Below are 57,671 nucleotides of genomic sequence, written 5' to 3'. Positions count from 1 at the left end.
CCGCGGAAGAGGCGGCCTGGTTCAAGGTTCCAGCGACCCTGCCTGACACGGGGAGGCAGACCATTCCAGGCGTCGTCGCCACGGCCATTCAACTGGCGATGGACGACTTCCTCCCGCGAGACCTGGGTACGCCGAAGGATGCCGGTCCACAGGCCCTCTGCCTTGCCCAGCGCCAGTCCTATGACGTGGAGGCAGCACCCGGCCCGGAAGGAGTCGTCTGGGTCAGCATCCATCCAAGTCCAGGAGCCTGCCGACAGAGTGGCCCTCTTCTGGACACGGGAAGCGCCACCTATGCCGTGGACGTCCAGCAGTGGCGAATCCTCGCCGTCCAGCATCCTTGAGAGAGGGAAAACCATGTGGCGCATCGTGCTCTGCTCTCTCTCGCTCAGCCTGATCCCGGGCTGCATGGCGGTGTGGCGTCCCGTACCTCATGCCTCCGCCGAGGAGGCCTCCCGAGTACAGTTTCCCGTGGCTCTTCCCACGGAGGGGCTGCTGCGCCTCGAGGGAAACACCGCCGCTGCCGTCCTGCTGGCGATGGACGATTTCCTTCCCTGGGATACCCAGCCTCCACCAGGAACAGCGCCTGAGGCCATCTGTCGCTATCGTCGCGAGTCCTATGACGTGAGCACGGCCCCAGGGCCCATGGAGACCATTCTGGTCCGCTTCGCCATCAACGACGCGGCGTGCCCGCCTGCGCCCTCGTCCACGGTGGACCCCGCCACGGGGCTCCCACCGTTGGAAGTCACGACGTACGCCATCGATATTCGTACGATGCGCATCCTCACCTTCGCGCTCGATATCGAGCGCCGCGCTCCCACCGAGTCTCGCCCAGAAACAAAGGGATGATCCGCCCCATGCTTCCCCCGCTGAGAGCAGCAAGTGTCGCCTGGTACGTGACGGGCCGCTTCTACACCACGGCCGACAAGGCGACGCAGGACCTGGGCTACTTCCTCCACCTCCAGGGCATCACGGGCGACCTCTTCGACGGCGCTCCCGGCGAGCAGACGGCCCACTTCACCTTCCGGTCCGCCCCGTTCAAGGCCCGCCCCGTCACCAACGGCGATCTCTCCCTGGGGCTCGACGCCACGGGCGACTTCACGCTCTACCTCAAGCGCAAGCCCGGCGCGTCCTTCGACAAGCCCGACTCGTTCTCGGACGGCGAGCCCATCGCGACGTTCCGCCGCGTCAGCGTCGTCATGGGCGCTACCCTCAGCGCGTCCCAACACGCGAAGCAGAGCGAGCTGCTGTCGCTCAACGTCTTCACCGCCGCCCTCATCTGGAGCCAGGAGTTCGAGTTCCGAGGCGCGCGCTACGATCTCAAGCAGCTGCTGCCCTACGGCATCACCCAGTGGGGAGACGCCAGCCCCACGCCGCTGGCCGCTCCCGCCGGCTTCGCGCAGTCCTTCGCCTTCGTCGGCTCCGCCATCGCGCTCGGGAAGTGACGGGACGCTCCTGCCCGGCAGTCCCGGGCCCTTTCAGCCTGAGGACAGAACCTCTCAAAACGAGAGTCACCCCCAGGACGATTCACGGGAAATCAAGCCCTTGGCCCGTGGCACATCGGTTGCTCTTCCGGTAAGGCGTCCCCTCTTCCAGGAGAAAGCCCATGTCGAAGTCGCTTACCGTCCTCGTCACCGGTGCCACGGGTCAGCAGGGAGGCGCGGTCGCTCGCGCGCTCCTCAAGAAGGGGCACAAGGTCCGCGCCCTCACGCGCAAGCCGGACTCGCAGGGCGCGCTCGAGCTCAAGAAGCTCGGCGCCGAGCTGGCCATCGGCAACTTCGATGACCGCGACTCGCTGGTGAAGGCCATGACGGGCACGGACGCCGTCTTCATCATGAGCACGCCCTTCGAGGCAGGCATGGACACGGAGACGCGCCAGGGCATCTCCGCCGTGGACGCCGCCAAGGCCGCGGGCGTCAAGCACGTCGTCTACACCTCCGTGGGCGGCGCCAACCAGAAGACCGGCATCCCCCACTTCGACAGCAAGTTCCGCGTCGAGGAGTACCTGGTGAAGTCGGGCCTGCCCCACACCATCATCGCCCCCGTCTTCTTCCGCGAGAACCTCGTCAGCCCCATGTTCGGCGGAGGCCTCAAGCAGGGCGTCGTCGCCATGGCGCTGCCCGCGAAGCGTCCGCTGCAGCAGATCGGCGTGGACGAGATTGGCGCCTTCGGCGCGCTGGTCATCGAGCGGCGCGAGGCCTTCCTCGGCAAGCGCATCGACCTGGCCTCCAACGAGCTGACCGGCGAGCAGGTGGCCCAGGCCTTCTCGAGCGCCTCCGGCAAGCCGCTGAAGTACGTGGAGGTCCCCCTCGCCCAGATGCGCGCGATGAGCGAGGACATGGCTCTCATGTTCGAGTGGTTCGACAAGGTGGGCTACAACGCCGACATCCCCGCGCTGCGCCGGGACTACCCCGAGGTCGGCTGGCGCTCCTTCGAGGAGTGGGCGAAGGCCCAGGACTGGAAGCGGCTGCTCGCGTAACCGCTCCGACACTGCGTGCCTTTCCCGAGCAGCCGGAGGCCAAAGCCCTTAAGGTAGGCCTCCACCGCCTCAGTCCCGGAGGAAGCCAGCATGGATGCCCAGGGCCTGCATATCTCGACGACCCCTCGCGAGGGCGATCCCATCGTCCGCGCGGACCGACCCGACCCATGCACCGTCGTGCTCTTCGGAGCCACCGGGGACCTGGCCCAGCGCAAGCTCTTCCCGGCCCTCTTCGAGCTGGCGCGCGCCGGGCTGCTGCCCGAGTCGTTCGCGCTGGTGGCCTTCAGCCGCTCCGCGCATGACGACAACGCCTTCCGCGCCCAGGTGAAGGAGGGGCTCCAGAAGTTCGCCCGCACCCAGCCGCTGGATGAGGCCACCTGGGAGCGCTTCGCCTCGCGACTGGAGTGCATCGCCGGAGACTATGACGACCCGGCGGCCTTCACCCGGCTGCGCGAGCGGCTGGACGCCGCCGAGAAGCGCTTCGGCACCCAGGGCAACCAGCTCTACTACCTGGCCACGCCGGCCTCCACCTTCCGCACCCTGCTCCACCGGCTGTCCGAGGCGGGCCTGCTGCCGCGCGAGGAGCAGCCCGACCAGCGGCCCTGGCGGCGGCTCGTCATCGAGAAGCCCTTCGGCCGGGACCTGGAGACGGCGCGCGAGCTGAACCGCAACCTGGCCTCCGTGCTGGACGAGCGGCAGATCTTCCGCATCGACCACTACCTGGGCAAGGAGACGGTCCAGAACATCCTCGTCTTCCGCTTCGCCAACCTCATCTTCGAGCCACTGTGGAACCGCAACTACGTGGACCACGTGGAGATCACCGCGGCGGAGAAGCTGGGCATGGAGGGCGGCCGCGGGCGCTTCTATGACGAGACGGGCGTCATCCGCGACATGGTGCAGAACCACCTGATGCAGGTGCTGGCGCTGTGCGCGATGGAGCCTCCCACCTCGTTTGGCGCGGAGGACATCCGGGACGAGAAGAACAAGGTGTTCCGCGCGCTGCGCTCGCTGGATGGCAGCGACGTGGCCACGCACGTGGTGGCGGGACAGTACCGGGGCTACCGCGAGGAGCAGGGCGTGGAGAAGGACTCGCGCACGCCCACCTACGTGGCCATGAAGATGCACGTGGACAACTGGCGGTGGAAGGGCGTGCCCTTCTACCTGCGCGCGGGCAAGCAGCTGGCGAAGCGGCTGACGGAGGTGTCCATCCACTTCAAGGCGGTGCCCATCAGCCTGTTCAGCACCAGCGATGCGTGCCAGCGGCTGCAGCCCAACGTGCTGCGGCTGCGCATCCAGCCCCAGGAGGGCATCGCCCTCTCCTTCGAGTCCAAGGTGCCGGGCGAGGACGTGAGCATCGCCGGCGTGAACATGGACTTCACGTACAAGGAGGCCTTCGCCCAGCCGGTGCCCGAGGCCTACGAGCGGCTGCTGCTGGACTGCATGCGCGGCAACGCCACCCTCTTCGCGCGCAAGGACAGCGTGGAGCAGGCCTGGGCCTACGTCACGCCCATCCTCCGGGCGCTGGAGTCGGGCGTGGGCGGACACATCCACGAGTACGAGCCCGGGAGCGCCGGCCCGGATGCGGCGGCGGCGATGCTGGCTCGGGATGGGCGGCGCTGGACGGTGCTCAAGTGAGCCGCCCCGCCCCCGTCGTGGTGGAGACGGCGAAGGAGCTCGAGCTGCGGGCCGCGGAGTGGCTGGCGGGTGCGCTCCGGGAGACGCTCGCGGATGGCGGCCGGTGCAGCATCGCCCTCTCCGGAGGAAAGACGACCGGCCCCATCTACCGCACGCTGGCGATGACGACCCTGGACTGGGGCCGGGTGGACTTCTACTTCGCCGACGAGCGCTGCGTGCCGCCAGACCACCCGGACAGCAACTACCTGCTCGCGGAGCAGAACCTGCTGCGGCCCCTGGGCGTGAAGCCCGAGCAGGTGTTCCGGATGGAGGGCGAGCGGGAGGACCGGGACGCGGCGGCGCGGGCGTACGAGGCCGTGCTGCCTCCCGACCTGGATGTGGTGGTGCTGGGCATGGGGGAGGACGGGCACACCGCGTCCCTGTTCCCGGGACATGCGGCGCTGGAGGAGCGGAAGCGGCGCGTGCTGGCGGTGGTGGGGCCCAAGCCTCCGCCCTGGCGGCTGACGCTGACGATGCCGGTGCTGCAGGGTGCTCGCAAGGTGCTGTTCGTGGTGTCGGGCGAGGGCAAGCGGGACGCGGTGCGGCGGGTGCTCGTCAAGGACGAGGACCTGCCCTCGGCGCGAGTGACGCATGCGGTGTGGATGATGGACAGGGCGGCGGCGGGGCAGTGAAGCAGACGCGGCTCCGCCTCCAGCGCGGAGCCCCAGGAGAACCCGATGACTTCAGCAGCGAACCCTCAGGGCCAGTTCCAGTTCGGCGTGGCGGGCATGGGCGTGATGGGCGCGAGCATCGCGCTCAACGTCGCCGACCGCGGCTTCAAGGTGGCGGCGTGGGACCGGCACCCGGAGAAGATCGACGCCATCCACGCCAGGCACGGGCACCCGGAGATGAAGGGCACCGGCTCGCTGGCGGAGTTCGTCCAGATGCTGGAGCGCCCGCGCCGCATCCTTCTGATGGTGACGGCGGGCGCGGCGGTGGATCAGATGATGGACCAGCTGGCGCCGCTGCTGTCGCCGGGGGACGTGCTGATCGACGGCGGCAACTCGTGGTTCCACGACACGCAGCGCCGCGAGAAGGCCTTCCGGGAGAAGGGGCTGCACTTCATCGGCATGGGCGTCTCGGGCGGTGAGGAGGGGGCTCGGCACGGCCCGTCGCTGATGCCGGGCGGCCCCGCCGAGGCGTACGGGCTCATCCGCCCGGTGGTGGAGGCCATCGCCGCGCGCGCCGAGTCGGGCCTGTGCGTCACCCACGTGGGCCCGGATGGCGCGGGGCACTTCGTGAAGATGGTGCACAACGGCATCGAGTACGCGGACATGCAATTGCTGGCCGAGACGTACGACGTGCTGCGCCGCGGCCTGGGCCTGTCCGCGGACGCGCTGGCCGACACCTTCGCGAAGTGGAACGAGGGCATCGCCGAGTCCTTCCTGCTCGAGACCACCATCAAGGTGCTGCGCAAGAAGGACACGGAGACGGGCAAGCCGCTGGTGGACCTGGTGCTGGACAAGGCGGGCCAGAAGGGCACGGGCAAGTGGACGGTGCAGGTGTCGCTGGACCTGGGCATCCCCGTGCCGTCCATCGCCTCGGCGCTGGATGCGCGCAACCTCTCGTCGATGAAGGACGAGCGCGTGGCGGCCAGCGGCAAGCTCCCCGGCGCGCAGGTGGCGCTCACGGACGAGGAGAAGGCGAACCTCGTCTCCTGGGCGCATGACGCGCTCTACGCCGCGCGTGTCGTCACCTACGCGCAGGGGATGCGCCTCATCCAGGCTGCCTCCAAGGAGTACAGCTGGAACGTGTCGCTGGCGGAGATGGCGCGCATCTGGCGAGGCGGCTGCATCATCCGCGCGAAGCTGCTCAGCCCACTGCGCGAGGCCTTCACCCAGCAGCCGGACCTGCCCAACCTGGTCGTCTCGGACGCCTTCGCGCCGGTGCTGACGAAGCTGGCGCCGGCGTGGCGGCGGCTGGTGGGCACGGCGGTGCGGGTGGGCATCCCCGTGCCGGTGTTCTCCTCGAGCCTGGCCTACCTGGACAGCTACCGCAGCCCCGAGCTGCCGCAGAACCTCACCCAGGCCCAGCGCGACGCCTTCGGCGCCCACACCTACCAGCGCCGCGACCGGCCCGAGGCCGGCTTCGTCCACTCCGACTGGAGCTGAGCGGCCGGGCCCCGTCCCCTCCCCTCAGGAAGGCTTGAGCGTGCCGCGCAGCTCCGCGCGGCGGATCTTCCCGCTCACCGTCTTGGGCAGCTCGGTGACGAACTCGATCTCTCGCGGGTACTTGTACGGCGCCGTCGTCCGCTTCACGTGCTCCTGGAGCTCCGTCGCCAGCTCCGGCGAGCCCCTGAAGCCCGGCGCCAGCACCACGTACGCCTTGATGCGCTGGCCGATGCGCTCGTCCGCCACGCCGATGACCGCCGACTCCGCCACCGCCTCGTGCTCCAGCAGCGCGGACTCCACCTCGAAGGGCCCCACCCGGTAGCCCGACGTCTTGATGACGTCGTCCGAGCGCCCCACGAACCAGAAGTAGCCGTCCGCGTCCTTCACGGCCCGGTCTCCCGTCACGTACCAGTCCCCGCGCCGGCAGGCCTGGTTGGCGGCCTCGTCATTCAGGTAGCCCTGGAACAGGCCCACCGGACGCTCGGGCGCCACCCTCACCGCGATGTCTCCCTCCTGCCCCGCCGGGACTTCCTTGCCGCTGTCGTCGATGACCGCCACCGTGAAGCCCGGTGACGGCTTGCCCATGGAGCCCACCCGGGGCTCCAGCGCCGGGAACATCCCCACCACCATCACCGTCTCCGTCTGCCCGTAGCCCTCGCGGATGTGCAGCCCCGTGGCCTGCTTCCAAGAGTCGATGACCTCGGGGTTCAGCGGCTCTCCCGCGCTCACCGCGTGGCGGATGGAGGACAGGTCGAACTTCGACAGGTCCTGCAGCACGAGGGCCCGCCACGCCGTGGGCGGCGCGCAGAACGTCGTCACCTTCCGCGTCTCCAGCACCTTCAGGATGCGCGCCGCGTCGAAGCGCCCTCGGAAGTCATAGACGACGTTGCACGCCCCCTGGCTCCACGGCCCGAAGAGCTTGCCCCAGGCGCACTTGGCCCAGCCCGTGTCCGACAGCGTCAGGTGCCGGTCCTCCGGCGTCAGGTCCAGCCAGTAGCGCCCCGTCACCACGTGCCCCAGGCCGTAGCTCGCGTGGGTGTGGAGCACCAGCTTCGGCATGCCCGTGGTGCCGGAGGTGAAGTAGATGAGCATCGGCTCGTCCGCGCGGGTGCGCTCGAAGGACAGCCCGTGCGCGCCCGTCCCGGAGCCCGGCTCGTACTCGACCCACGGCGCGGGCGCCTTTCCCACGCAGACCCAGTTCTCCACCCTTCCCGAGCCCACCAGCCCCTCGAAGCGATCCAGGCAGCTGGCGTCCGTGATGACCGCCTGCGCATCCGACGCCGACAGCCGGTAGCGGATGTCCTTCGGCGTGAGCATGGGCGTGCCGGGCATGAAGACGATGCCGGACCGGATGCAGCCCAGCACCACGAACCACCACTCCGGCACCCGGGGCATGAGGACGAACACCCGGTCGCCTCGCCGCATGCCGAGGCTCGCCAGGAACTGCGCCGCGTGCAGCGAGTGCTGCCTCAGCTCCGCGAAGGTGAAGCGCCGCTCGTTCCCGGCCTCGTCGCTCCATAGGAGCGCCAGGGCGTTCGGACGCTCCTGCGCGTGGCGGTCGATGACATCCGTGGCGAAGTTGAAGTGCTCGGGCCGCTCCCACTGGAAGGATCGGCGCACGGCCTCGTAGTCGCTCATGTTGCGCGGGGACGCAGGGCTCATCACCAACCCCCTCCAGGAAGAGTCCACGGCGAGCATGGCATGGGCCCTCGGACCCGGCGGCGCTTTTCGAAATCGGCGGACACCGAGCGGACAGTCGGGCCGCTCCACGCCCGCTCCACCCACGGCCTCCACGAGCCAGCCCGGAGAGCTAGCAGCCGGTGCTTCGAGCCTCGATTCGAGGCTGTAGGCCCCTACCTACACAAGCCCGAGCGCCGCGCATTTCTATGAAATCAAAGGGCTTTCGCGCTCTCTCGGTGGGGCACGAGGGAGCCGAGCCCGTGCCGTGTCACATGGCGCTCCAGCGAGCCAGGCGGGGCTCGAGCGGCAGGGGGTTGGCAGCCGAGAGCGCCGGGAAGGGTTCTTCCGCCCCATTTGTCCGAGGTCCGCTCACGAACGAAAGGAGCAGCATTGTCGCGTTTCCTCCGACTCGTCCCACTCCTGCTGGTGCCCACCCTCGCCTCCGCCTCCACGGTGTGGAGGGGAGACTTCGAGACAGGCAACACCTCTCAGTGGACGCGGCAGCAGAGCGTCGCCTCGGACCGCCTCCTGGTCGTATCGGATGTGGTGCGCGAGGGCCGGTACGCCCTCAAGGCCACCGTGAAGAAGGGGGACAACCCCATCAACGCGAGCGGCAACCGCAACGAGCTGCTGTACCTGAGCCGCGAGACGCCGGGCCTCGACTACTTCTACAAGTGGAGCACCCTGTTCCCCCAGGGGTACCCCTCCGTGAACAAGTGGCAGGTCTTCGCCCAGTGGCACCAGGACGGCTGCTGCGGCTCGCCTCCGCTCGAGTTCTACCTGGTCGGCGAGGAGATGCGCCTGCGCGTGGGTGGCAGCTCGGGGAAGATCCTCTGGCGGGCGCCGCTGAAGCGCGGCCAGTGGAATGACTTCGTGCTGCACGTGAAGTGGTCGCCCAATCCCAAGGTGGGCTTCGTCGAGCTGTACAAGGACGGCCAGATGGTGGTGCCCAGGACGATGGTGGCCACGCAGTTCGGCAACGAGAAGAACTACCTGAAGCTGGGGCTCTACCGGGATGCGTCCATCACCCAGACGGCCAGCGTCTACCACGACGGCTTCACCATGGGGACGACGCTGGAGGATGTGATGCCTCGGCCCGTCACGCCGCCCGTGGTGCCGCCCGAGCCGCAGCCGACGCCGCCCTCGACGCCGGTGGTCGAGCAGCCGGTGACCACGCCTCCGTCGAACACGCCCGTGAACACGAACCCGGTCCTGGATGTGCCGCAGAGCCACACCACCCTGCCGGACAACGCGGATGATCGGCCGGGCGACGTCGGGTACGGCCAGCCCCAGGGCTGCGGCGCTTCCGCCAGCGGAGGCCTGCCGATGATGGCCGCGGCGGTCCTGGCCGCGCTGGCCCTGCTCGCTCGACGCCGGCCCGCCCCCGTCAAGGCTCGCGCGCCGAAGCGCTGAGGCGCCGGGTCGCGGACGCCCCTCCCGCTCACTGTTCGGAAACGTCGGGGGTTTCCTCCCCCTGACTCCCGACGTTTCTGGACAGTGACGGCCGTGCCCCTCCCCAGGGCAGGGCCCGAGTGGGTGGGATGTCGTGGAGCCCCGGTGAGGGGCCGCGTCCTCGTCACCGTCGTGGAGCTGCTCTCCGTCCGCTGGGATGCGGAGGTGACCCGGACGCCGCGGCGCCGCTTCCTCGGCGGGGCCTGCTGAGCCTGTCTCAGGGCGTGGTGCACTGCCGCCGCGTGGCCTCCAGGGTCGGCGTGTCCATGGCCCGGAGCGTGCGCGGAGAGATTCTTTGGAAGCGCTCGCACTTCTCGCGCGTCTCCGGCTCCGAGCGCAGGTAGCGCGTCGTCACCTCGGCCGCCTTCTCGGGCTGGCCCTTGCGCAGGTAGAGGCGCTCGAGCATCACGTACGTCTCCTCGGGCTTGGGGTTGATGTCCACCTGCCGCTCCAGCTCCATGAGGGCCTCGTCCACCCGGCCCTGCTGCTCCAGCTCCACCGCCCGATCCAGGTGCTCCGTGTTCGTGCAGTAGGGGCGCAGCTCCTGGAGCTCACGCTTCACCTGGGGCCTCGCCTCGACCAGCCGAGGATCGACGCTCTGGAGGAGCAGACAGCGCTCGGCCCGGCGCTCGCCCTGCATCTGGTCCATCACCGTCTCCAGCACCTGCGCCGCCTGCTGTGGGCGCTGGGCCCGGGCCAGCGCTCCGGCGAACCGCAGGTTCTCGTGGGCCTCCTGCCGATCCTTCACCGGGCTCACCTCCAGGTGCCGCTGGTAGACCCGGGTCGCCTCGTCCGGCTTCCCCTGCCTGAGCAGCCCCCAGGCGAGGTCCTGGTGGGCGCGAGCGTGCCGCGGGTTCAGCTCCACGGTGCGCCGCAGCAGTGACATGCGCTGGGCGTCATCCTTCCGCCGCATGCTCAGCTCGTAGTAGGGCCGGGCGTCGCCTACCCTCTGGTCCACCAACCGCTCGAAGATGTCCGTGGCGCGCTGCTGCCAGTTCCGCCGGGAGCGGGACTCCGGTCGCTCCTGGAAGGAGCGGTTCCAGCACGCCTGCGCCAGCGCGAGCTGCACCTCCACCTGCTCCGGGTTCTCTCGCGCCGCCACCTCGAGCTGGGAGATGGCCTTCTCGCACAGCTCCGCGTCGTAGCCGTCCGACTGGCAGCCCTGCTCGGCCAGCCGCATCCCCTCGCGCGCGGCGGCGGACAGGGGCGCCGCCGTGGGAGGACGAGTCGTCGGCGGAGGACGCGCCACCGAGCGCGGTGGAGGCTGGGCCCAGGCCAGCCACGGCAGGAGCGCCAAGAGGGCACAGGACAGGTACAAGGCTTTCATCATCGAGGCTCCTCGCGCGCTTCAGCGCTGGATGTGGACGTGGTCCGCCGCCACGTCGTTGCAGTCGAGGAACGTGGCCGCGCCGCGCTCGGTGAAGGAGTTCCCCGTGCCGACGACACGGTCTCCGGCCGCCTCCATGACGCACATGAGCTGTCGCGCGTCCTTGCCCCGCACGGTGAGAGCGCGCGGATCGAGATCCAGCGCCCGGCCCCGCGTGTGGCGGCTGTTGAGCGACCGGGAGCCGATGACCCGGTTGCGCTGCGGGTTGCGGTAGGCGCTCGTCACCAGCTTCGAGAGCTCCACCCGCACCTGGCGGTTGTTGGCGAGCGTCTCGGCGACACCGTTGCGGCCGGCGAGGATGGGGCCCGAGCAGGCGCCGTTCACCCGCGGCCCGACGCAGACATCATCGCCCTGGGGATCCGTATCCCCGAGCGGCCCGGCCTCCAGCACCGGCGGACCGGGGGAGACCACCACCGTGTTCGGCTTCAACCCTCGGGTCCTCACGGGCTGCTCCTGCACGTCGTCGTTGAGGATGCGGTTCACCTCCTGCTCCACCTGGGTGAGCAGCTCCTCCAGCTTCCCTTCGTCCTCCTCCACGATGAAGGTGTAGTTGCCCGTGTTGAGGAGCGCGCGCCCGGGGACAGAGATCTGCGTCAGGCGTGGCCGGAAGCTGGTGCCGTAGTCGGCGTACTCCTGCCGCACGATGTCCACCTCCTCCTGGCGGATGAAGGTGGTGGGTGGCAGGCGCGCCTCCAGCGTCTGGCCCTCCACCGTGGCGGTGGCGATCACCTCGTACTCCAGGGGCGGATTGGGCTGCCGGCTGCCGGCATTCCCGTTCGCCGAGCTGCCTCGAAAGGTGAACTCCTTGCCCTCGTGGGTGGCGGGTATCGCGGGGCCGGTGTGCGCTCCCACCGGGCGCACCGTCCAGCGGATGTGGTCCTCCGCGCCGTTGGGCGCGTTGACGAGGCGCGCGCGCACGGTGATCTCCTCCTCGGGCGAGAGGAAGGAGGTCCTCGGCGCCGTCTGGCCCGTAGTCTTCGTGAAGGCCTCGGTGATCTCGAGCGCCACCCGCCGCCCACCGCCGCCGCCCACCCGGGCGTCGTCCTCGGCCAGCGGGCCGCTGCCGCCCGTCCCCTCTCCTCTTCCACACGTGCAGCCGGCGACGATGCCGGCGCAGAGCACCCACGCGAGTCGCCCCGCTCTGTCCAGTCTCATGGCCTGCTCCCTCGATGGGGCCCTCCCGCGGATCCGCCGAGGGCCTGCCGAACTTCCTGATGGTGCGATCCCGCCCACGATCTTCCAGCCCTCCTCCAGCGCCGTCGTCCATGAGCGGACGAGTCCCTCCGCGCCCCGCGCGCTGCCTGACGGCTCCCTGCCCTCCGGGGCAGGCTCGAGACAGGGGAGCCCCCGCGGCACCGGGTCCGCGCTCGAGGCGTGGGGATGGGGACGAGGCCGCTGCACCCGAGTGCCTCCCCGGAGACAAGCGGGGGCTCCCAGGGAAGAGAGAGCACGTGCAACCCTCATGTGACACACCCCATGGAGCGGGAGATTCGAGCGGAGGCCCAGGGCGCCGCCGTCGCTCGCGTGGACCTGAAGCCCGTCAGCCCGGACGCCCGGCTTCCACGTGGACGTGCCCTCCAGCGATGACCCGGGCGGGCTCTGAGTGGCGGGTGGCTTCGCTCCCAGTGAGCCTTGAAAGTCCGGAGAGCGGCTCCCGGGTCGGATTCACCCCTGGCTCGTACTGGGTCCCCACCATGGAAGACACAGGACCGGGCACGTAGAGTCCAGGGCGTGCCTCGCTGTCTGACATGCGGGCGGCGCTGGGAGGGCTCACACGTCACGTGTCCGCTGGGAACTCCCCCGGCGGAAGGCTCCGCCGCTCCGCTTGAAATCCCCCCTGTCCCGGAGCTCCCCCTCCCGGGCTATCGCGTCGAGCGCCTCATCGCGCGGGGAGGCTTTGGCACCGTGCTGGCCGCGCAGCGGCTCGTGGACGCCGTGCCGGTGGCCATCAAGGTGGCGCATGCGGGCAGTGCCCTCTCCCGGCTCCAGCTCGAGCGCGAGGCCCAGGCGCTGCGGGCCGTCGGAGCCCCGGCCGGGCCGACGCTGTACGCGGAGGGGGCGCTGGAGGACGGCGGCCGCTACCTGGTGCTGGAGTTCATCCCGATGCCCACGCTGGCCTCGCGCCTGGGCGCGCTCTCGGGGCCCATGCCGCTGGAGGAGTTCTCCTCACGCGCGCTCGCGCTCACGGAGGCGCTCGACCTGCTGCACAGCCGTGGCTTCGCCCACTGCGATCTCAAGCCGGAGAACCTCCTCCTCGATGACGCGGCCTCGCGCGTGCGGATGATCGACTTCGGGCTGTCGCGCTCGCTCATCGTGCCGGAGGTGTCCGAGGAGCCCTCGGCGCAGGAGGGGAGCAGCTACGCGGGGACGGACGAGTACATGGCTCCCGAGCAGTGCGCGGGCTCCTCCACGCTGGATGCGCGCACGGACGTGTACGCGCTCGGAGTGCTCCTCTACGAGATGCTCACCGGGAGGCCTCCCTTCTTCGGCGCGCGGACCGAGGTGCTCCAGGCCCACCTCTCGCGGCGGCCGACGCCTCCCTCGGAGCTGGCGCCAGTCTCCGCGGCGCTGGAGGCGGTGGTGCTCCAGTGCCTGGCCAAGGAGCGCTTCCGGCGCTTCGACAGCGTGGCCACCGTGCGCGGCGCGCTGCGAGAGGCGCTCGCCCAGGCAAAGCCCGCGAACACGCCCGCCGCGCGAGCCCCCTCCGCCGAGGAGCCCTCCCGCGCTCCGCAGACGCGCCGCTCGGTGGCGGTGCTGCTGTTTGCCTCCAGCGCCAACCCGCTCGCCATCCAGAAGGTGCTGACGGGGCTCGGCGGGCAGGTGGCCTACCGCGACGGCGCGCGCTTCGCGGGTGTGTTCGACCCCAACGCCGGAGAGAACCCGGTGCAGCGCGCCATCCGCGCGGCCGAGGAGCTGGAGGAGCAGCGGCTGGTCTCCACCGCGCTGGTGGACGTGGCCACCGTCACCGTCCACCAGCGGCCGGGGGCTCCGCCGCGCTACCTGGGCGGCATCTTCACGCGCAAGGAGCGCTACCCGGCCCCCACGGACACCATCCCCCTGCTGCTCACTCCCGCGGCGGCGGATGCGGTGCCCGACGTGCGCTGCATCCCCATGCCCGAGCGAGGAGGGCTGCTGCGTCCCAGCGCCCCCGAGGTGGTGCCGCGCAAGGAGTTCACCGTGCTCCGGCTGGGCAGCAGCGTGCTCATCGGCCGGGACGAGGAGCTCCGGGGGCTGTGGGACAGCGCGCGGATCGCGGTGGAGCAGCGAGCCCCCACCCTGACGGCCGTGCTCGGAGAGCGGGGACACGGCAAGAGCCACTTCGGCGCGGCGCTGGCGCGGAGGCTGCGTGAGGGGCTGCCACGGGCCCGGATCCACTCGGTGCGCGCGCGCGAGCCGGTGCAGGGCGACCCGTCCAGCACGCTGCGCCTGCTGCTGCGCCAGGCGCTCCACGGCTTCGAGCGGGAAGAGGCGAGCAGCCCGGAGGAGGGCCGCAAGGCCTTCTTCGAGCGGCTGGGGGAGGAGCTGGCCACGGAGCTGTGGCCCGGCGTGGTGACGACGCTGGGCTGGTCGGGGCTCGACACCCCGGAGCTGCAGAGCCGGGCCGCGGCGCCGGGTGCCTTGCGCTCGCTGGCGCTGCGCGCCACGGGAGAGCTGCTGGCGGCCATCGCGCGCGAGCGCCCGCTGTGCCTGCTGCTGGATGACGCGCACTTCGCGGATGAGACGGCGCTGGATGCGCTGGAGTACGCGTGTCTGGCCGAGGGCAAGGTGCCGCTGTGGGTCTGCGTGCTGGCGCGTCCGGAGTTCGAGCGGAGCCGGCCCTCCTGGGGCATGCGCGCGGCGTACCGCGCGACGCTCAACCTGGGGCCGCTGGCGGCGGGAGACGCGCAGGCGCTGTGCCGCATCCTGCTGCGGCCGGTGGAGAACGTCCCCTCGCAGGCCGTGGAGCGCATCGTCGAGCGGGCCCGGCGCGTGCCACTCTTCCTGGTGGAGCTGGTGCGCGCGCTCAAGCGCCAGGGGCTGGTGCGCCAGCGGGGCGAAGGCGGCAGCTGGTTCCTCGTCACGGACGAGCTGGACACGGTGCCGGAGCTGCGGCTGGTGGAGTGGCTGGCGGACCGGGAGCTGGGGGCGCTGCCTCCGGCGCTGGCGGCGCACGCGCGCCTGTGCGCGCTGCTGGGCTCGGACTTCACCGCGACGTCGGCCGAGGGCATGGTGCGCGAGCTGGACCGCGAGGGTGGCGCCTCGGGCTTCCCGCTGGATCCACACCACGCCACGCGCCGGCTGCTGGACATGGGGCTGCTGGTGGAGCACCGGCACGAGGCGCTGAGCTTCCGCAACGAGCTGGTGCGCGAGGCCGTGGCGCGCACGCTGCCAGAGGCGGAGCGCGCCCGCATCCACCGCGCCGCCTTCCGCTTCTACGAGAGCCGCAGCGCCGCCACCGAGCGACAGCTGCTGCCGCGCCTGGCCTTCCACGCCGCGTCGGCCGGCATGCGGGAGGAGGCGCTCGCGCTCTACCTGGACCTGGCGGAGTCGGCCCGGGGCCGCCACGCATACCTGGACGCCGAGACGCTCTACACGCGCGCGCTGGAGCTGCTGGATGCGACCGACGAGCTGCGCGGGCTGACGCTCTTCCGGGGGCGAGGCCTGATGCGCTACCGCATCGGCCGGTATGACGACTCGCTGGCGGACTTCACGCGGGCGCGCGAGCTGGCACGGCGGGTGGGAGACACGCGCGTCGAGGTGGAGGTGCTGCTGGACGAGGCGATGGCGCTGGACTGGGTGAACGACTACGTCCGCTCGGAGGCGTGCGTACAGGAGGCGCGGGCGCTGGCGGTGAAGGTGCCCTCCTCCTATGTGCAGGCGCGGCTGCTGCTGGGGGTGGGGCGCAGCTGGTTCCGCCAGGGTCGGTGGGAGGAGGCCTGCCCTCCGCTGGAGGCGGCGGCGGATCGCGCGCTGACGCTGGGGGACGCGGGGTACGAGACACGGGTGGTGGCGCAGCTGCTGCTGGCCGTCATCCTGCCCAACCTGGGGCGCATCTCGGAGGCGGAGGCGGTGCTGGAGGATGTCATCGCCTCCTGCACGAAGCGCGGCGATCAGTTCCACCTGGGAGGCGCCATCAACAACCGGCGCAACCTCTGGGTGGCGCGGAAGGATCTGACGAGCGCCATCAAGGACCAGGAGCGCTTCATGCACCTGGGCCGCGAGCTGGGCGTGGTGGGCTGGGAGTACTTCGCCGAGCACAACCTGGGAGAGCTCTACTACCAGGCGGGAGACCCTGCGCTGGCGGCGCCGCACATCGCGCGAGCCATCGAGCTGGAGCGTCAGCACCTGGAGGTGGCGGCGCGGCCGTGGGCGCTGCTGCTGCATGCCCGGGTGCTGGCCTGGGAGGGGCAGTTCGCCCGAGCGCGAGAGCGGCTGGGGCAGGTGCGAGAGGCGCTGGCCCAGCGGCGACATGCGGTGGGGCTGAGCCCCTCCGAGGAAGTGCTCTTCGCGATGGTGGAGCTGACGACACGCGACGCGAGCCCGGAGGCCTGGCGCAAGCTCCAGGAGCGGTCCGCGGAAGTCTCCGTGGAGCAGGAGCCGCTGGAGGTGCTGGAGATGATGGGGCTGGCGGCGCTGAGGCGAGGCGACCGCGCGGAGGCGGTCCACATCCTCGAGGACGCGCTGCAGCGGGCCGTGAAGATTCCCAACGTCATGGAAGGGCGGCTGCGCCGGACGCTGGAGCGAGCACTCTTCGCGAGCGCGGGCTGAGACGGGCACGGAGCCACTCCCAACCCAGCGGCCCCCTCACCCCTACCGCTGGAAGATCCCGAACGCGAAGAGCGCCGCGATCGCCAGCCCCATGAGGGACTCCCCGGCGATGGCCCCCGCTCCCAGCGCTGGAGCGTGCTGCGCCGTCGCCTCCGGCCGCAGGCGACGCCCGACCGCCACCAGCAGCGCGCCCGTGGCGATCGTCACCGCGTAGTTGGCCGGCACCAGGAAGCCAATGCCCATCGCCGCGGTCGAGGGCACGAAGCGCTCCAGCCGCCCACGCGCCGCAAGCGTCAGCCCGGCCCCCACCGCGAAGCCGGCCCATGCGGCCTGGGAGGCATACGCGGGCAGCCCGGAGAACCCCTGGGTCGACAGCTCCGCCAGGGCCCGGAACTGGTGCGCCGAGGGCACCGGCAGCACCTCGCCACCCACTCCATAGGCCTTCAGCAGCAGCAGGTACGCGGGCACTCCCACCGCCGCCCCGACGAGCACGCCCAGCAGCTGCGCGAGCAGCTGCCGCTGAGGCGCCGTCCCCAGCAGGTGCCCCGCCTTGAGCGACCAGAGGCTCACGCCCGTCTGCGCCACCGCCCCCGCCACCACCGAGCCCCCCGCCACGTTGAGCCCCGCCGGCCCCGGAAACAGCGTCCCGGAGACCACCTGCGCCACCTGCCCCATCTGCCCCACCGGCGCGATGTCCGTCTGCCCGGCCCCGCGCGCGCACACCGCGCACAGCGGCAGCACGAGCGCCAGCACCACCAGCGTGTGCGACATGGGCAGCTCGAACACGCCCTGCCCCAGCACCAGCACCAGGGCGGACGCCACCAGCCCCACGACCAGCGGCCAGCGGCCCGTGCCACTCCCCGCCGTGCCCATGGACCGCAAGTCCCGCACCGCCCCCACCAGCGAGCGGGCCTGCGCCGCGAGCGACACCACCGCCGCGCCCACCATCAGCCCCACGCCAGGCCAGGTCAGCCACTCCGCGAACTTCTCGTAACCGCCACTGGCCGCCACCACCCCCCCGCTCACGAGCGCCGGCGCGCTCACCCCCCACGCCAGCACCGCGCCCAGCAGCATGCTCAGCCCCATGGGCAGCCCCGCCATCATGCCGATGGCCAGCAGCATGGGGTTCCACCCAAAGCCCCACGTGAAGGTGGAGGCCGGCAGCCCCGCCAGCCGTCCCGGCATCGCCGTCATCGCGGGCACCCACCCGGACACATCCCGCAGCCACGTCAGCGCCATGGACGCCAGCCCCGAGCCCATCAGCACCCGCGCGCGCCCCGGCTGCGCCACCCGCTCCGCCTTGTGCATCGCGGTGATGACCTCCGCGGTGGCCACCCCCGTGGGGAATGGCAGCCCCTCCTCGATGAGCAGTCTGCGGCGCAGCAGGTACGCCGCCAGCACGCCCAGCAGGCCCAGCGCGGCGCCCCAGGCCACCACCCCCCACGCGGGCACGGAGATGCCCATCATCGCCAGCGCCGGCAGCGAGCCCAGCAGCCCCGCCGCGGCCGGCATGGCCCCCACGGCGCTCGCCGCCGTCTGCGTCATGTTGCTCTCGCGCGCGGTGGGCGCCCTGCCCCACCGCCGCCCCAGGGCCGACAGTCCGCTGAAGCCCAGCACCGCCGCGCTGATGGAGCCGCTCTCCCACCAGCCCGTCTTCATCCCCATGTACACGTTGGAGACCGCCAGCACCGAGCCGATGATGCAGCCCCCCACCAGCGCGCGCGTCGTGAACTCGCCGCCCGAAGTCATCACTCCCGGTCCTGGCACGAACACCGCCGGGTTGGCGGCGGGAACCTCGAGGGCCGAGGACTCCAGTGGCCCTGACGGCACCTTCATCTCTGCGCCTCCACGGCACGCCGCGTCACCAGCATCCTCAACTCCTCCAGGTTCAAGGGCTTGCCGATCTTCGGGTTCGGCACCCCCTGAAGGAAAGTCACCGCCCGCGGCGTGAAGGCCCCGCCCGTCATGAAGACGACACGCCCGGCCACCTCCGGAGACACCCGCTCCAGCTCCCCATACAGGTCCATCCCCGTCATCCCCGGCATCATCACGTCGCACAGGATGACGTCGTAGCCCCTGTCCTGCGCCAGCAGCGTCAGCGCCTCGCGCGCCGTGTTGGCCGTGGCCACCTCGTGCTCGGCCCCCAGCGCCCGCTGCAGCGACAGCGTCACGTTCGGCTCGTCATCCACCACCAGGATGCGCGCGCGCGGAGAGCTCAGGCCCAGCTCGGGCAGCCGGAAGCTCGGGCGCGTGGGCGTCTCCGACTCCTGCGGCATCGCCCGCAGCGTGACGCGGAAGGTGCTCCCCCTGCCCGGCTCGCTCTCCGCGGAGATGGTGCCCTTCATCGACTCGATGATGCCGTGGCAGATGGACAGCCCCAGCCCCGTGCCCTCGCCAATCGGCTTGGTGGTGAAGAACGGATCGAACACCCGCGACAGCACCTCCGCCGTCATCCCCACGCCCGTGTCGCGCACCTCCACCACCACCCGGCCCCTCTCCGGCGCGCGCAGCCGCACGGCAATCTCATGCCGCTCCGCCGGCTCGCCCTCGGGGATGGCCTGCGACGCGTTGAGCAGCAGGTTGAGGAACACCTGGCACAGCCGCGACTCGTTGGCCTCCACCAGCGGCACGTGGTCGAACTCCAGCACCAGCCGCGCGCGGTGGCGCAGCATGTTGTCCGCCATCTTGCACGCCAGCTCCACCGCCCGGCGCACGTCCACCGGGCCCATGCGCGCATCCTGCTCGCCCCGCGCGAACGTCTTCAGGTCCTGCACGATGCCGGCGATGCGCTCGGCCCCCTCCGTCGTCTCCTGGACGAGCTGCTGCAGCGGCTCGATGGTCCCCTGCGGCGTGACGGCCTCCAGCCGCTCCAGCCCCACCCGGATGAGGTGAAGGTTGACGAGCATGTAGGCCAGCGGGTTGTTGATCTCATGGGCCACCCCCGCGCCCAACGTGCCCACCGACGCCAGCCGATCCGCCATCACCAGCCGCGCCTGCAGGTTCTTCCGCTCGGTGATGTCGCGGTGCACCATGATGCACGCGATGGTGCGCCCCTCCGAGTCCCTCAGCGGCACCGCCACCGACTCGCAGGCGCACACCGTCCCGTCCCGCCGCTCGAACTTCACCTCGCCCGTCCACCGGCCGGCCTGATCCAGCGCGGTGAGGATGTTCGCGGTGAGGATGTCCGTCAGCCCCGGGTTGAGCACCGAGAAGAGCGTGTGCCCCAGCGCCTCCGACTTGGTGCGGCCGAACATCCGCTCCGCGCTCGGGTTCAGGTCCACGATGCGCCCGGACAGGTCCGTGATGAGCACCGCGTCATAGAAGCTCTCGAAGAGCAGGGCCTGGCGGCGCAGCTCCTGCTCGGCCTGCTTGCGCGCGGTGATGTCCATCACCGTGCCGGTGATGCGCGCGGGCGCCCCCTCCATGTCGCTGAGCACGTCGCCCTTGCACGACAGCCACCGGTACCCGCTGCCCGCCGGCTCGATGCGGTACTCCAGCTCCACCTGGGTGCGCTTCTCCAGCGCGGTCGCCAGCGCCTCGCGCACGCGCGACAGGTCCGCCGGGTGCACCACTTCCTTCAGGTCCATGGCGCGACCCGAGAGCTTGCCCACCGGCAGCCCCAGCAGCCGGTCCACGTGCTCGGACCACGTCACCACGCCGCTGGAGGCGTTCCAGTCCCAGATGCCCACCCGCGCCGCCGAGAGCGCCTGCCGCAGCTGCTCCTCGCGCGGCTCGAGCTGCTCGCGCGCCGAGAAGCGGAAGACGGTGCCGGTGCCAATCTGCAGCCGGTCCCCCTCCCTCAGCTCCGTGGAGGTGACGGACACCCCGTTGAGGTAGGTGCCGTTGGTCGAGCCCAGGTCCGTCACATGGCAGGAGCCCTCCGGCGTGCGGACGATGCGGGCATGCCGTCGCGACACCCCGTGGTCGTCGATGCGGATGTCCGCGTCCGAGCCGCGCCCGAGCACGTGCTCGCCCGGCGCCAGCGGGTACGCCTTGCCGATGGCGGCCGGCATCGCCGTGCTGATCAGGATCAGGCAGGCCCCCGCCGTGGCCGACGGTGGCGCCAGCGGCATCCCCGCACACGTTGTCACATCATCCAGAGTCGTCATGGGCATCTGTCCCCCCCGGCTCTCCCGGGGAAATCCCACCAGCCTTGCCGGCCCCTCGTCCAACCTACCGCGTCTGTTGCACCAGCGAGAATCCACCAACAGACACGCCCCGCGCCAGCCAGGCGGAGCGCTGCTCGATCCACGACACTCACTCGCACCGAGGGTGCGTTTCCAGTCTGGGACAATTTCTCGCGTGTGACGGAGCAGGTAGTTAGCGTGTGGGTATGGGGGACTCAGACGACACCTACCGCATCCAGGGGGCAAAACCCCAGGTTCCCTGGAATACCGAGCCAGGCCCCCCCAAAGTCGGCGACGTCCCCCAGTACGCGCTCGCCGGAGAGTACCTGCTCAAGCGGCTCATCGCCTCGGGCGGCCACGGCAGCGTGTACGAGGGCGAGCACCGCATCCTCGGGCGGCGCGCGGCGGTGAAGGTGCTGCACTCGCACCTGGCGGACCAGGGGGAGATGCTCCAGCGCTTCGTGCGCGAGGCGCGCATCGTCAACCAGATCCGCCACCCCCACGTGGTGGACGTCTATGACTTCGGGATGATGCCGGATGGCAGCCCGTACTTCGTCATGGAGCTGCTGGAGGGCCGCACCCTCAGCCAGCTCGTCCACGAGCGCGGGCGGATGTCGGCCGAGCGAGCGCTCGCCTACCTGGAGCCCGTGTGCGGCGCGCTGGAGGCGGCCCACCGCGCCGGCATCGTCCACCGGGACTTGAAGGCCAGCAACGTGATGGTGGTGGAGGACGGGGAGCAGCCGCGCGTGAAGCTGCTGGACTTCGGCATCGCCAAGGTCATCGAGCCGCAGGCGGGCCAGGCCGGGCTGACGCTGGCCGGGCAGCGGCTGGGCACCGCCTTCGCCATGGCCCCCGAGCAGCTGCGCGACGGCGTCATCTCTCCGGCCACGGACGTGTACGCGCTGGGCGTGCTCCTGTTCCAGCTCGTCACCGGGCACTACCCCTTCCACTCCAAGGATCGGCTGGAGATGGAGCGGCTGCACCTGGAGGCCCCGCCCCCGCGCGCGAGCGCCTCCGCGCCGGTGTCCCCCGCGGTGGACGCGGTGGTGCTGCGCTGCCTGGAGAAGGAGGCCGAGCGGCGCTACCCGAGCACCGAGGCCTTCCTCACCGCGCTCAGGGAGGCGGTGGCGGGCCCTGGCACGCCGACGGCCGGGGGCACCACCCGCCAGGCGCTCGCGGTGCACGCCGAGGTGGACCTGGCCGACGCGGAGCATGACGAGGAGGTGGTGCACTCCGCGCTGGCCGAGGTGCTCGACTGCCTCGAGCAGCAGCTGAGCGCCACGGGCTTCGTGCTGGCGCTGCAGACGGGCACCGCGCTGCTGGGCGTCCGGCTGCTGGAGAGCACCGAGCCGCTGCCTCCCGACGAGGCCCGGCGGCTGCTCGAGGCGCTGCGCGACTTGCGCCGCGACACCGAGTCCCTGGCCGCCGTGGTGGACGCGCACGTCCACCTCTGTGTCCACGTGGGGCCCGTGGAGGTTCGCGGCGAGGACGCCTCCCTCGAGGTGCTGGGGGGCCCTGTCACGGAACTGGCCAGTTGGGTGCTCCGCGTGCCGAATGGGCTCCACCTGACGCCCAGCGCGGGACAGCTGCTGGGCCTGACTGTATCAACCTGAGACATCGATACATCTCATGTGTCGCCCTCTCGCGCAGCGCGAGGGGTGCGCTGAATCATTCATACACAAATGCACCGCCCCTCGCTGAAGTGTGAACGGTATTTTTGAGAGCGATTGGACTGGCGCGCATTCTCGAACATCGGTAAAAGTATTTATTAGCAGCATTGTTCGGATTCACTGTAACGCCGGCTTCCACCGCGACCGTGACCACGGCCGCCTCTCACGGGGGGTTGCACCATGAAGACGATTTCCTCCACCGACTCCTTTGCCTACGGAATCCAGCAGCACGGCATTTATCGAGTGGCGCGGTTCGTCGTGCTGGTGATGTGGCTCTGCGGCGCGCTGGGGTGTGGCACCGAGGCGGAGCCGAGCAGCGCGGGCGAGGCGCTGGCCATGCAGGAGGCCGCGCAGGACACGGACAGCGGCGTGTCGCTGGACGGGCTGTCCGTCAACGGCCTGTCCGTCAATGGCCTGTCCGTCAATGGCCTGTCTGTCAATGGCCTGTCTGTCAATGGCCTGTCTGTCAATGGCCTGCAGACGCTGATCTTCCAGGACTGGTTCGAGGAGGATCCGACCCTGCGGTCCAACGTGATGAAGTACGTGGTGCAGTGCGCGTTGCCCTCGGGGCAGAGCCGCGGCTACACCAGCCCGGTGACGGGCCGCACCTATCTGTGGCGGGGACAGTTCGGGCTGGCGCCGCGCTGGACCACGGGCAACCCGGCCACCGTGGCCGAGCAGCAGCTGGTCACCGCGTGCCTGGCGGCCCACGCGAACAAGTTCGGCATGCACATCTCGCTGTCCGTGCTGGGGAAGACGGCGATGGGCTCCACCATCCCGTACACCGCCACGGAGCTGGCGACGTACTCGGAGACGGAGGCGTGCTTCTTCGGCAACACCTTCGCGGACGAGGGCATCTTCGCGGCCAACGACCGCAACTACCTGCGCTCCTGGGAGAGCAGCCCGCGGGCGTGCGGCCTGTCGGCGCTGGAGCAGAGCACCGACTGCGCCCCCATCATCCACGTGGGCACGTGCCGGGACTACTGCACGCTGGACGCGACGGGGACGTTCTACACGCAGTGCACGTACAACGGCGTGTCGTACCTGCCCATCACCACGCGCATGCTCCCCAAGGACATCTACTCGTGCGGTGACGGGGTGTGCCAGTTCACCGAGAGCTGCGGCCTGGACGCCACGTACAACAGCTGCCAGGCCGACTGCGGCCAGTGCCCCTGAGCCGGCTCAGACGCGCGTGAGGCGGAACACGTCCACGTCCACGCCTTCCGAGAAGTGCACCAGCGGCGGAGTCTCGGGGCGGGTGAGCCCCGCCGCCGCGAGCAGCGACTCGTCCAGCCCCTCCACCTCGGCGCCGCGGACCTGATAGGGCGGGTGGTGCACCTGCCCGCGCCACAGCCCGCCGCCGTGCACCGTGTAGAGGAAGTAGCGCTCCACCAGGAAGTGCTGCAGCGTGCCCGGCACCGAGGCCGCGGCCTCCCCCTTCGGCGAGCACCGCACGGCGCACCGGGCCGGCACTGGAGCGGGCCACAGCCGCTCCGAGCGATAGGAGATCCACGGGCCCTCGTGCCTCAGCTCCATGCGCGCGAAGTGGTAGGGCAGCTTGAACCAGGCCCGCGCCAGCCTCACGGCGATGCGGTTGGCCGCATCCAGGCTGAAGAACCACACCCCCGGATCCTTCCCCTCCCGGTGCACGTAGGTGCGCACGTTCGTCTCGTGGAAGTCCGACAGCGGAGAGAACGCCGGCAGCCCCGCGGGCCGAACCCCGCGCATGGTGAAGGGCACCAGCCCCACGAGCGCCCTGCCCTCGTGGGTGTCCAGCGTCAGCCCCGGCGGCAGCAGCGGCGCGAGCACCTTCGCCGGCACCTCCCAGTGGAGGAAGAGCAGCGTGCGCCAGCGCTGATACATCACCGGGCGCCCCTCCGGGCGAAGCGTCGGTGTGATGCGATCGATCGTGTCCCTGTCCGCCATGAGCGCTCCGGGCCCCGCCGCTAGCCGCTGGAGGACGCCGAGGTGTCACCCACGGGCAGGAACACCCGGAAGGAGGTGCCTCGCCCCGGCTCGCTCTCCACGGTGATGCGGCCACCCAGGCCCACCACGATGCCTCGGCAGATGGACAGCCCCAGCCCCGTGCCCACCCCCGCCGGCTTCGTGGTGAAGAACGGATCGAACAGCCGGTGCAGGTTCTCCGGAGGAATGCCCACGCCCGTGTCCTTCACCTCCACCACCACCTGGTCCTCGCCCTGCTTCCACGTGGTGAGGCGCACCTCGTGCATCTTCGCGTCCGCCCCCTCGGGGATGGCCTGCGCCGCGTTGATGATGAGGTTCAGGAACAGCTGCCCCAGCCGGGACTCGCTGGCCATGATGGAGGGCACCTCGCCGTAGCTCTTCACCAGCTGCGCGCGGTGGCGCAGCTGGCTCCGGGCGATGTTGCCGCACAGGTCCAGCACCGAGTGCACGTTCACCGGCCCGCGCTTGCCGTCATCGCCCCGGGCGAACGTCCTCAGGTCCCGGACGATCTCGCTGACGCGGTCGCCTCCCGTCGCCGTCTCCTCCAACGCCTCTTGAATCTCCTTGAGCCGCTCGCGCGTCCGGTCGTCCGCCTCGTCCACCAGCGCCTGCACCTCGTCTCGCACGAAGCGCACGTTGCTCAGCATGAAGGACAGCGGGTTGTTGATCTCGTGCGCCACGCCCGCCGCCAGCGAGCCGATGGCCGCCATGCGGTCCGCCGTCTGCAGCTTCTCCCGCAGGTGCTTGCGCTCGGTGATGTCGCGCACGATGGACACCCGCGCGGGCTGGCCCTCGAACACCAGCGTGAAGGTCACCACCTCGCTCAGCACCACCCGCCCCTCGCGGTGGGTCCAGTGGACCTCCTGGACGCCCTGCTCGTCCCCGGGATGGGTGAGCACGTCCTCCTCGGTGGGCTGGATGAACTCCACCAGCTTGCGGCCCCGAAGCTCGTCCGCGCGCTCGTACCCCAGCAGCGAGGCGGCCGCCGGGTTGTGGAACACGATGTGCCCTTCCCGGTGGATGAAGAGCGCGTCCGGCGAGCGATCCACCAGCGTCTGGAAGCGCTCCTCGTTCTCACGCAGCTGCTTCTGGCTGCGGTCGACCTGCTCGGCCATGCCCTGGGCATCCACCTCCAGCCGCTGGATGCGCCGCCGGAACAGGAAGTAGAGGAGCAGCCCCATCCCCGCGGCGAGCACCAGCAACAGCACCACCATGGGGGTGCTCAGCACGCTCACTCTGCCCCTCCTCTTCCCATGATCCTGGATCTAATACATTTTCCACCGCGAATTCACATTTCCATGCGACGCGGTCTGATCAGCCCCCTATCCCCGAGGGCGGATCCGCGGCCCCGACCCCGGGCGTCCGCTACCCGGGCGGGGTGTTGCGGTAGATGACCTCGGCGCGGTGGAAGAGGACCCAGGAGGTGACGATGTACTTGTCCCCCGAGCGCGGCTGGTTGCCGCGGTGGGTGTGGGTGAAGCCGGCCGGGAAGATGAGCATGCGGCCCTGCTTCGACTCCACCTTGCGCTGCTGGTAGTAGAACTCCGTCTCGCCGCCCTCGGCCACGTCGTTCAGGTAGAACTGGAACGCCAGCACCCGGTGCAGCTGCTCGCAGTTGGCGTCCTTCGGGTAGATCTCCGAGTGCCAGTGCGGATAGCCCCCCGAGCCCTTCAGGTACTTCTGAACATTGAGGGTGCCGTAGCGGTAGAAGCCGCCGATGAGCGTGTCCAGGAGCGGATCGCCCAGCTCGGCGAAGTTCTGCTCGGTGAGCGTCACCAGCTTGCCCGTCTTCGGATCCTTGAGGGCCGGAGAGAGGGCGCCGATGAGCGTGTAGAGGTACTTGCGCAGGTAGCCACGCAGGTGCGGGAAGGCGCGATCCTGCAGGACCTTGAGCATGTCTCCCCAGTCCGGGGCGTGGTTGATGGACAAGTCGTAGCTGTCCTTCTTCTCGACATCCACGCCGTGGCCGGTGCGGCCTCGCTGCACGTGAGGGCTCTTGTTGAAGCGCTGGATGAGGTCCTGGCAGAGCCTCGGCTCGAGAGCACCGTCGTGGACCTCGATGAAGTCGGTCATGGGAGAAGGGGACAGGGGTGGTGGAGCCAGGGCTCGATTATAGTGGCTCCCCGATGCGTCGCATCCTCCTCCTCCCGCTCGTCCTGGCCTGCATCGAAGGCTGCTCCTGCCAGGAGAAGCCCGCTCAGCCCTCCACGGCCCCCGACGCGAGCACGGCCCAGGCCCAGCCCCCGCCCCTCCCGGTGCTGCCCGAGACAACCCCCCAGCCGCCCGCCATCCCCGAGCAGGCGATGCGGCTGCACGCCCAGGGCCGCAAGCAGGGGGAGGCGGGCCAGTTCGCCGAGGCGCTGAAGTCCTTCCAGCAGGCGCGGGAGGCGGCCCCCAGCTGGCCCATCCCCCTCTATGACATCGGCCTCACCTACCTCCATCTCGAGGACGACGCCCGGGCGCTCGAGGTGTACGAGCAGCTGGACACGGTGGTGCCGCACGGCCTCTCGGACAGCAAGCGCATCCTCGACAGCCTGAGGAGGGAGAAGGCTGGCCGCGTGCCGCCAGGGACGCTGCGGGAGTTCCTCGAGGTGGAGCAGCTGAAGGACCCGGAGGAGGCCCACCGGCGGCTGGAGGCGCTGACGAGGAAGGCACCGGAGTTCGTGCCGGCCTGGGAGGCGCTCGCCCTGTCTGCGGAGAAGCTCGACGAGGGGGAGCGGCTGGTGGCCAAGGCGCTCTCGCTCGAGCCCGACATCGACACGCGAGGCCAGCTGCTCCTGCGCCGGGCGTCGCTGCTGAAGCGGCGCCGGGAGCCCGAGGCGGCCCGCAAGCAGCTCCAGGCGCTCATCGACGATCCCAACATGCCCCCGAGGATCGTCGCCGAGGCCCGGGAGATGCTCATGGCTCCGGAGGCTCCTCCTCCGTGACGGCGGGCCCGGCCGTGAACGCCCGCCAGTCCTCCTGAGAGGTGAAGACGCGGGCGCCCAGCTGCTCGCACGCCTCGCGATGCGCCAGCGCCGCCGCGCCGCCCACCCAGACGGGGATGTCTCGAGGCAGGGCCTGGAGCACCGCGGCCACGGTCGCCGCGAACCCGGCCGCGCCCGGATCCACCACCGCCGACAGGCCCACCAGGGTGGGCCGCAGCTGGGCCACCAGCCGGCCGAGCTCCGCCGCGGGCACCCGCTGCCCCAGCAGCGTCACCCGGAAGCCCGCGCGCCTGAGCCGCAGCGCCGCTCCCATCAGGCCGATCTCGTGCTCCTCCTCCGGGAAGCACGCCAGCACCGCGTGCTGGCCGCTCTCGCGCTCCGGCCCGACCTGCAGCAGGCTCACCATCCGAGCCCGCACCACCTGGGACACCAGGTGCTCCTGCACCACCGTCAGCCGGCCCTCGTGCCAGTGGTCGCCCACCTCGCGCTGAAGCGGCGCCAGCACCTCGTCGAAGGCCTTGATGGCGGGCAGCGCCACCAGCACCTCGTCCAGCACGGCCGACACGTGCGCCTGATCATGGCTCTCGGCCGCGGCGAGCACCGCGGCCCGCCAGGCGGCCAGGCTCGAGGCGCTCACCTCGCTGGGCTGCGGCTCGCTCGCCCCGGACAGCTCCCGCTGGAGCTGGGGCAGCAGCTTCACCGCGTCGCTGATGGAGACGCCTTCCTCGGTGAGCTGCTTGAGCCGCTTGAGCAGCGCCACGTCCCTGTCCGTGTACACGCGGTAGCCCGAGGGCGTGCGCTGGGGCGTGAGCACCCCGTAGCGCCGCTCCCACGCGCGGATGAGCTCCACGCGGACCCCCGACAGCTCCGCGGCGATGTGGATGCGGTAGGTGCGCTCAGCCATTCACGGGGGCTCGAGTCCGGTTCAGGGTCCCACGAGCCAGCTGCCACAAGGCAATGAGCTCATCGGCGGACTCAGCATACTGCGCCCCCAGTGAAAAGATGGCCTTCAGATGCTCGCGCGCTCCCACGCCTCCCACCACCACCTGGACGGAGCCGCAGGCGCGCATGATCTCCGTCAGCAGGGCCGTCATCTCCTCCGGCTCCCGGCTGCGCACGAAGGAGAGGGCCACCAACTCCGGTGCAAGCTGGGTACACGCGCTGTGAAGCGCCTCGGCGGGTGTATCCGCACCCAGCATCGTCACGCGCCAGCCGCGGCGCTTGAGGTGCACGCCCAGCGCCAGCAGGCCGCCCTCGTGATGATCCCGGGCCGGGCAGGCGAGCACCACCCGGGGCCCCTGGCCCTGGGGCTCGTCGGCGTCCAGCAGCGTGCGCAGCCGCTGGCGGATGAGCGCCGAGGCCAGGTGCTCGCGGGCGATGTCCAGCCGCATCCCCATCTCCCGGAGCAGCGGCAGCAGCAGGCCGTTGCAGTACACCTCCACCTCCATGGAGGCCTGCGCCTCGTCCAGCACGCGCCGCGCGGCGTCCGCGTCCAGCACCATGACGGCGGACCAGAAGCGCTCGGCGAAGCGCTCGTCCCGGGGCAGCGCCTGCAGCGGGGTGGCCTTCACCTGGGCGATGGCCTCGCTCACCGACAGGCCTTCCGAGATGAGCTTGGCCACCCGGCGGATGTTCTCCACCTCCTCGCGCGAGTAGGAGCGGTAGTTGTTGTGCTCGCTGCGGTTGGGCCGCGGGAAGCCGTAGCGGCGCTCCCAGGCGCGCAGCGTGGCCTCGCGGATGCCCGTCAGCCGGGCGATGGTGCGGATGCGCAGCGTCATACCCGCAGCCCCCTCACCGCGTCCCAGCGCTCCGCCACGCCGCTGCCCCCGCGCACCAGGCCGCGGAAGCCCTCCAGGCTCGTGGCCGCCGCCACCCGCCGCGCCGCCGCGTCCAGGTTCTCCTGGAACACCTCCAGCGGGCCGGGCGGGTGCGGCGTGCCCACCTCCACCAGCACGTCCGGACGCTCGTGCTCGAGGAAGGCGTAGCGCAGCGCCACCGGCACGCACTGCTTCCTGCCGGCTCGCGCCAGCAGCTCCACGCCCCGCTGGAGCCGCAGCGGGAACGCCCCGAAGGGCCGCAGCTCTCCCTCCGGGAAGAGGCACACCGCCGCCCGAGGCCGCCGCAGCAGCTCCCGCGCGTAGCGCAGCGACTCCAGCGAGGAGGCAGCGTCTCCCGGCCGGATGCTGAAGGCGCCGATGCGGGACAGGAAGCGATAGCGCCGCAGGTTCTTCTCCTCCATCAGGCAGTAGGCGTCCCAGCCCGCCGCCTGCCCCAGCTGGTGCAGGATGAAGCCATCCCACCAGTTGGAGTGGTTCACGTAGACGAGCCGGGCCTCCTCGCCCGAGGGCAGCGCGCCGCGCACCCACAGGCCTCGGAAGGCGGACCGGAACTTCCGGTCCACGTACCGATCCAGGAGCCACCCGAGGGCTCCTCCTTTGGCCGCGCGAATCACGGCGCCCGGACCTCCTTCGGGCCCAACGCCGCGGTGAACAGCGCCAGCCCGAGCGACACGAGCAGGCTCGTCATCACGAAGAACAGCACCTCCTCCAATGGCACCACGCCGACATACACCCCCAGGTGCTTGCCCTCTCCAAAATTCCAGATGCCCGCGGAGATGGCCAGGTGGTCCGCCGCCGCCAGGTAGCAGCCGACGAGGAGGGCCGGCGGGAGCACCGCGCGCAGCACCGCGCCCGTGCGCTCCTTGTAGTGCCGCGCCAGCACGACGAGCTGCAGGAGGATGAGCGGCAGCGCCCACGCCATCAGGTGGATGAGGTAGGCCCAGCGAGACTCCATCAGCTCCATCATGGCGAGACCTCCCTGGGCGCCAGCGGCCCCTCCGCCTCGGTGGAGGCCCTTGCCGGCTTGGCCCCCTGCCGCTCGGAGATAACAGGGCCCTGGGGCTTGCGCTCCAGCACGCGCGCCAGGCGGGCCCGAGCCCACAGCCCCACCAGCAGGGTCTGCAGCCCGAAGAAGAGGTACTCCTCCAGCGGCAGGTACCCGAGCTTGATGCCCCAGATGCGCTCCGGATCGAAGCCCCACAGTCCCCACTTCACGGCCAGATTGTCCCACGGTGTGGTCGCGACGTAGACGACGATGAGCAGCAGCCCCATGGGGGCCAGGCCTCGAAGGCTGAGGGTTTTCCGGTACCGCACCAGCAGGAAGAGGATGGGCAGCACCACGAACAGGCCAATGAAGCGTGCGTACGTCATCCCGGACCTCCACTGAGCTCTGGCCACACGGGCGCCATCCGTCCCCCTCGCTGGAGCGCGTAGGTGCGCCCACGCCACGTCACCGTCCCCGCCTGCCACGTGGAGCGCAGGAAGGCCGCCAGCAGCAGCGCCTCGCCCAACAGCCAGGCGCCCGCCACGGCGAGCCAAGCGCTCCCGCCCCCACCCTCCCCTGCCGCAGGTGGGGGGCTACCTCCTGCTTTGAGGGAGAGCGGGGGCGAGGACTTCGTCAACACCGCGAGCCTCCAGGACAGCAGCGTCCGCACGAGCACGAGCGCGCCCGTCGCGGCCCCCACCGTCCAGGAGCCCAGCCCCAGCGCCAGCGCCGCCAGCGGCAGCGTGGGGGTGAAGAGCAGCGGCACCGTCGGGTAGAGCCCCGGCCGGTGGCTCGCCAGCACCTGCATCCATCGGGTGAAGCGCTCCACGGCGGGGCGCCAGGAGCGCATCGGCTCCATGGGCACCAGCGCCGGCTCCTCCGCCAGCGCCACCTCCTGCCCGCGCGCGTGCAGCCGCTTGGCCAGCTCCAGGTCCTCGCCGATGTGGTCCGCCAGGCCCCGCAGCTCCTCCGCCGCCACCGGCGAGAGCCCCAGCGCCTTGCCGCACACCGCCTTGGCACCCGCGCTCATCGCGTGCAGCGCCCGGAAGCTGTGGTGGCTGTGCCGCAGCAGCCCGGACACCGCCCAGGCCACGAGGCCGCGCACGCCCACCGGCGTGGGCGCCGCCGTGCTCAGCGCCGCTCCGGCCGCCACGGGCGCCGCCAGCGCCTCCACCAGCGCTCCCGTCACCGCCACGTCCGCGTCCACCGCCAGCACCACCCTGCCCTGCGTGGGCAGCACCTCCAGCGCGTACAGCAGGTGCCCCACCTTGCGGTTCGGCGCGGGGGGATCGCTCGGCAGCCACCGCACTCCCGGCCCCAGCCGAGGCCGGTACGGCGACAGCACCACCTGCTCCAGCTCGCCCGCGTAGTCCACCGGGCGCGAGAGGTTCTCCAGCTCCCGCTCGGTCGGCGCGTCCACGGGCCTCAGCAGCAGCACCGGCACGCGCGTGCCCGCCACGGGCCGACGCCGCGCGCGCAGCAGCCGCCCCAGCGCCACGGAGCTGAAGCCCGTCGCCATCGCCGCCCAGCCGAGGCCCAGCAGCTCCAGCGGGCTCATGGCCTGCCCTCCTTGCGCGTGCGGAAGTGCGCCATCCAGCGGATGAGCGGCGAGTGGAAGCGGCGGAAGTCCGCCACCTCGCCCAGCGTGTCCAGCCCGCCCTGGCGCGCCTCCACCCGGGCGTAGAAGGGAGAGGACTCCAGCAGCCGAGGCTCGCTCTCCACCGGGGCGCTCGACAGCAGGCGCTTCGGCACGCGCAGCCCCCAGCCCGTGCGCCGCGTCTCCAGCGCCAGGGTGCCACTGCCCCGCCGGCACTGCACCCCCTGAGGCCCGGCGATCACCTGCACCGGCGCGCTGCCGTCCGGCAGGACGTAGTCCACCACCGTGTCCCGCGCGCCGTGCGTGCGCGACCAGTGCCACCCGCTCAGCCGCGCGCCGAGCTGCTCCTGGCCGTGGTTCGTGTCGTGGTAGCCCAACCCCTCCAGCTCGAGGCCCTCGGTGTCCACCGTGAGCCACGCGCGGGCGCGGGGCGCCATGGGCTGCCACCAGTGCGGCAGGCCCGCCACGAGCTGCACCTCGTCCCCCAGCGGCGTCATCGGCTCCAGCACGAGCCGGGCCTTCACCGGGCGGCCCCACGGCGCCGTGCGCTCATCCACCTCCATGCGCACCACCTCGCCCTCGTAGCTCAGCGTGGAGCGGCCGATGCGCAGCCGGTACGGGGACTCCTGCTCCATCACCGGGTACTCGGACAGCACCCACCGTCGCCGCAGGCCCCGGTGGTAGAGCGCGAAGTTCACCGCGCAGTGCTCGCGCGGCAGCCCTCCGCGCCGCGCCGCCACCGAGTAGCGCGGAGAGAAGAGCGAGCCCACCATGAAGATGAAGACGGCGCTCAAGTCGCCCGCGGTGACGTCCGCGTAGAACCAGCGGTAGGCCCCCGACTCGGAGGGCAGCGACGGCAGCGGCGGCAGCAGGCTCATGCCTCCACCCTCCTCAAGTGCGCGGACGCCATCTCCGCGGCGAAGCTCCCCGAGAGCATCACCAGCGGCACCCCGCCGCCCGGGTGCGTGCCCCCGCCCGCGAAGAACAGGCCCGGCGTATTCCCGCGAATCCGCGGCCGGCGGAACGGACCGAACTTCCCGTGCGGCAGGAAGCCGTAGATGGAGCCGCCCGGCGCGCCCTGGGCCGCCAGGTCCACCGGCGTGCGCTGCCCCAGCACCCGCGTCCGGCCCTTCAGCTCCGGGAAGCACGTGTGCAGCCGCTCGAGCATCTGCGCCTTGGCGCGCTCGGCGTTGAGCTCCCACACCTCGGCCGCGCGCTCTGCCTCCGCCTGTCCGGTGGGCAGCGGGGGCGCGTTCACCATCACGAACAGGCCCGTGCGCCCGGGCGGCGCCATCGTGTCGTCCGACGCCGAGGGGTTGCACACGTACACCGTCGGCTCACTGGCCAGGCGCCCGGCGAACAGCTCGTCGAACTCGCGGCGGTAGTCGCCGCTGAAGAGCACCGTGTGGTGCGGCACCGACGGGCGCCTGTCCACCTCCAGCAGCAGCACGTAGCCGGACAGGGACAGCGGCTCGCCCTCGCGCCGCAGCGCCGCCAGCGGATCCGCGTTCACCACCACGCTGTCATACACCTCCGCGTCCCCGGAGGGCCCCACGCGATAGCCACCGCACGGGGCCTCGCGCTGGTAGCAGGCGCGCGCGTTCAGCCGCACCGTCACGCCCAGCCGGCGCACCGCCTGCCCCAGCGCCTCCACCAGCGCGCCGATGCCGCCCCGCACGTGGTGCGCCCCGTAGGCCCGCTCGATGTGGGGGATGAGCGCGAACGCCGCGCTCGCCTCGTAGGGCGAGGCCCCCGTGTACGTGGCGAAGCGCCCCACGAACTGGCGCATGTGGTCCGTCTTGAAGTGCCGCTCGGCCAGCTGGTGCAGCGTGCTGAGCCGCATCCCCGCCAGCACCGCGCCCACCCCGCGCCGGGCCACCCGCGTCATGAAGCCGGCCAGCCCCTCGAAGGGCGCCTCCAGGTACGGCTCGCCCGCCGCCCGGTAGATGGCCTCCGCCTCCGCGTAGAAGGAGTGCACGCCCCGGCCCTCGCTGCGGCGCAGCTCCGCCGCGCTCTGCGCCGTGCGCTCCACATCCTTATATGCGGTGAAGGCACAGCCATCCCCGAAGCGGTACACGCACTGCGGCTCCAGCTCCGTGAAGGGCGGCAGCAGGTCCAGCGCGCCCAGCCGCTCGAAGGTGCCGCGCACCAGCGCCGGCAGCGTCAGCAGCGTGGGGCCCGTGTCCAGGGTGATGCCATTGACGGACACGGCCTGCGCCTTGCCACCCAGGGTCGCACCCTGCTCGAAGAGGGTCACCTCGTGGCCCTCCTTCGCCAGCAGACCGGCCGCGGTCAGCCCGCCAATACCGCCGCCGATGACCGCGACCCGGGTGCGTCTCATCTCCGGCCTCCCTGCCGCCGAGCCACCTCCGCCTCGAGAATCTCCCGGGCCCGCTCCGGCCGGTACACGCGCTCGCGCGAGAGCCGGTCGGCGATGATGCCCACCAGCTCGCCGCTGGCGCCCGCCTCGGCCGCCACGCGCCGCGCGTGCAGCGCCATGTGGCCCTTCTGGATGCCGTCGGTGGACAGCGCCTTGAGGGCCGCCAGGTTGGTGGCCAGCCCCGCCGCCGCCGCCAGCCCGGCCAGGTCCACCGCCCCCGACGTGCCCGCCAGCTTCAGCGCTCGCTGCACGCCGGGGTGGGTGCGCGCCGCGCCTCCCACCGTGGAGGTGGCCAGCGGCAGCTCCAGCTCCCCGCACAGCTCTCCCTCCGGTCCCTTCCACCACGAGGTGAGAGGGCGGTATCCCCCATGGCGCGCCGCATAGGCGTGCGCTCCCGCCTCTACCGCGCGCCAGTCGTTGCCGCAGGCCACCAGCACCGCGTCCACGCCGTTCATCACCCCCTTGTTGTGGGTGACGGCGCGGTACACATCCAGCTCCGCGAAGCGCTGCGCCTCGAGGATGGCGTCGCGCACCACCGCCCCATCCTGGAAGCGCTCCGAGGCCAGCGCGCTCGCCGGCACCCGCGCGCGCACCCGCACCTTCCGACGGTCCGCCAGGTTGGTGAGGATCTTCAGCCCCGCGCGGCCACCGGTGAGCGCCACCAGCCGAGGCGCCAGGTCCTCCGCCACGCTGTTGACGAGGTTGGCGCCCATGGAGTCGCGCGTGTCCACGTGCAGGTGCACCACCAGCGTGGTGGCATCCAGCACGCGCACCTCCAGCTCCCGGGCCCCGCCACCGCGCGCGCACATGGCCGGCATCAGCGCGTTGGCCGCCGCGAGCAGCTCCGGCGTTCCGGCTCGCAGCGCCTCCCGGGCCGCCTCCAGCGAGGGCACCTCCAGCAGCTGCACCTGGGCCGTGGTGATGGGGGCGTCCGCCTGCACGGTGAAGCCGCCCCCTTCCGCGCACAGGCGGGCCGCATACGAGGCGGCGGCGATGATGGAGGGCTCCTCCACCGCCATGGGCACCAGCCGGTCCCTGCCATTCACCACGAAGTTGAGCGCCACCCCCAGCGGCAGGCCGTGCAGGCCGATGACGTTCTCCACCATCACGTCGGCGCAGGCCTCGTCGAAGCCGCCCAGCCCCTCGCAGGCCCTGGCGTCCTCCGGAGCCAGCCAGCGAGACTCCACCAGCCGGGCCCGCCGCCGCTCCGGCGACTGCTGGTAGAAGCCCGTCAGCCGCGAGCTCCGCTTCACCTCCAGCGCCTTCACCTTGTCGTCACTCATCCCCGAGTCCCCGTTGGCAGGAGTGGAACACGCACCTCATCGGCTGGTACCGGCAGCACCGCCTGCGGCCGAGCCATCGCGGCCGTCGCCAGCGCCAGCTTCCGCCGGCCCGGCACCCAGGCCCGAGCGCTGAACACGTCGTAGTCGCGCTCTTCGATGACACGCAGGATGTCTCCGTAGATTCCCCCCATCAGGCGCACCATCCGCTGGCTGCCGAAGCCCTGGAGGTAGCGCACGCCCGACGCCGCGCGGCTGTAGTAGGCGCGGGCCCGGCGGATCTGGAAGCGCATGAACTCGCGCCAGCGGTCGTCCACCTGTCCGCGACGCAGGTCCTCCTCGCCGAGCCCGAAGGCCTTCAGCTCGTCCGCGGGCAGGTACACCCGGCCGCGCTCCAGGTCCTCGCGCACGTCGCGCAGGATGTTGGTGAGCTGCATGGCCCGGCCCAGGTCCGCCGCGTGCGCGATGGCCCGCACCTCCGAGCACCCCAGCACCGGCGTCAGCATCAGCCCCACCACGCCCGCCACCCGGTAGCAGTACAGGTCCAGCTCCTCGAAGGTGGCGTAGCGGTCCTTCGTCAGGTCCATCTCCATGCCGGAGATGAGGTCCTGGAAGGGCTGCTCCGGGATGCGGAAGCGCCGGACGCAGTGCTTGAGCGCCGCGAACTCGCTCAAGTCCCAGGGCGACTGCTCCTGCGCGCTCATCAGCCGCTCGGCCGGAGAGTCCATGCCCGGCGCCGCCAGCTCCGGCATCGGCAGGTACACCTCGGCCACCATCTGCCGAGCCTTCGCCAGCCGCACCTTCAGGTCCACCGGCGCCACGCCCTGGCCGCCCTCGTCCACCATGTCGTCCAGCCGCCGGCAGAAGGCGTACAGCGCGAAGGCCGCCTTTCGCCGGGCGCCGAAGAGCAGGTACGAGGCGAAGAAGAAGCTCTTGGCGTGCTCACGCGTCACCCGGCGCGCCCGCCGGTAGCCCTGGCTCACCAGCCGCATGTCGTCGTGCGATCTCATGCCGCCACCTCGACACTCTCCGGCGCGGTGCGAGCTCCGGGTGTCCGTTCCAGGCCCGTGGCCTTCGCCCACTCGAGCATCCGCTCCACCACCAGCCGCGCGGAGATGAGCACCGTGGGCAGCCCCGTGCCCGGCTGCGTGGAGGCCCCCACGAAGAAGAGGTTCTTCACCCGCGCGTCCTGGTTGGACGGCCGGAAGGGGCCGATCTGCATGAAGTTCTGCGCCAGCCCGAAGGCGCTGCCGTGCATCAGATTGTACGAGGCCGCCCAGTCATCCGGCGTGAAGACGCGCTCCACGAGGATGTCCCGCTCCAGCTCCGGGTAGCCCAGCTCCGCCAGCCGCTGGAACACCTTGGCCCGCACCTTCGGGCCCTCCACCTTCCAGTCCAGCCCCGGGTGCTGGTGCGGCACCGGCACCAGGATGTAGACGGCGTCCTGGCCCTCGGGCGCCAGGCTCGCGTCCGTGCGCGTGGGCACGTTGACGTAGAAGCTGGGGTCCTCCGGCACGCGGAAGCGCTCGAAGATGTCCTCGAACGAGCCCTTGTAGTCCCGCCCGAACACCACGTTGTGGTGGTGCAGCCCCGGGTACTTCTTGCGCAGCCCCAGGTACAGCATGTAGCCGCTCGAGGTGTAGCGGAGCTTCTCCTTGCGCGGCAGCGAGGTGGGCGCCCCGTCGAGCAGCTTCTGGTACGCGTACGGCAGGTCCGCGTTGCACAGCACCACGTCCGCGAGCACCGTCCGCCCGTCCGCCAGCCGCACGCCCGTGGCCCGCGCCCCCTCGGTGAGGATGCGCTCCACCGGGGCGCCGTAGTGCAGCCGCACTCCCTCCTCGCGCGCCACCCGCTCCAGCGCCAGGGGGATGGAGTACAGGCCGCCCTTGGGGAACCAGATGCCCACGCCCAGCTCGGTGAAGGGCAGCAGCCCATACACCGCCGGCGAGGCGAACGGCGACACGCCCAGGTACATCGTCTGGAACGTCATCGCCGCGCGCAGCCGCTCGTCCTGGAAGAAGCGGCCAACGTCCGCGTACATGCGGCGGTGGGCGCGGACCTTGAAGATCTTCGCCAGCACCTTGGGCGAGAAGTAGTCCGAGATGCCCGCGTAGTTGCGCCCCACCAGGTGGTCCAGGCTCGTGCGGTACTGCTCGCGGCCCTGCGCCAGGAAGGCCAGGTAGCGCTGGAAGCAGCCGGGCTCGAAGCGCTCCAGCTCCCTGCCCATGGTGCACAGCTCGGAGGTGAAGGTGATGGCCGAGCCGTCCCGGAAGTGGATGCGGTAGTTCGGCTCGCACCGCTGGAGCGTCAGGTAGTCCTCAACCCGGCGGCCCAGCGCGGCGAAGGTCTCCTCGAACACCTCGGGCATGAGCACGATGGTGGGGCCGATGTCCCACGTGAAGCCCTCCACCCGGAGCTGGTTGCACCGCCCGCCCGGCCCGTCCGTCTTCTCGAAGAGCTGGACGTCGAAGCCCTGGCGCGCGAGGCGTGCCGCGGCCGCCAGCCCACCGACGCCGGCTCCCACCACCACTGCCTTCGGCCTGCCCTGCTCCATGGCTTTGCTCTCTTGCTCAGGCGGCGCGACGCGCCAGCCGGGTGATGAGGGTGTCCAGCAGCTCTCTCACGCCGCCTCGGTCCGGCAGCGCCTGCAGCGCCCGCCGCCCGGCCCGCGAGGCGCGCTCCACCAGCCGCTCGCACGCGGCGCGGCCCCCGTGCTCCTCCACCAGCGCCCGGGCCCGAGCCAGCGCCTCGGCGTCCTTGGCCTCCGGGGGCAGCGCCCACAGCCGCTCCAGCTCCTCGCGGGCCTCGGCCGGGGCGCGCGTGTACGCGGCCAGCACGGGGAAGGTGCGCTTGCCCTGCACGAAGTCCCCGTCCGCGGACTTGCCCGACAGGCGCTCGTCGCCGAACAGGCCGATCAGATCATCCCTCAGCTGGTAGGCCAGCCCCACGTGGCGGCCCACGCGCTCCAGCGTCTCGCACAGCTCCGCGTCGGCGCCCGCCAGCATGGCCCCGCAGACCAGCGGCGCGCAGAAGCCGTAGCGGGCCGTCTTCAGGTGGGCCACCCGCAGCGTCTGGAAGAGAGTCACCTCGGAGAGCGGCGCGCGAGACAGCTCCAGGTCCAGGTACTGCCCGGCCGCCGTGTGACGGCAGACGGCCAGGTAGTAGCGCGAGGCCTCCGAGGCCCCCCGCAGCCCCGAGCCGAGCATCGCCTCGAGCGAGCGGGCGAACAGGTGGTCGCCCACCACCACGGCCAGGTCCTCACCCGCCCTCCCGGGAGCGAGCAGGCGATGGAGCGCCGCGCCTCCCCGGCGCAGCTCCGCCTGATCCGCCACATCGTCATGAATGAGGAGGAAGGTGTGCAGCAGCTCCAGCCCCGCCGCGAAGCGCCACAGCCCCGAGGGCACCGTCAGCGAGCCACGCGCCAGGCTGTGGCCCGCCAGCACCAGGGCGGGCCGCACCCGCTTTGCCGGCCTCAGAGCGTAGGCGCGGGTGCGCTCCATGGCCCGGGCCCAGCGGGCATCCAGCGAGGCCTCGTCCGGCAGGACGAAGAGCTCCTCCAGGGCGGCCTCCACCTGGTGCTGCACGGTGTGCAGCCACGCCTGCTCGGGCGAAGACGGAGGCAGCGGAGAGGCCACGGGAGCCGTCACCAGGGTGAAGGGGTGTGCCATCGCGTCTTCCTCCAGAACTTCGTGAGCGTCTTGCCCTAGTGGTAGCGACTTCGTACACTCTTTGTCAAGGCTGTGTCCAATGTTTGTCCCACGTTTGTCTGTTCGAACCTTCTGCAGAAGGAGCCTCCCATGAAGGCCTGGCTGGCAGGTGCGTTGACGGTGACGCTGGCAACGACTGGGGCATCCGCCCACGGACCTACGTCCAGTCCGTTGGACGCGACGCTGCACGGCTCGGACGGAGCGGCGGCGCCGCTGTCGAAGTGGCGGGGCAAGCCGGTCATCCTCTTCTACGAGGACAAGGACTCCACGCAGCTGAACCTGGCGCTGAAGGAGGAGCTGTTCGAGCGAGGCAAGCAGCACGGCCTGCTGGAGGCGGCCTGGGTGGTGGCGGTGGCGAACCTGGAGAAGTTCAACTTCTTCCCCGCTCGGCAGATCGCCCTCTCGTACGTGAGGGATGAGGAGAAGAAGGTAGGAGTGCCCATCCTGGTGGACCTGGAGGGGACGCTGGGCGGAAAGCCCTGGGCGCTGCCCAAGAAGACGTCCACGGTGATGCTCCTGGATGCGACCGGGGCGGTCGTCTACTCGTACTCGGGGCGCCTGGAGGACAAGGAGCGGCAGGTGTTCTTTACCGCCCTGTCCAAGCTCATCGGCGTGAACCTGGGGGTCGCGGAGTCCCAGCCGTGAAGGTAGCGCTGACGGGAGCGAGTGGGTTCCTGGGTCCCAGCCTTGTACAAGGTTTGTTGGAGGCTGGGCATCAGGTGCACGTGCTGGTCCGGAACGTTGAACAAACCCTGGAACGGCTGCCTGCAGGGGTGACGGGGGCGCCGTTCCAGGCGGGGGAGCCGCTGGCGCCCGAGGCGCTGGCGGGGGCGCAGGCCGTCATCCACCTGGCGGGAGAGCCGGTCAACCAGCGGTGGACGCACGACGCGAAGCACCGCATCCGGGACAGCCGGGTGCTGGGCACACGGGCCTTGGTGGAGGCGATGAGGGCGGCGGGCACGGTGCAGCGCTTCGTGTCGGCCTCGGCGGTGGGCTACTACGGCGGGGCGCACGGCGCGGAGCCGCTCACGGAGCAGAGCGCTCCGGGCAAGGACTTCCTGGCGGGGGTGTGCCTGGGCTGGGAGGCGGAGGCGGCAGCCGCGCACGAGTCGGGGATTCGCACGACGGTGGCGCGCATGGGCGTGGCACTGCACCCGGAGGGTGGAGCGCTCCACACGATGCTGCCGCCGTTCCGGATGGGGGCGGGAGGACGGGTGGGCTCGGGCAAGCAGTACGTGAGCTGGATCCACCGAGCGGACGCGGTGGCGGCGCTGCGCTTCCTGCTGGAGCGCCCCGAGCTCACGGGGCCGGTGAACGTCACGGCGCCAGAGCCCGTCACCAACACCGAGTTCGCCCATGCGCTGGGCGCGGCGCTGGGGAGGCCGTCGGTGATGCATGTGCCGGGCTTCATGCTGAAGGCGGCGATGGGGGAGATGGCGATGGTGGCGCTCGAGGGCCAGCGCGTGCTGCCTCGGCGGCTCACCGAGGCGGGCTTCTCCTTCCGTTTTTCTCGCCTGGAGGACGCCCTGCGGGATCTGCTGGCGACCTGAACCTGCCAGACTCGGCCCCTCTCGAACCCAAGGACCGTGCCCCATGACCTCCATCACTGGAGCGCCGTACACGCTCGCCCTGTCCCTCCTGGCCCCTGCCCTGCTCCTGGCCTGCAGCAGCAGCAATTCCCAAGGAGGCAACACGTGCCGGGGCACGACGCTCGCCCCTCCCACCATGGCCTATGCCTTCACCGACAAGGTGGCCCCCTCCGCCAACCCGCCGAGAGGACTCCGGCCTGACCAGGTCCCACAGTTCGTGAGCATCAGCTGGGACGACAACAGCCGCGTGGATGGCATGCAGTGGGCGCTCGGGCTGGCCGCCGCGCGGAAGAACCCGGATGGGACGCCCGTGAACATGACGTTCTTCATGACCACGAAGTTCATCGCGAGGGACGCCATCACGGATCCGAAGGCGCTCAAGAAGCTCTGGCGCGAGGCGCTGGCGGCGGGCCACGAGGTGGCGCTCCACAGCGTGACCCACGAGACGAACAAGAGCGCGGATACGAACCGCTGGACCGAGGAGCTCACCGGCACCATCGACGGGCTCACGAAGGCCTACGACGAGAACGAGGAGTCCTGGGACACGTCGCTGAAGACCGGCCCGGGGCTCCCGAGAGAGCAGCTGGTCGGCTGGCGCACGCCGTCGCTCGAGACGAATGATCAGCTCATGCCCGTCCTGAAGGCGCACGGGGTCTGGTACGACTCCAGCCTGGAGGAAGGCTTCCAGGACGACCAGGATGGGACCGACTTCCTCTGGCCGTACACGCTGGACAGCGGCTCACCGGGAGACGCGTTCCTGGCGGCGCAGGGCACTCGGACAGAGAAGGCTCCCATCACCCGCCATGCGGGCCTCTGGGAGCTGCCGGTCTACACCTTCATCACCCCGCCGGAGATCCGGGCGGCGCTCAAGTACCGCGTGAACTGGTTCGACGAGAAGAGCGGGAAGATCACCGGCTTCGACTTCAACCTGCTCACCCACTCCATGTTCCAGATGAACAAGGCGGAGTTCCTGGCGACGCTCAAATACACGCTGGACCAAAGGCTCCGAGGCAACCGCGCGCCCTTCCTCATCACCCTTCACTCGGACTACTACTCGCCCGAGTTCACGTACGCGCCCAACATCACCAGCGCCGAGCGCCGGGCCGCGGTCGAGGAGTTCCTCGACTACGCGCTCAGCAAGCCGGAGGTCCGGGTCCGCTCCTACAAGGAGCTCTTCGACTGGATGCGCAGCCCCGCCGAGCTGGAGTGCGACTAGCCGCGACCGACGACGGCCAGCCTGCGCCAGGTGGGGTTCAGTGGAGCTGCTGAATGGGCAGCGCCCACCACTCCCGGCCCGTGGGGGAGTTCCTGAAGGTGAAGTAGACGTGCCTGCGCGTGGCCGTGAATTGGAGGGGATCGCCGCCTACGGAGCCTGGCACCAGCTCCTGGAGCAGGCGCGTCCCTCGGGGCGTGCCGTCGCTCACCCACAGCTCGGGCCCCCGGAGGCCATCGTTCGCGGAGAACAGCAGCCGCCCCGCCACCGGGAACAGCTGAGAGGGATTTCCTGAGGCCAGACCCGGTGCGATGTCCTCGATGAGGACGGTTCCCGCCTCGGTGCCGTCGCTCACCCACAGCTCGCGCCCGGAGGTGCCGTCATCGGCGCCGAAGAAGAGCCTGCCTCTCACCACCACCAGTGAGTCCGGGACAGAGGAGTCTGGCCCCGGGAAGATGTCCCGCACCATCACGGTCCCCTCGAGTGTGCCGTCCGAGCGCCACAGCTCCGTGCCGTGCGCGGGGTCGGACGTGATGAAGAAGAGCCGGTTGTCCATGACCGTGAGCTGCGAGAGATGGCTCAGTGTCGGCTCGGAGAGGGGAAAGGTGCCTCCCGGCGTGAGGTCCGTCCGCCACAGCTGAGTACCCTCGGGCGTGAAGACCTGGAGGAAGAGCAGCTCGGGGGTGGCGGCCAGCTCCCAGATGAACAGGCTCTCGGGTCCGGGCACGAGCTCCATCGCCAGCCGCGTGCCTCCCGTCGTGCCGTCCGTGCGCCACAGCTCGCGGCCATGTGCCGAGTCGGTGGTGGTGAAGAAGAGCTGCCCGCGGTGCTCGGTGAGGAGGGAGGGCCAGGAACTCTCGGGGCCCGGCCAGAGGTCCTTCACCAGCCGCGTGCCGCCGGGTGTTCCATCGCTGCGCCACAGCTCCTCGCCGTGCACTCCATCGTCGGCCGTGAAGTACACCGCGCCACGCCAGGTGAACGGCTGGCTGGAGAGGCTGCCCTCTGACCCAGGACGGATATCCTTCACCAACCGGGTGCCGCCAGGCGTCCCATCGCTGCGCCACAACTCCTCGCCGTGCACGCCGTCGTCCACGAAGAAGAGAAGCACCCCACCGAGCGCGGCCATCTTCGAGGGAGACTGGCCTTCGGGCCCAGGGCGGAGATCCTCCACGAGCCGTGTGCTCCCGGCGCTGCCCTCCGTCTTCCAGAGCTCGACGCCGAAGCTCGGATCGCGCGCGCCAAAGAAGAGCGTCTGCCCCACGCCCGCGGCCCAGACGGTGTTGGAGTCCTCCCCCCCGGGGATCGTGTCCTGCACCAGGTACGCCGGCCCGAAGTGGCGCCGGCCCCCCATGTGCTCCCCGCTCCACGTGGGAGGGCTCTCCTCATCGGCCGTGGCGAAGGAGGCCAAGGCCAGCGCCTCGTCCGCCCTCCCGGAGGCGCCAGGCTTCAAGGCCCACAGCTCCGTGCCGTTCCGGGGATGCGTGGCCACGAAGTACACCCGCGAGCCAGAGCGCGTGAACCGGTGGGGTGCGCTGGAGAAGGCGCCCGGCACCAGGTCCGCCAGCCGCCGCGTTCCCTCTGGCGTGCCGTCACTCGTCCACAGCTCGTGCCCCAGGCTCCACTCGCGAGCGGTGAAGAAGAGCCGTCCGGCTTGCGCGGTCAGGAAGGCGATGCTCGAGCCTTGTATCCCGGGCTTCACGTCCTTGACGAGGAAGGTGCCACACTCGGTGCCGTCGCTGCGCCACAGCTCGTCTCCCACGGTCGGCGTGTACACCGAGAAGTAGAGGACGCCGTCCAGCACCGTGAGCTCGCGGAGCCAGGAGCCATCCGGCCCCGGAGTGATGTCCTTCACCAGCACCGTTCCTCCAGGAGTGCCATCGCTCGTCCACAGCTCTCCGCCGTGCACGCCATCGCTGGCGATGAAGAAGAGCCGGCCATTCGTGGCGAAGAGCGAGAAGCCAGAGCGGACGGACAGGCTGGTGACGCGCACTGTCCCCTCGGGTGTACCGTCGCTCTTCCAGACCGAGAAGGGCGGGGCAGGCAGTCCGTCCGCATCCTCTCCGGACAGGACGAAGTAGAGCACCCCCTCCGTGGACACCGGACCTTGAGAGAAGACGAAGCCAGGCTCCGCGGAGAGGTCACGCAGCAGCACGGTGCCTCCCGGAGTGCCGTCGCTCCGGTAGAGCCCCTTGTCCATGAGGAAGAAGAGGTGGCCATCCATCTCATGCAGAGTGGAGGCCCCCCCGGCGAAGACGGGCCAGGTGCTGTCGGGCGTGCCCTCCGTCCGCCACACTTTTCCGCCAACATCCGGGGAGAAGGCGGAAAAGTAGAGGACGCCGTCCATCACGGCCACCGGGCCGATGTACGTGCTCTCGGCGCCAGGGGTGATGTCCTCGACGAGCCGAGTGCCCGCGAGCGTTCCGTCGCTCGTCCAGAGCTCATGGCCATGGATGCCATCATCGGCGGAGAAGAAGACGCGCCGCCCTGCCGCGGTGAGGCGGAAGATCCCCGGGCTGTCCGGACCGGGGCGGATGTCCTTGACGAGCCGGGTACCCCTGCGGGTGCCGTTGCTCTTCCACAGCTCGGTACCGTTCCGGGCGTCCGTGGCGATGAAGAAGAGCGTTCCCGCCGCATCCGTGAGATCGCTCGGGCCGGAGCTGAGCTGCCCGGGGACGATGTCCTCGAGCTGTCCCGGCCTGCCGGAGGACAGGTGGGGAGTCAGAGCCATCTCCAGGGCCTGAGACTCAGCGGCCTCCTCCTCGTTCTCGGGTGGCTCCGAGAGAGGAGAAGGCCCGCCACAGGCCAGGCCCAGGACAAGTACGCAGGGGAGAAGCCAGGGACGATGGCTCGTCAAGCGCATGGGGCACCCTTCCTTGCGCGAGCAATGCGCGCTGATTCCAAGGTGCGGATGCAGGAGCCCCTGAGTCAGGGGTTCCCCAGGCGGTCTTGCGTGTCTGCCATGCCACGGAAGGGCGGCCCTGCCGCGCGCGGTACCGGCCAGCAGGCCCTTGGCGCGATTCCTCTAGGCTGACTGGGGTCTGAACAAGGACAAGAGCAGCGCGGCCCCCGCCAGGAGGAGCAGGTAGGGCACCAGACTCACCGTAGCTCCCACCCAATCCCATACGCCCGCGAGGGCAAGACAGAGGCCCACGAAGACCCAGAACCCCGTCACCCGCAGCCCGGCTTGCCTCCTGATGAGTTGCTCGCCCAAGATGACGGCGGCGACCCCCAGCAGCGCGAAGCCCAGCGAGAGATGGGTCAGCCAGACGATGCCGAGCCAGATGAAGAGCAGCCCCCAGGCCGCTGATTCGATCCTGTCTGCCGTTCCCTTTCGAGAATCCGTTGCCATGCGTCACCTCCTCCTCGGGATGTGCTCAACCAGGAGCAGCCAGCACGCCCGCGGAGCGGAGTTGCTTGTTGGGATTCATGGCCCTCTCCTCGACACATCGCACGAGTAGACATTGGGAGGCAGACTTCCTCCTGGCCATGAGACGCGGGGGAGGGGCAACCGACCTGGCCTGTCGCGGAGCTGAACAGAAGGGCCCAGAGATGAAGCGGCCCGTTGGAAGTCCGTCACCCCACACCCTCCTCGCCTCCGCGCTCGATTCTCACCCTGGGCGGGCCTTCCCATAGTGGCCCTTCTCCGCTTGCTCCCTCTTGAACTGGAGAAGGCTCGACCATGCCCTCGAATCCCCAGCCCCCGAGCATCCCCTTTGCACCGGCGCCCATCCCGGAGGCCCAGGCGTTCAGGTGGGGGGAGCTGCTGCGCCCCACCCAGGATGCCTTGTACGAACTGCTCGTGTGGCTGAGGGCCGCCTGCGACGACAGCTCCCGCAAGGACACGCAAGAGCACGTCTCCACCAGCCTCCTCATCCATGGCGCCCGGGGCACGGGCAAGACGACGGTGTTCCTCAGCGCTGCGCAGGCGCTCAGCAATCCGGATGACTTCCTCAAGTCGGAGGGGAGCACGGACAACGCGAAGCAGAAGAACAAGGAGCTGGCGGAGTTCCTCTCGAAGATCAAGCCGCAGATTACCTGGCTCGAGCCGCTGGATCTGGAGCCGCTCCCGGAGTCGGCCAACCTCCTGGCCGCCATCCTGGTCCGCGTGCGGGCCGCCCTCGACAAGACCCGCAAGAGCACTGCCGGTCGCAAGCAGGGCTCCTGGCGCGGCGCCTCCCTCCTCGAGGAGAGCGCGGAGGACCCCTGGGGCAAGCTGGACCGGCTCATCCGTGATGCCTCGTTCATGTGGGAGGACATCCCCAACACCACCGAGGCCCGCGTACGCACCGAAGAGCAGATCAAGGCCTCCGAGATCTTCGCCCACTTCCAGCAGAGCTTCATCGACGCCATGGATGACGTGGCCACCACGCTCGCCCTCACCCACTCCAGCACCGTGGATGATGCCAAAGGCATCCTCGTGCTCCCCATCGACAACGTGGACCGGAGCATCGGGCACCTCCACAACATCGTGAAGCTCACCCGCATGGTGACCAGCCGCCGCCTCTGGTTCATCATGGCGGCCGGCCAGGAGGAGTTTCAGCTCTTCATGGAGCGCTCCTTCCAGAAGGAGCTCATCGTCTCCGGCCAGGCCGGCCTCGGCCCCAAGGGCCACGACGAGTCCATGGCCATCGCACGCCGGCAGGCCGCCACCACCCTGCGCCGCGCGCTTCCCCCCAGCTACCGCATCCGCATCGAGCCGGTGAACCCGGTGGAGGCATGGGAGTTCACTGGCAACTCCAACGGGGGCCCGCGCCTGCACGAACTGCTCGACAAGCTCCTGCTGCCGGTGTCGGCGGCCCGGGGACACCAGCTCAGAGCCTTCGCCCACCTCTTCGACATCGGCGAGCGGCTCTCTTCCTCCGTGAAGGAGGCGCTCCCGGAGGAGCACCAGCGGCATGGAGCCACCGAGGCGAAAGACTCCTCGACAACGGGCGCGATCCATCTCACCAGCGCGGCCCGCATGGCACTCACCCTGCCCGCACGCACCCTGAGGGATTTGTGGCACTCCGCTCGCCGCGAGTCGATGCGCTCCCAGAGCGAGCAGCTCGAGAAGGACGAGGAGCCCGCCGAGAGCATCGTCCGCATCGCGACCGAGATGCTGCGCAATGCCCTCGACGAGAGCGAGCTGCCCGCCTGGGCGAGCCAGCAGTTCCACAACCGGATGCTCCGCAGGGACGTCCACGGGAAGATGGTCCTGGACCTGACCGGCAAGCCGGTGCGCCGCGCCAGGCGCACCACCCTGTCCGATGCCCTGGAGGTCTCACGCGGCATGTTCCTCGAGGAGAAGGGCAAGCGGGCCTCCTCGGGGACGGGCGGGAATTCGTCGAACAGCGCGGTCCTCATCAGCGAGCTGCATCTGCGGCACATTCATGACGTCATCCTCGAGCTGGTCGATCTCGAGGATCCACGCAACCGCACGCACCTGCCCCCCAGCGTCGCCGGCTGGTTCATGTTGCTGCACGACGTGCTGATGCTCTTTGACGAGCCGCGGGTCTTGAACGTGGACGTGACGCCTTATGAGATCAGCCCCGAGCTCGTGGTGACGCTGCACGAGCTGTGGGTGAGGAACGAGCAGCTCCAGCCCCTGGTCAAGATGGACTTCCTGTGGAGCCTCCCCTCCTGGGACATGTTCCTCGACTTCAACATCTTCACCACGCAGTGGAAGGCCTTCCTTCCGCGGATGCGCAAGCGCCTCGAGGGGCTCGAGGAGGACAGGTACGACGGGGACACCGTCGCGCTCCTGTTCCGCCTCGTCCTCGCCTCCTGGGTCGACAACATCCGCTCGGTGGCCAGCGACCAGCGTGGCCAGTGGGAGCCCTGGCAGCCCGAGCCGACGCAGGGCTCGGTGCTGACCAGCGCGGCGCTGGAGCGCTACGAGGAGCAGGCGCGGGCCGCCCTCGGCCAGCTCTCCCAGAAGTGCCTGAACGAGAGCAAGGGCTACGACAGGCTGCGGATGGCGCGCACCTGGCTGGAGCAGCTCCTGCCCCTGCTCGCGCAGCCGGAGTTCGCTCCCTCTCCCGAGCTCCCCTCCCTGCTGGGGCATGTCAGCCAGCGCCGGGTGGAGGAGAAGGCGTGGAAAGAGCTGGTGGGGCACTGGAAGAAGCACCTGCCCCGGTTGACGCGCTTCCGGGAGAACCTGGTGCGCGCCGTCGCCATGCGCTCCAGCAGCTACGAGGCCCTCCGCAAGGCCTCGAGCATGAATCCGGCCGGCGCGGAGGAGCTGGTCCAAGCCTGGCTCCACAAGGTGACGCAGGCCTGGTTCGAGGTCATGGATGAGCCGAGCGCGCGGATCGCTCGCGAGGAGGAGGTGCTCCAGAAGATGACTCCCCTCGAGCTGGATGCGTGGAGCGCTTCGCGGGAGGCGGCCCGGCAGGATGGCCCGGGGGCGGTGCATTCGTGAGCGGCGCGGGGCAGGGGCAGCTGGGCCTCGGGACGCTGACGCCCCGGCGCGTGCCCGAGGCCTATATCCGTGCCGAGGTGGCCAGCTTTCCGCTGACCCACCTCAAGGCCTTCCAGACGTCGCTGACGGTGCTGGATCCCCAGCTGGACGGGCGGATGAGCCACAGCCAGCCTCATCCCACCCGGGAGCTGTGGCGCGAGTGCGAGAAGAGCTTGTCGGAGCACGCCAGCGGCTGGTCGCTCGACCGGCTCATCGCCGTGCGCGACCACTTCTGGTTCATTCCGCCCGGAGACGCCGACGAAAGGCAGCCCCTGAGGGGCGTGCCGCTCCATCGCTACCTGCGGCGCCTGGCCCTGACGCACCTGGAGCGGCGCCCGGGCGTCACCGAGGTGGCCCAGCGCAGCGATATCGAGGCGGTGGATGCCCTCACCCACTACCGCTGGCTCACCTTCGCGCTGCCGGAGGATCTGCTGCTGGCCGCCATGCCAGTCTCCCCGCCCGCCACCCGGGTGAACATCGAGCCGCCCCTGCTGGTGCGGCGCCTGCTGGACCGAGGGGTGACGGAGATCCACCACCACATCGGCGCGGGCATGGACTTTCCCCTCATGTGGGCCTCTCTGCTGTCGGCCCTGGGAGCTCCAGGCCTGCGCTCGGATGCGGTGCAGGGGCCGGGCCTGCCCTCCAGGGATGGAGAGGAGCTGCTGCGCTGGCTGCTGGCCGCCGCGGTGGCGCGCTGCGTGCTGGCCGAGTTCCTCCTGCGCTCGGACGACGCGCTGCTGCCAGACTTCGTGTGGAGCCTGAAGCGCTCGCGGGGCTGGCTGCCCGGGCGGCACCGCGTCTTGCGGCAGGCGCTGGAGGCACTGGCGCGGGGCCGGCTCGCGCTGCTGCCAGACTTCACCGCGCTGCACGGGCTCTATCAGGACCTTCACCCGACGGCGGCCCGCAACAGCTTCGAGCCCCCCGAGACGCTGGACGAGGTGTGGAGGCGGTGCGATCCCCTTGCCGTCCGCCTGCACCTGTCCAAGCCCAACGCCGGAGAGCGCTGGCTGGTCAGCCATGCCCTGGAGCGGCTCGAGTGGCTGGAAGCGGAGGCCGCCAAGAAAGAGGGAGCGGTGAAGGATGAGCTGTTCAGCCACCTCTTCTGGCAGGTGGTGCGTGCGCGGTGCCTGACCTACCGCGCCTACGTGCAGCGGCCCATGACGGCGGGGCTGCAGTGGTTCATCCGCTTCTATGATCGGGTGCACGTGGCGCGGGGCCCGCTGAGCGCCGCCCGCGCCGAGGTGTCCTACCACGTGGCGGGAGGGGGGCAGCCCATCGCCGCCCTGGAGGTCCGCATCACCCCCGCGAGCAACTCCATGACGCTGGCCCAGGATCTGTGGTGGCTGACGCGCTCCTGGCGGCACGTGCTGGAGCAGACGGGCAGTAGCCTGGGAAGTGGCTCCACACCCGAGTTCGGCGTGGTGCTGCACCTCAACAAGTCGAGGGACCCCAGGAGGCAGTGGGCCCGCGGCGCCCCACCGGCGTACGGGATGGGCACCTATGCCGAGCCTCATCCCAAGAGCCAGGAGTACGAGCAGGTGCGGCTGGGGGGCCGCTTCGCGGAATACTTCGACAAGCAGTCCCTGATGGCCCAGGCGACGGCGGACCTGCTGGCGGCCGTGCCGCGCATGTTGTGGCTGGTGCGTGGATTGGACGTGGCCGCGGACGAGCTGAGCGTGCCCACGTGGGTGGTGGTGCCGCTCTTCCGCTACGTGCGCCAGGCGGCGGCCCGCGCGGCGGCCTCGAGCGCATCCAGGAACGCGCCCCCGCTGCGGATGACCGCTCACGTGGGCGAGGACTACCGCCACCTCATGGAGGGGCTGCGCCGCATCTTCGAGTGCGTCTACTACCAGCTGGATCGCTCCGGGGGACGCCTGGGGCATGCTACCGCCCTGGGCGTGGAGCCACGGATATGGGCCGAGTCCGTGGGCGCGGTGATGATGCCGGCCGAGGATCGGCTGTGGGACCTGGTCTTCGAGTGGAGGCTGTACAGCAACCACCGGCTCCCCGTGGCGCTGAGCGTGCAGCCCCCCTCGGGGCGGCCCCCCCAGGTGGAGAACAAGCTCCGCGAGCTGTCCGAGCTCGTCTTCGGCAGGTGCTATCTGCCGCACCAGCTGGCCGAAGCCCACCACGTGCTGCACCAGCTCTGGTGTCCGCCGCTGTCACGAGGCGAGGGAGGCGTGGGGCTGGATGCCTTCACCCGCGCGTTCGAGCGGCTGGACTGGCTGCAGGTGCAAGGGCACAGGCAGGTGCGGAGGCTCCTGCATGCGTACCGCGATGATGAGGCCGTCTTCCAGCGCGGGCAGCGGCTGGTGGACATTGCCCTGGATGACTCGGAGGTGGCGGCGCTGCAGACCGTGCAGGACGGGCTGCGCCGGCTCGTGGGGGCCCGAGGCATCGTCGTGGAGGTGAACCCCTCCAGCAACCTGCTCATCGGCGACCTGCTGGACCTGCGCAACCACCCGATCCTGCGGCTGTTTCCACCGCAAGCGCAGGAGGGTGCTCCTCCGCCCGTTCCGATCGCGCTCGGGGCGGACGACCCGATCGTCTTCAGCACCTTCCTGCTGCGGGAGTACTCGCTGCTGCACGAGGCGGCGACGGGAGCGGGCTACTCGGAGCGGGTGGTGCAGGAGTGGCTGACCGCGATTCGCCAGACGAGCATGGACGCGCGCTTCACCGTGCCCTGGAGACCTACCGCCCTGGGCATGGCGGACGAGCTGCTGCACGAGTTGGAGCACTACCTGCGCAAACCATTCATCGAGTACGACTGATCAGCGCCGTGGTCGGGACGGTCCCACCCGGCAGGCAAGGAATGCGTTCGATGAAGATTGAGTGTCCTCCGCCGGCGTGCTCGGAGACCTGCGGACAGAACGGCGAGAAGGTGCGCATCTGCCATCCCGTCGAAGAAGAAGCGCCGGTATGCGCACTCGAACTCGGAGCGCCTGACGGGGACGAAAGGGAACGAGACGGGGCTCTCCCCCGGGATGCTGGCCAGCCCCGTGGGCGGGCCACCCCGTGCTCGTGATTGAATGCCGCGCATGGACACTTCCGTGGCCCAGCGTGGCCCGCGCCATGCCGTGCGTTGGTGGGTGGTGCTGCTTCCTTGTGTGTTGTCGGCATGCGCCACGCTCTCCCCTTCGGGAGTGCAGACGCCCACCGATCTCGCATCACGCTGCGACGCCGGTGAGCTGGGCGCTTGCAACGCGTGGGCAGAGCAGCTCCTGGGCGAAGGCCGATGGGAGGAAGCGGCGGCGGCGTACGGTCGGGCCTGCCAATGGAACGACACGACGGCCTGCCTGACCGAAGGACGGCTGCGGATGGAGCACGGCGATCTGGACGGAGCCGCGCCGCCGCTGCACAAGTCCTACGACGCCAACATGGTGGAGGGCGCGCAGGCCCTGGCGGACCTCTCCGCGGCACGAGGCGATGCGCTGGGCGCGGAGCGCCTGCGCTACGAGGCGCTCTCCATCGACAAGTCCGTGGTGGAGTTCGTCCTGGCGTACCGCTTCGGGGTGACGGGCGGCAGTGGCGTGGCGATGGACGTGAACGTCCAGCCCATGGCGTTCCTCGCACGGCGCCTCAACGTGGGTGCGAACCTGACGCTGTCGACCACGTACTCGTCGCGAGTGGAGCTGAACGGGTACGTCGGCTACCAGTACTTCGTCTCGGACTGGGCGGCACCCTACGCGCGGGTGCTTGCGGGCACCCAGCTGCGCTCAGGAGGCGCGCGTCCCAATGTCGGCGTGGAGGCGGGGCTGAAGCTCTTCTGGGGGCCGCTCGGGCATATGGGCCTCGGCTTCGGGACCTCGCACGTGGGCTCCACGTACGCAGCGGTGGAGCTGGGCCTCGACTGGGTCATCGCCCTGATGATCCTCGGCAATATCCACTGAAGTCCTCGGGAGCAGGCCACGCACGTCCTGGTGCACCTGCACGCGGGCAACGGCATGGAGAACGCCGGATAGCTCCAGCTCCAGACCCGCAGCTCTCGAGGGTTCGCTGGGGCGCTACCCGCCAACCGCCACGGCGGCTGGCTCCGCCTCGGGCTTCACGAGCGACTGTCGCTCCCAGGCCCGACTCCGCCACCGCAGCCACATGGTGACGCCGCGCAGCCACTCATCGGTCGCGACGGCGAGCCACACCCCGGGCAGCCCCATGTTCATCCGGAACACCAGGAAGTAGCCCAGGGGCACGCTCATGCAGGCCATCGAGAGCACGCCCATGTAGACGGTGAAGGGGGCATCTCCGGCGGCCCGCAGGGCGTTGACCAGGACCAGGTTGAAGGACCGTCCCGTCTCCAGCAGGAAGCCCAGGACGATGACCTGGGCCGTCACCTGGATGATGTCGCCATTGTCCGTGAACAGACCCACCAGCCGCTCGCGGAAGAGGATGACGACCACATCCACCACGACGGTGATGCCCAGGCCCCACTTCAGGCTCTCCAGGGCCTGACGGTACGCGTCCTCGCCGCGGCGAGCGCCCACCAGCCGCCCGACGATGATGCCCGTCCCCATCCCGATGGCCAGGCTGCACAGGAAGACGTACTGGGAGATGGAGTGGGCATACTGCCGAGACGCCAGCGCGACAGAGCCCAGCGAGGTGATGAAGTACAGGAACGCCGTCTGGCAGCCCTGATAGGTGATCTGCTCGACCGCGGAGGGGATGCCCACCTTGAGGATCTTCTGGATGTACTCCCTCGAGAACGTCACGTAGTCGCGGAGCACCATCCGGACCGGCATGACGCGGTAGAGCATCCAGGCGAAGACGCCCAGCGCGGCGGCCCGGCTCAGCACGGTGGAGATGGCCGCGCCCTTCACCCCCAGCGCTGGCAGCCCGAAGTGGCCGAAGATGAGGGCGTAGTTGGCGACCACGTGCAGCACGTTCATGCCCAGCGAGACGAACATCGACTGCCGGGTGAAGCCGTAGGTGCGCAGCAGGCCCGAGAAGACGTTGATCAGCGCCTGCAGGAAGATGAAGCCGCCTACCAGGTGCAGGTACGTCCGCGCATACGCGAGCACCTGCCCCTCCAGGTTCATCCCGCCCAGCAGGGTGTCCCCCAGCAGCAGCAGGCCCGAGCTGACCGTGATGCCGAGCCCGAGGTTCAGCGTGAGGGCGAGCGCAGAAATTCGGGCGGCCTCCTGCTTCCTCCGAGCGCCCAGGTACTGGGCCACCACGACGGCGGCCCCGTTGCCGATGACACCCGTGCTCAGGATGCAGATGAAGACGTACTGATTGACCACCCCCACCGCCGAGACGGCGTCGTCGGACACGCCGCTCAGCATGAGCGTGTCCGACGTCCCCATCAGCATGAACAGTAGGAGCTCCAAGAAGATGGGCCAGGTCAGTCGGAACAGCCCAAGGCGAGGCTCTGCCTGCACATCTCCCTGCGACGACGCTGCTACTTCCATGGGTTCATCGACTCCGTGGGGCCACTCTCGCGCACCGCGTCTCGCATGCCTGGAGCACGGCGTCGAGCGACCGGCGGTGCACACTGGCACGCCTGCTCACTCCTCCGCCAGCCAAGGCTTCTGTCGCGGCCCCTGCCCGCGCCTCAATAACGGATGCGAGCGCTCTGCGCTCGGTGACCCGAGTAGTTGAGGTCGTCCCGGTCGCTCCCGGTGAACTGCACGTCGGCGGCATCCCCCTCGTTGTAGGTCACCGTGTGTCCATGTGAAGAGGTCGCCGCCGCGTTGAAGAAGAGGAAGTCGATGCGGGCACCCGAGCCCACCGTCCAGTTGTCCGCGAGGCAGCTCCGGCCGCCCGAGCAGGCCTCGTAGATGGGATCGTTCCAGTTGTAGTTGATGGTGCTGGCGAGCTGGGAGTTCGCCCGCTTGTACCAATCCTTGTAGCCGTTGCTGCCGTAGTCACTCTCGTTGGCGTCGACGCCCCACACCATCAGGTTGGCGCCCGCGACCCCGCGCATCTTCGTGTCCGTGAGCTGGATGTTCTTCTCGGCGCATCCGGGGTCCGAGGCCGGTCCCTCCTGGTTGGTGGGCCAGTGCGCCGAGCCGATGACGACCTTCTTGCCGGTGACGAGGTCCGTGAACGCCATGCGCACGCCGATGGAGCGCGCCTGGGTGTTCATCACGCACGAGCCATTGGCGCCCTTGTAGACCTGCCACGTCTCCTTCGTGCCCGAGATGGGCTGCAGGCGCCCGGTGCGGTAGATGATGGCGTTGGTCTGGTAGTCCTTCGCGGGGCCACAGGGGCTGTTCATGGCGTCGGGATTCGCCTCGGCCACGATGGAGGCGTACAGCCCGGGCAGGTTGTCATCCATGAACTGCGCGAGCGTGGCGGCCTGACCGGCGCCGCTCATCTGGTGGACGATGAAGACGTCCGGCGAGTACGCCTGCGTCTTCATGTAATAGATGAGGTCCTGCCAGTCCCCCGCGCATTGCTCGGTCGCGGTGGGCAGGTTCTCGTAGTTCACGTTGTAGACCATCAGGAAGCCGGGGTTGTCGTTCACCGAGACCGCCTGGGACGCCGTGCCCGGAACATCGGACTCCGCCGGAGCCAGCGCTTCGCCCCCTCCACAACCGAACAGGGAGAGGGAGACCATCACCGAGACCAGGACCTTGAGCTTCATGGGGACCTCCGCCGCAATGCGAGCTGAGAGATTCAGGCTTGCCCCGTAAGGAGGGCCGGACCCGGCTTCCGTCCCAGAAAAAGAGGAAGCCCTCTGCTCGTTCGCGGACGGGTAACTCCAACTTAAAAATTAAATTCAATCAAATCAAGAACATGCGGAGATTCATGAGTCAGGTCAAACCCGTCGATGCGCGTGTCCCCACCGACGCGTCGGCTTCGTCTGGAACCCTTCCTTCTCCTGCTTCTCCGCCCATGGGCATGCCCTCTCTGGCATCGGGGATGCCGCCACGCTGCCCTCCGCCCGGACGCTCCCTGGCCCGGACGCTCCCGGAGAGGCCTGCTCCAGATCAGCCGCTGCCCGTGGTGGCCCCTGCCCACACCTCATCAAGGGGGAGATCGCCCACGGCGGCATCGACCGAATCCTGCGCGGCCAGGACCTGAGGCTCGGCAGGCCCGTGGCCCTCAAGCAGATGCTCTCGCCCACTGCGGAGGGCCGAGTCCCGCTTCATGACCGAGGCGTTCGGGTTCGGCGAGACGCTGGTCATCGACTGGGGCCTGGCCAAGGCTCTCTCACGCGCCGAGCCCGCCACGGCCCCGGGCGCTCACCGCTCCGCGGGTACCGCCATGGATGGCGGCCTGACGCGGGTCGGCATGGTGCTCCTACGACTACTGCATGATCTGGGCGCCGGACCTGAGCAGATACAACGGCGCCTACCAGCTCTACTTCTCGGCGCAGCGGGTGCCCAATGGCGCGGCCTGCCCGGCCTCTGGCCAGGATGTGACGACCTTCGTGGCCTCGGCCCCCGACTTGAACCTCGCCTTCGGCGCGCCCAGGCCGATCAACCCCAGCACGACGTATCCGCGCACCACCCTCGGGTCGGCCTGGACGGCCTACGACGGCAGGAGCATGTTCGTGCCGATCGTCATCCCCTGATCGCCTTCAGGAGAGAGGGTGAAGCGAGAGTGAGCCATCCATGGCGTGAGCACGCGTGAGGCCGTGATTCGATGGAGAGCGGGACGCCGGGGCGGGCGGACCTGTCAGCGACGGGGGGACCCGCCCCGCAGCGAGGGACCCGCGACCTGTGTCCCCGGGCTGTGGGTGGATGAGCTGAGCCGCCGCCGTCACGCCACGTGCTTGCCGTCCCCGCGTGTCCACCGAAGGTGCAGCAGCGGCATCGGTCGGCCCTGATCGTCGAGCGGCGATCGGCCGATCCGCACGAAGCCCATGTGCTCATAGAACGCGCGGGCCGCGTCATTGGCCTCGTTGACGTCGAGGTCCATGACGTCGTGTCCCGCGCGGGCGAACTCCACCATCCGCCGTCCGATCCCGCGGCCGTGGACGGCCGGGTCGATGAACAGCGCGTCGAGCTTCGAACCGGTCACGCCCAGAAACCCCACCACCCGCCCGGCGCCATCCGCGTCGTCCACGGCGACGGTGAATGCCGCCGTCGGCAGATACTGCTCGCGGACCATCGTCGCGTAGAACGCGATGTCCTCCTCGGACAGGAAATGATGCGTCGCCCGCACGGCGTCATGCCAGACGCGGAACATCGCATCGACATCGGCAAGGGTGGAAGGGCGCAGGGTGATCGCCATCCTCCCCACTCTACCCCGCGCCATGCATGAACTCTCCAAGAGCCCGAGCGCCCGTGCCAGGAGATGGAGGCATGAGCCCCCTTCTCTCCCGTTCCCTGACATTGGGTAACCCCCAATGAACCTGGAGTGTCAGCCCTCTCATTAGGATGGCGCCCTCGCTTGAGCTGATGATCAGTTCAGCGCATCCCAAGGGTCTATCTTTGAATTCCATTTCAATGAGAACGATGTACGCAGCATGTTTCGCGTTCGTGGTCGCCTGTGGTCCGGGTGAGCTCCCGGGGTCGGAAGTCCCGGAGCCTGCGCCCAAGTTCGACCTCGCGGCGATCCAGCAGCCGCTCGCGGGAGACTGCACCTCTACGTATTCGCTCACCAAGGACGTGGCCCAGGCCAACCTCTCGGGTGCCCAGGGCAGCTGGTCCTGCATCTACAAATTGACCGTCCCGAGCGGTGTGGCGGGGCTGACGTTCAAGACGACAGGCGGGACGGGTGACGCGGATCTGTACGTCCGTCGTGGCCTGACGCCAGACGCGGCCTTGCACGACTGTCGCTCGATGGGGGTGACCAACGAAGAGCAATGCACCATCGAGTCGCCCCAATCCGGCACCTATTACGTTCGGCTCTACGGATACGGCACCTACAGCGGCGCGAGCTTGACCGCCACCTATGCCACTCCCTGCACCAGCACCACCCTCGTCGACATGGGTCGCACGTACTCGAACATCAACACCCCGCAAGGGCTGTTCTCGTGCGGTTACCTGGTCACGATTCCCACAGGCGTGAACAGCGTGACGTTCACGACCGCGGGAGGCACCGGGAACGCTGACCTCTACGTCCGGAGAAGCGATTGGCCCAGGACGGACGCATACGATTGCAGGTCGACGGGCTACAGCAACAGCGAGACGTGCACGTTGTACTCCCCGACCGCTGGCACGTATTACATCAAGCTCTACGGCACCTCCGCGAGCAGCGGGGCTCAGTTCCTGGTGATGATGGATCGCCCCTATACCGCGCCCGTCCTCGTTCGCGGACAGCCGTACATCGACGTCTCCATGGCCGTGGGGGAGCAGCGCCGGTTCGAGATCGACATGCCTTGGGGAAAGAATAACGTCCAGTTCTTCACCTCCGGAGGCACCGGGTACGCGAACCTGTACGTGAAGTACGAGCAGGCGCCCACGAGCTACAACCACGACTGCAAGGACGACGGAATCTCAACCAATACCAACTGCTCGATGGGCTGGGGCAAGACGG

At 70.1% G+C, this 57,671-nt stretch carries 45 protein-coding genes (2 of these 45 running past the window's edge); 20 read left to right on the top strand and 25 right to left on the bottom strand.

Features of this window, described 5'->3' with window-relative positions; genetic code table 11:
* From KY572_RS13705 to gndA, 7 genes are all read left to right on the top strand, one after another.
* A protein-coding gene (locus tag KY572_RS13705) for a hypothetical protein (protein ID WP_224243044.1) crosses the window boundary here: on the top strand, positions 1–341 show its 3' portion. It extends 79 nt beyond the left edge of the window; 341 of the gene's 420 nt are visible here — the last part of the coding sequence; its start codon lies beyond the left edge, outside the window; it ends in the stop codon at positions 339–341.
* Positions 342–642: 301 nt separating this feature from the next.
* On the top strand, positions 643–846 hold the full coding sequence (locus KY572_RS13700) for a hypothetical protein (RefSeq protein ID WP_224243043.1): 204 nt from the start codon (positions 643–645) through the stop codon (positions 844–846).
* 8 nt (positions 847–854) lie between these two features.
* Positions 855–1,442 (top strand): hypothetical protein, encoded by a 588-nt coding sequence (locus tag KY572_RS13695; RefSeq protein ID WP_224243042.1) that lies wholly within the window; start codon positions 855–857, stop codon positions 1,440–1,442.
* Between the two features lie 161 nt (positions 1,443–1,603).
* A complete protein-coding gene (locus KY572_RS13690; protein ID WP_224243041.1) occupies positions 1,604–2,476 on the top strand; it encodes an NmrA/HSCARG family protein in 873 nt (290 codons plus the stop codon).
* A 90-nt stretch (positions 2,477–2,566) separates the two neighbouring features.
* Positions 2,567–4,111, top strand: coding sequence for a glucose-6-phosphate dehydrogenase (zwf, locus tag KY572_RS13685; protein ID WP_224243040.1), 1,545 nt, complete (start codon positions 2,567–2,569; stop codon positions 4,109–4,111).
* Positions 4,108–4,782, top strand: coding sequence for a 6-phosphogluconolactonase (pgl, locus tag KY572_RS13680; protein WP_224243039.1), 675 nt, complete (start codon positions 4,108–4,110; stop codon positions 4,780–4,782). Before zwf ends, pgl begins: the two co-directional genes overlap by 4 nt.
* 45 nt (positions 4,783–4,827) lie before the next feature.
* Complete coding sequence (gene gndA / locus KY572_RS13675; protein ID WP_224243038.1) at positions 4,828–6,261, top strand: NADP-dependent phosphogluconate dehydrogenase; 1,434 nt, start codon at positions 4,828–4,830, stop codon at positions 6,259–6,261.
* A gap of 24 nt (positions 6,262–6,285) precedes the next feature.
* On the opposite strand, the gene KY572_RS13670 is transcribed toward gndA, so the two are convergent.
* Positions 6,286–7,923 (bottom strand): acyl-CoA synthetase, encoded by a 1,638-nt coding sequence (locus tag KY572_RS13670; protein WP_224243037.1) that lies wholly within the window; start codon positions 7,921–7,923, stop codon positions 6,286–6,288.
* Between the two features lie 408 nt (positions 7,924–8,331).
* On the opposite strand from KY572_RS13670, the gene KY572_RS13665 reads away from it, so the two are divergent.
* Positions 8,332–9,354, top strand: coding sequence for a polysaccharide lyase (locus KY572_RS13665; RefSeq protein WP_224243036.1), 1,023 nt, complete (start codon positions 8,332–8,334; stop codon positions 9,352–9,354).
* Between the two features lie 256 nt (positions 9,355–9,610).
* On the opposite strand, the gene KY572_RS13660 is transcribed toward KY572_RS13665, so the two are convergent.
* Both KY572_RS13660 and KY572_RS13655 read right to left on the bottom strand, forming a co-directional pair.
* Positions 9,611–10,723, bottom strand: a complete 1,113-nt coding sequence (locus KY572_RS13660) for a tetratricopeptide repeat protein (RefSeq protein ID WP_224243035.1) — start codon at positions 10,721–10,723, stop codon at positions 9,611–9,613.
* Positions 10,724–10,741: 18 nt separating this feature from the next.
* A complete protein-coding gene (locus KY572_RS13655) occupies positions 10,742–11,935 on the bottom strand; it encodes a D-Ala-D-Ala carboxypeptidase family metallohydrolase (protein WP_224243034.1) in 1,194 nt (397 codons plus the stop codon).
* 576 nt (positions 11,936–12,511) lie between these two features.
* Here KY572_RS13655 and KY572_RS13650 point away from each other — a divergent pair.
* The gene (locus KY572_RS13650; RefSeq protein WP_224243033.1) at positions 12,512–16,528 is read left to right on the top strand and encodes a serine/threonine-protein kinase; all 4,017 of its coding nucleotides are present in this window, start codon (positions 12,512–12,514) and stop codon (positions 16,526–16,528) included.
* Between the two features lie 42 nt (positions 16,529–16,570).
* On the opposite strand, the gene KY572_RS13645 is transcribed toward KY572_RS13650, so the two are convergent.
* Positions 16,571–18,364, bottom strand: a complete 1,794-nt coding sequence (locus KY572_RS13645; RefSeq protein ID WP_224243032.1) for an OPT/YSL family transporter — start codon at positions 18,362–18,364, stop codon at positions 16,571–16,573.
* Positions 18,361–20,637: a PAS domain S-box protein gene (locus KY572_RS13640; protein WP_224243031.1), complete on the bottom strand. Its 2,277-nt coding sequence runs from the start codon at positions 20,635–20,637 to the stop codon at positions 18,361–18,363. Before KY572_RS13640 ends, KY572_RS13645 begins: the two co-directional genes overlap by 4 nt.
* 224 nt (positions 20,638–20,861) lie before the next feature.
* Here KY572_RS13640 and KY572_RS13635 point away from each other — a divergent pair, with 224 nt between their 5' ends.
* Complete coding sequence (locus KY572_RS13635) at positions 20,862–22,268, top strand: serine/threonine-protein kinase (RefSeq protein WP_224243030.1); 1,407 nt, start codon at positions 20,862–20,864, stop codon at positions 22,266–22,268.
* A 237-nt stretch (positions 22,269–22,505) separates the two neighbouring features.
* Positions 22,506–23,501 carry a hypothetical protein gene (locus tag KY572_RS13630; protein ID WP_224243029.1) on the top strand — a complete coding sequence of 332 codons (996 nt, stop codon included), beginning with the start codon at positions 22,506–22,508 and terminating at the stop codon, positions 23,499–23,501.
* A 6-nt stretch (positions 23,502–23,507) separates the two neighbouring features.
* Here the strand turns inward: KY572_RS13630 and KY572_RS13625 are convergent, their stop codons facing one another.
* From KY572_RS13625 to KY572_RS13615, 3 genes are all read right to left on the bottom strand, one after another.
* Entirely contained in the window at positions 23,508–24,251 is a 744-nt protein-coding gene (locus KY572_RS13625; protein ID WP_224243028.1) for a YqjF family protein, read from the bottom strand.
* A gap of 20 nt (positions 24,252–24,271) precedes the next feature.
* On the bottom strand, positions 24,272–25,525 hold the full coding sequence (locus tag KY572_RS13620; RefSeq protein ID WP_224243027.1) for a two-component system sensor histidine kinase NtrB: 1,254 nt from the start codon (positions 25,523–25,525) through the stop codon (positions 24,272–24,274).
* Positions 25,526–25,655: 130 nt separating this feature from the next.
* Positions 25,656–26,363 carry a 2OG-Fe(II) oxygenase gene (locus tag KY572_RS13615; RefSeq protein ID WP_224243026.1) on the bottom strand — a complete coding sequence of 236 codons (708 nt, stop codon included), beginning with the start codon at positions 26,361–26,363 and terminating at the stop codon, positions 25,656–25,658.
* Positions 26,364–26,416: 53 nt separating this feature from the next.
* On the opposite strand from KY572_RS13615, the gene KY572_RS13610 reads away from it, so the two are divergent.
* Positions 26,417–27,217, top strand: a complete 801-nt coding sequence (locus tag KY572_RS13610) for a tetratricopeptide repeat protein (RefSeq protein ID WP_224243025.1) — start codon at positions 26,417–26,419, stop codon at positions 27,215–27,217.
* On the opposite strand, the gene KY572_RS13605 is transcribed toward KY572_RS13610, so the two are convergent.
* From KY572_RS13605 to KY572_RS13550, 12 genes are read right to left on the bottom strand one after another with little or no spacing between them, the layout of a single operon-like run.
* A complete protein-coding gene (locus KY572_RS13605; protein ID WP_224243024.1) occupies positions 27,189–28,121 on the bottom strand; it encodes a MerR family transcriptional regulator in 933 nt (310 codons plus the stop codon). The genes KY572_RS13610 and KY572_RS13605 overlap by 29 nt on opposite strands.
* On the bottom strand, positions 28,114–28,995 hold the full coding sequence (locus KY572_RS13600) for a MerR family transcriptional regulator (protein WP_224243023.1): 882 nt from the start codon (positions 28,993–28,995) through the stop codon (positions 28,114–28,116). Before KY572_RS13600 ends, KY572_RS13605 begins: the two co-directional genes overlap by 8 nt.
* Positions 28,992–29,669, bottom strand: coding sequence for a lysophospholipid acyltransferase family protein (locus KY572_RS13595; protein WP_224243022.1), 678 nt, complete (start codon positions 29,667–29,669; stop codon positions 28,992–28,994). Before KY572_RS13595 ends, KY572_RS13600 begins: the two co-directional genes overlap by 4 nt.
* A complete protein-coding gene (locus KY572_RS13590) occupies positions 29,666–30,013 on the bottom strand; it encodes a lycopene cyclase domain-containing protein (protein WP_317987850.1) in 348 nt (115 codons plus the stop codon). The genes KY572_RS13595 and KY572_RS13590 overlap by 4 nt, the downstream gene beginning before the upstream one ends.
* A gap of 5 nt (positions 30,014–30,018) precedes the next feature.
* Positions 30,019–30,426 carry a lycopene cyclase domain-containing protein gene (locus KY572_RS13585; protein ID WP_224243020.1) on the bottom strand — a complete coding sequence of 136 codons (408 nt, stop codon included), beginning with the start codon at positions 30,424–30,426 and terminating at the stop codon, positions 30,019–30,021.
* Positions 30,423–31,598: a glycosyltransferase family 2 protein gene (locus tag KY572_RS13580; protein WP_224243019.1), complete on the bottom strand. Its 1,176-nt coding sequence runs from the start codon at positions 31,596–31,598 to the stop codon at positions 30,423–30,425. Before KY572_RS13580 ends, KY572_RS13585 begins: the two co-directional genes overlap by 4 nt.
* Positions 31,595–32,515 carry a carotenoid 1,2-hydratase gene (locus KY572_RS13575; RefSeq protein WP_224243018.1) on the bottom strand — a complete coding sequence of 307 codons (921 nt, stop codon included), beginning with the start codon at positions 32,513–32,515 and terminating at the stop codon, positions 31,595–31,597. The genes KY572_RS13580 and KY572_RS13575 overlap by 4 nt, the downstream gene beginning before the upstream one ends.
* Positions 32,512–33,978, bottom strand: a complete 1,467-nt coding sequence (locus tag KY572_RS13570) for a phytoene desaturase family protein (RefSeq protein ID WP_224243017.1) — start codon at positions 33,976–33,978, stop codon at positions 32,512–32,514. Before KY572_RS13570 ends, KY572_RS13575 begins: the two co-directional genes overlap by 4 nt.
* Positions 33,975–35,300 carry a hydroxymethylglutaryl-CoA reductase, degradative gene (locus KY572_RS13565; protein WP_224243016.1) on the bottom strand — a complete coding sequence of 442 codons (1,326 nt, stop codon included), beginning with the start codon at positions 35,298–35,300 and terminating at the stop codon, positions 33,975–33,977. Before KY572_RS13565 ends, KY572_RS13570 begins: the two co-directional genes overlap by 4 nt.
* Complete coding sequence (locus KY572_RS13560) at positions 35,297–36,307, bottom strand: phytoene/squalene synthase family protein (RefSeq protein ID WP_224243015.1); 1,011 nt, start codon at positions 36,305–36,307, stop codon at positions 35,297–35,299. Before KY572_RS13560 ends, KY572_RS13565 begins: the two co-directional genes overlap by 4 nt.
* Complete coding sequence (locus KY572_RS13555) at positions 36,304–37,851, bottom strand: phytoene desaturase family protein (protein ID WP_224243014.1); 1,548 nt, start codon at positions 37,849–37,851, stop codon at positions 36,304–36,306. Before KY572_RS13555 ends, KY572_RS13560 begins: the two co-directional genes overlap by 4 nt.
* A 16-nt stretch (positions 37,852–37,867) precedes the next feature.
* On the bottom strand, positions 37,868–38,965 hold the full coding sequence (locus KY572_RS13550) for a polyprenyl synthetase family protein (RefSeq protein WP_224243013.1): 1,098 nt from the start codon (positions 38,963–38,965) through the stop codon (positions 37,868–37,870).
* Between the two features lie 129 nt (positions 38,966–39,094).
* On the opposite strand from KY572_RS13550, the gene KY572_RS13545 reads away from it, so the two are divergent.
* The 3 genes from KY572_RS13545 to KY572_RS13535 are packed head-to-tail and all read left to right on the top strand — an operon-like array spanning position 39,095 to position 41,809.
* Positions 39,095–39,649: a hypothetical protein gene (locus KY572_RS13545; RefSeq protein ID WP_224243012.1), complete on the top strand. Its 555-nt coding sequence runs from the start codon at positions 39,095–39,097 to the stop codon at positions 39,647–39,649.
* Positions 39,646–40,554: a TIGR01777 family oxidoreductase gene (locus KY572_RS13540; protein ID WP_224243011.1), complete on the top strand. Its 909-nt coding sequence runs from the start codon at positions 39,646–39,648 to the stop codon at positions 40,552–40,554. The genes KY572_RS13545 and KY572_RS13540 overlap by 4 nt, the downstream gene beginning before the upstream one ends.
* 43 nt (positions 40,555–40,597) lie before the next feature.
* Positions 40,598–41,809 carry a polysaccharide deacetylase family protein gene (locus tag KY572_RS13535; RefSeq protein WP_224243010.1) on the top strand — a complete coding sequence of 404 codons (1,212 nt, stop codon included), beginning with the start codon at positions 40,598–40,600 and terminating at the stop codon, positions 41,807–41,809.
* Positions 41,810–41,846: 37 nt separating this feature from the next.
* Here KY572_RS13535 and KY572_RS13530 read toward each other — a convergent pair whose 3' ends face one another.
* Both KY572_RS13530 and KY572_RS13525 read right to left on the bottom strand, forming a co-directional pair.
* On the bottom strand, positions 41,847–44,534 hold the full coding sequence (locus tag KY572_RS13530) for an ELWxxDGT repeat protein (RefSeq protein WP_224243009.1): 2,688 nt from the start codon (positions 44,532–44,534) through the stop codon (positions 41,847–41,849).
* 294 nt (positions 44,535–44,828) lie between these two features.
* Positions 44,829–45,155: a hypothetical protein gene (locus tag KY572_RS13525; protein ID WP_224243008.1), complete on the bottom strand. Its 327-nt coding sequence runs from the start codon at positions 45,153–45,155 to the stop codon at positions 44,829–44,831.
* A 330-nt stretch (positions 45,156–45,485) separates the two neighbouring features.
* On the opposite strand from KY572_RS13525, the gene KY572_RS13520 reads away from it, so the two are divergent.
* The 3 genes from KY572_RS13520 to KY572_RS13510 all read left to right on the top strand — a co-directional run bounded on the left by KY572_RS13520 (position 45,486) and on the right by KY572_RS13510 (position 52,135).
* Positions 45,486–48,206 (top strand): hypothetical protein, encoded by a 2,721-nt coding sequence (locus KY572_RS13520; protein ID WP_224243007.1) that lies wholly within the window; start codon positions 45,486–45,488, stop codon positions 48,204–48,206.
* Complete coding sequence (locus KY572_RS13515; protein ID WP_224243006.1) at positions 48,203–51,016, top strand: amidohydrolase family protein; 2,814 nt, start codon at positions 48,203–48,205, stop codon at positions 51,014–51,016. Before KY572_RS13520 ends, KY572_RS13515 begins: the two co-directional genes overlap by 4 nt.
* Before the next feature lie 546 nt (positions 51,017–51,562).
* Positions 51,563–52,135, top strand: coding sequence for a hypothetical protein (locus KY572_RS13510; protein WP_224243005.1), 573 nt, complete (start codon positions 51,563–51,565; stop codon positions 52,133–52,135).
* Between the two features lie 114 nt (positions 52,136–52,249).
* On the opposite strand, the gene KY572_RS13505 is transcribed toward KY572_RS13510, so the two are convergent.
* Together KY572_RS13505 and KY572_RS13500 are read right to left on the bottom strand one after the other, a co-directional pair.
* Positions 52,250–53,650 (bottom strand): MATE family efflux transporter, encoded by a 1,401-nt coding sequence (locus KY572_RS13505; protein WP_224243004.1) that lies wholly within the window; start codon positions 53,648–53,650, stop codon positions 52,250–52,252.
* Positions 53,651–53,793: 143 nt separating this feature from the next.
* On the bottom strand, positions 53,794–54,828 hold the full coding sequence (locus KY572_RS13500; RefSeq protein WP_224243003.1) for a hypothetical protein: 1,035 nt from the start codon (positions 54,826–54,828) through the stop codon (positions 53,794–53,796).
* 672 nt (positions 54,829–55,500) lie between these two features.
* Between KY572_RS13500 and KY572_RS13495 the strand changes: the two genes are divergently transcribed.
* Positions 55,501–55,761: a hypothetical protein gene (locus KY572_RS13495; protein ID WP_224243002.1), complete on the top strand. Its 261-nt coding sequence runs from the start codon at positions 55,501–55,503 to the stop codon at positions 55,759–55,761.
* Between the two features lie 188 nt (positions 55,762–55,949).
* On the opposite strand, the gene KY572_RS13490 is transcribed toward KY572_RS13495, so the two are convergent.
* Positions 55,950–56,423, bottom strand: a complete 474-nt coding sequence (locus tag KY572_RS13490; protein ID WP_224243001.1) for an acetyltransferase — start codon at positions 56,421–56,423, stop codon at positions 55,950–55,952.
* A 224-nt stretch (positions 56,424–56,647) separates the two neighbouring features.
* Here KY572_RS13490 and KY572_RS13485 point away from each other — a divergent pair, with 224 nt between their 5' ends.
* Positions 56,648–57,671, top strand: the 5' portion of a protein-coding gene (locus KY572_RS13485; RefSeq protein ID WP_224243000.1) for a PPC domain-containing protein. The gene runs 86 nt beyond the window's last position; the window shows 1,024 of its 1,110 coding nt (coding positions 1–1,024); it begins with the start codon at positions 56,648–56,650; its stop codon lies beyond the right edge, outside the window.

Origin of the sequence: Hyalangium gracile, assembly GCF_020103725.1 — a bacterium.
In the GTDB taxonomy this organism is placed as follows: Bacteria; Myxococcota; Myxococcia; order Myxococcales; family Myxococcaceae; genus Hyalangium; species Hyalangium gracile.
This window is presented reverse-complemented; position numbering and strand designations above follow the sequence as displayed.

Bases quoted from the DNA above. Each gene is read 5' to 3' on its own strand.
- KY572_RS13700 (WP_224243043.1), top strand. From the start codon at position 643: ATGGAGACCATTCTGGTCCGCTTCGCCATCAACGACGCGGCGTGCCCG.
- KY572_RS13695 (WP_224243042.1), top strand. From the start codon at position 855: ATGCTTCCCCCGCTGAGAGCAGCAAGTGTCGCCTGGTACGTGACGGGC.
- KY572_RS13690 (WP_224243041.1), top strand. From the start codon at position 1,604: ATGTCGAAGTCGCTTACCGTCCTCGTCACCGGTGCCACGGGTCAGCAG.
- zwf (WP_224243040.1), top strand. From the start codon at position 2,567: ATGGATGCCCAGGGCCTGCATATCTCGACGACCCCTCGCGAGGGCGAT.
- gndA (WP_224243038.1), top strand. From the start codon at position 4,828: ATGACTTCAGCAGCGAACCCTCAGGGCCAGTTCCAGTTCGGCGTGGCG.
- KY572_RS13670 (WP_224243037.1), bottom strand. From the start codon at position 7,923: ATGAGCCCTGCGTCCCCGCGCAACATGAGCGACTACGAGGCCGTGCGC.
- KY572_RS13660 (WP_224243035.1), bottom strand. From the start codon at position 10,723: ATGATGAAAGCCTTGTACCTGTCCTGTGCCCTCTTGGCGCTCCTGCCG.
- KY572_RS13655 (WP_224243034.1), bottom strand. From the start codon at position 11,935: ATGAGACTGGACAGAGCGGGGCGACTCGCGTGGGTGCTCTGCGCCGGC.
- KY572_RS13645 (WP_224243032.1), bottom strand. From the start codon at position 18,364: ATGAAGGTGCCGTCAGGGCCACTGGAGTCCTCGGCCCTCGAGGTTCCC.
- KY572_RS13640 (WP_224243031.1), bottom strand. From the start codon at position 20,637: ATGACGACTCTGGATGATGTGACAACGTGTGCGGGGATGCCGCTGGCG.
- KY572_RS13635 (WP_224243030.1), top strand. From the start codon at position 20,862: ATGGGGGACTCAGACGACACCTACCGCATCCAGGGGGCAAAACCCCAG.
- KY572_RS13630 (WP_224243029.1), top strand. From the start codon at position 22,506: ATGAAGACGATTTCCTCCACCGACTCCTTTGCCTACGGAATCCAGCAG.
- KY572_RS13625 (WP_224243028.1), bottom strand. From the start codon at position 24,251: ATGGCGGACAGGGACACGATCGATCGCATCACACCGACGCTTCGCCCG.
- KY572_RS13615 (WP_224243026.1), bottom strand. From the start codon at position 26,363: ATGACCGACTTCATCGAGGTCCACGACGGTGCTCTCGAGCCGAGGCTC.
- KY572_RS13610 (WP_224243025.1), top strand. From the start codon at position 26,417: ATGCGTCGCATCCTCCTCCTCCCGCTCGTCCTGGCCTGCATCGAAGGC.
- KY572_RS13605 (WP_224243024.1), bottom strand. From the start codon at position 28,121: ATGGCTGAGCGCACCTACCGCATCCACATCGCCGCGGAGCTGTCGGGG.
- KY572_RS13600 (WP_224243023.1), bottom strand. From the start codon at position 28,995: ATGACGCTGCGCATCCGCACCATCGCCCGGCTGACGGGCATCCGCGAG.
- KY572_RS13585 (WP_224243020.1), bottom strand. From the start codon at position 30,426: ATGACGTACGCACGCTTCATTGGCCTGTTCGTGGTGCTGCCCATCCTC.
- KY572_RS13580 (WP_224243019.1), bottom strand. From the start codon at position 31,598: ATGAGCCCGCTGGAGCTGCTGGGCCTCGGCTGGGCGGCGATGGCGACG.
- KY572_RS13575 (WP_224243018.1), bottom strand. From the start codon at position 32,515: ATGAGCCTGCTGCCGCCGCTGCCGTCGCTGCCCTCCGAGTCGGGGGCC.
- KY572_RS13570 (WP_224243017.1), bottom strand. From the start codon at position 33,978: ATGAGACGCACCCGGGTCGCGGTCATCGGCGGCGGTATTGGCGGGCTG.
- KY572_RS13565 (WP_224243016.1), bottom strand. From the start codon at position 35,300: ATGAGTGACGACAAGGTGAAGGCGCTGGAGGTGAAGCGGAGCTCGCGG.
- KY572_RS13560 (WP_224243015.1), bottom strand. From the start codon at position 36,307: ATGAGATCGCACGACGACATGCGGCTGGTGAGCCAGGGCTACCGGCGG.
- KY572_RS13555 (WP_224243014.1), bottom strand. From the start codon at position 37,851: ATGGAGCAGGGCAGGCCGAAGGCAGTGGTGGTGGGAGCCGGCGTCGGT.
- KY572_RS13550 (WP_224243013.1), bottom strand. From the start codon at position 38,965: ATGGCACACCCCTTCACCCTGGTGACGGCTCCCGTGGCCTCTCCGCTG.
- KY572_RS13545 (WP_224243012.1), top strand. From the start codon at position 39,095: ATGAAGGCCTGGCTGGCAGGTGCGTTGACGGTGACGCTGGCAACGACT.
- KY572_RS13535 (WP_224243010.1), top strand. From the start codon at position 40,598: ATGACCTCCATCACTGGAGCGCCGTACACGCTCGCCCTGTCCCTCCTG.
- KY572_RS13530 (WP_224243009.1), bottom strand. From the start codon at position 44,534: ATGGCTCTGACTCCCCACCTGTCCTCCGGCAGGCCGGGACAGCTCGAG.
- KY572_RS13525 (WP_224243008.1), bottom strand. From the start codon at position 45,155: ATGGCAACGGATTCTCGAAAGGGAACGGCAGACAGGATCGAATCAGCG.
- KY572_RS13520 (WP_224243007.1), top strand. From the start codon at position 45,486: ATGCCCTCGAATCCCCAGCCCCCGAGCATCCCCTTTGCACCGGCGCCC.
- KY572_RS13510 (WP_224243005.1), top strand. From the start codon at position 51,563: ATGGAGCACGGCGATCTGGACGGAGCCGCGCCGCCGCTGCACAAGTCC.
- KY572_RS13505 (WP_224243004.1), bottom strand. From the start codon at position 53,650: ATGGAAGTAGCAGCGTCGTCGCAGGGAGATGTGCAGGCAGAGCCTCGC.
- KY572_RS13500 (WP_224243003.1), bottom strand. From the start codon at position 54,828: ATGAAGCTCAAGGTCCTGGTCTCGGTGATGGTCTCCCTCTCCCTGTTC.
- KY572_RS13495 (WP_224243002.1), top strand. From the start codon at position 55,501: ATGATCTGGGCGCCGGACCTGAGCAGATACAACGGCGCCTACCAGCTC.
- KY572_RS13490 (WP_224243001.1), bottom strand. From the start codon at position 56,423: ATGGCGATCACCCTGCGCCCTTCCACCCTTGCCGATGTCGATGCGATG.